We start from the raw sequence: 57,671 nt of genomic DNA, 5'->3' as shown, positions 1-57,671 counted from the left end.
GGGCCGTCCGGATCGCCTCGACCGCCTCGGCGCACGCCTTGGGCCGGCGCGGCACCAGCCGCACCTGCCGGACCTGGCCCGGCGTCGTCGCGACGGCCACCTGCCCGCGGATGCGGTGCGCGACGTCGTCGCCCTCGCCACCGCTCGCCGTCGCCGAGAGCCCGAGCCCGGTGACGTCGGCCTCGATGTCGACCGCGTGCGGCGCCATCGGCAGCACCCGGCCCCGCAGGCCCAGCAGCCGGCACGCCTCGTCGAGGGCCTTGACCGGGTCGCCGAGGACGTCGAGCAGGCCGGCCAGCACCAGGTTGCCGACGGCGTGGCCGGCGAGCGCCCCGGACCCGCCGAGCCGGTGCTCGAAGACCTGCCGCCACGTCGAGGTGTCGGTGGGCCCGGTGTGGTCGCGCTCGGCCAGGGCGTCGAGGGCCATCCGCAGGTCGCCCCACGGGAGGATGTCCAGCTCGCGGCGGATCCGGCCCGACGACCCGCCGTCGTCGCCCACCGTCACCACCGCGGTGACGTCGTCGGTCAGCCGGCGCAGGGCCCGCAACGTCGCGTGCAGGCCGTGCCCGCCGCCGAGCGCGGTCGCCTTGAACGGCGCGCCGGGCGCCTCCGGGGTGTGGCCGTTCGCGGCCCCATGGGTCGAGCTCCGCTGCGCGTCGTCTCCCGGCCCACTCATTCGCGACCCACGTCCCGGTGCGAGACGGTCACCCGCACCCCGTCCTCACCGGCCATCCGCCGGGCCAGCTCCTCGGCGATCGCGACGCTGCGGTGCCGCCCGCCGGTGCACCCGACGGCGACCGTGAGGTAGCGCTTCCCCTCGCGGCGGTAGCCCACCCCGACGAGGCGCAGCAGCGCGAGATAGGCCTCGAGGAACTCCTCGGCGCCCTCCTGGGAGAGCACGTAGTCGCTGACCACCGCCTCGCGGCCGTCGTGCTCGCGCAGCTCCGGGATCCAGTGCGGGTTGGGCAGGAAGCGCACGTCGACGACGAGGTCGGCGTCGGCCGGGAGTCCGTGCTTGTAGCCGAAGGAGAGCACGGTGACGCTCGACCCGACCTCGGCGGCGCTCTCCGCGAACGCCTCCTCGACGGCCTTGCGCAGCTCGTGGACCGAGCGGTGCGAGGTGTCGACGACGAGGTCGGCCAGGTCGCGCAGCGGGGCCAGCAGCTCCCGCTCGGCGTCGATGCCGTCCACGAGCCGGCCGTCGCCCTGCAACGGGTGCGAGCGGCGGTTGGCCTCGAACCGGCGGATCAGCACGGCGTCGTCGGCGTCGAGGAAGACCACCCGCGGGCGGGCGCCGCGGGTGTCCAGCTCCTTGAGCGCGGAGCCCAGGTCGGCGGTGAACGCGCGGCTGCGGACGTCCATGACGACCGCGATCCGCGTCACCTGCCCCTGGGAGCGCGCGCCCAGGTCGACGACCGTCTCCAGCAGCTCGGGCGGGAGGTTGTCGACGACGAACCACCCGAGGTCCTCGAGCACCTTCGCCGCGGTGCTGCGTCCCGCGCCCGACACCCCCGTGACGATCGCGACCTCGACGCCCCCGTCGGGCGTGTCCGGTGTGCTCACCCGGCTGCCCCTCGCGTCATGACGCCTCTCCTTGATCCGCGGTCGGGTCCGGCTGCTGCGCCCCGTCGCCGTTCAACGACGCGAGCACCGCCTCGGCGGTGCGCCGACCCACCCCCGGCACCTCGGTGATGTCCTCCACCGACGCGGCCCGCAGCTTCCGGACCGAGCCGAAGTGCTTCAGCAGCGCCGTCCGGCGGGTCTCGCCGAGCCCCGGGACACCGTCGAGCGCCGAGCTCGTCATCCGCGTCGACCGCTTCTGGCGGTGGTACGTGATGGCGAACCGGTGGGCCTCGTCGCGCACCCGCTGGAGCAGGTACAGCGCTTCCGAGGCACGCGGAAGGATGGCAGGTGCCTCCTCGCCCGGTAGCCACACCTCCTCCAGCCGCTTCGCGAGCCCGCAGACGGCGACGTCGGTGATGCCGAGCTCGGAGAGCACCTCCTGCGCCGCGGCCACCTGCGGGGCGCCACCGTCGACCACGAGCAGGTTCGGCGCGTAGGAGAACTTCCGCGGCCGACCCGTCGTCGGGTCGATCCCGGGCAGCGGGCCGTCGAGCTGGGCGGGGTCGACCTCGCCGGACTCCGGTGCCTCGTCGGACCCGTCGTCGGCGGTCTCCTTGAGGTAGCGCGCGAAGCGGCGCCGCACGACCTCCGCGATCGCTGCGACGTCGCCGCCCTCGGCGCCCCCGCGGATGGAGAACCGCCGGTAGTCCGACTTCTTCGGCAGGCCGTCCTCGAAGACGACGAGGCTCGCGACGACGTCCGAGCCCTGGACGTGGCTGACGTCGGTGCACTCGATGCGCAGCGGCGCCGAGTCCAGCTCCAGGTACTCCTGGATCTCCTCGAGCGCGGCGCTGCGCGCGGTGAGGTCTCCGGCGCGCTTGAGCTTGTGCTGGGTGAGCGCTTCCTTGGCGTTGCGCTCGACGGTCTCGGCGAGGGTCCGCTTGTCGCCCCGCTGGGCCACGCGCAGGCTCACCCGGGAACCGCGCAGACCGGACAGCCACTCGGTGAGCACCGACTGGTCCTCGGGCATCGCGGGCACCAGGACCTCGCGCGGGACCGGCTGCACGGCATCGTCGGCCGAGCCGGCCAGGGCCGCCTGCTCGCCGTAGAACTGCGCGAGGAACTGCCCGACCAGCGCCTCGAGGCCGTCCTCCTCGCCGCGCTCGACGACCCAGCCGCGCTGGCCGCGCACCCGCCCGCCGCGGACGTGGAAGACCTGCACCGCGGCCTCGAGCGGGTCGAGGGCGAATGCGACGACGTCGGCGTCGGTCCCGTCGCCGAGCACGACCGCCTGTTTCTCGACGACCCGCTTGAGCGCACCCGCGTCGTCGCGCAGCCGCGCCGCCCGCTCGAAGTCCATCTCGGCCGATGCGGCCTGCATCTCTTTCTCGATGCGGCCGATGAGCTGGTCGGTGTGCCCGGCGAGGAAGTCGCAGAAGTCGTTGACGATCTCCCGGTGCTCCTCGGCGCTCACGCGTCCCACGCACGGGGCGGCGCACTTGCCGATGTAGCCGAACATGCACGGCCGCCCGATCTGGCCGTGGCGCTTGAAGACGCCCGGCGAGCAGACCCGCGCCGGGAAGACCCGCGTGAGGAGCTTCAGCGTCTCGCGGATGGCCCAGGCGTGGGCGTAGGGGCCGAAGTAGCGGACGCCCTTGCGCCGGGGGCCGCGGTAGACCTTGAGCTGCGGGTACTCCTCGTTCAGCGTCACCGCGAGGACCGGGTAGGTCTTGTCGTCGCGGTACCGGACGTTGAACCGCGGGTCGAACTCCTTGATCCAGTTGTACTCGAGCTGGAGGGCCTCGACCTCGGTGGTGACGACGGTCCACTGCACCGCCGCCGCGGTGGTCACCATGCGCCGGGTCCGCGGGTGCAGGCCGGCGAGGTCGGCGAAGTAGGAGTTCAGCCGACTGCGCAGGCTCTTGGCCTTGCCGACGTAGATCACGCGCCCGTCGGCGTCGGAGAACCGGTAGACGCCCGGCGCCTCCGGGATGGTTCCCGGGGCGGGGCGGTAGGTGCTCGGATCGGCCATGGCGGGTTCCAGCGTAGGCGTGTCCGCTCAGCGTGTCGGCGTACACCCATGCGGGTGGAATCGGCGTGTCGGTCGGCGTGTCTCGTGCTGGGACACTTGCGTCACGGCGTGTCGGCTCGACGCCCGCGGCGCTCCTTGTCCCACTCCTTGCGCCTCCGCTCGAGGGTGCGCAGGAGCCGCCGGTCGCCCCGGGATCGGGCGCGTGTGGTGAGGATGTCCGTCACGCGCGTCAGGAACAGCAGGACGGCTTCCCTGGCCTGCGGGTCGAGCGCATCGGCCGCCGCGGCGAGCGGGCTCCGGACGTCCTGACGCGACGCGTCGACGACGGTCGTGGTCTCCGCCGCCCGCATGACGAAGCGGGGAGTGCCGGGCTCGTCGAGCCGCTCGACCCAGTCGCGTTCCTCCAGGCGCGTCACCGCCCGGGACGTAGCGGCGTGGCTCAGGGCGACGCGGTCCGCGAGCGCGGCGACCGTCAGCTCAGGGACGACGCCGAGGACGTCGACGATCGCGAGCATGCTCGGGTCCAGGCCGAGCTCGTCGGCGTTCCCGCGGTGCAGTGCGGTGGCCGCCGTGAGCAGACGCTGCAGGATGTGGTCGGCGATCTCGGCATTGACGGGATCCCGTTCGGCGCCCCACGGCGAGGTCGGGACGACGGAGATGTCGGGCACGGTGAGAACGGTAGGGACGATCTCGCGTCCTCCGGGGCTGTTCGGGACGATTCGGCGGCACTCGGCCCGATCTCGTCGTGCGCAGCGCACACGTCCCTCCTCGGGTCGCCGAGGATCGGATGTGCGGGGCGCACACGGTGGGCCGGGTGGCGTGGTGCTCCGGGGTTGATGTGCGGGGCGCACACGGCGAGCCGGGATCGCGTGGTGCCCCGACGTACACGTGCGGGCCGCACACGGCGGGCGCTGCTTCCGTGAGCGCGCGTCTCCCTGAGTCAGGGGCCCTCATGATCAGCAGGCCCGTATGGCTGCCGTCCGGACAGCTGGCGACCACCCAGGCCTGATGATCATGCGTGGAGGCTGCTCTCCGCACGCGGCCCGCACGGTGGAGCGCGGATGAGTGGATCGGTGTGCGCTCGCCAGCGCGCCTCTGTCGCGGGTGCATGGCGGAGGCCGAAGAACGGCGTCCCGTGTGCGCGAAGCACGGCTGCGACAGGGCGGTGCACGTGCGGAGCCGACCGTGTGCGCGGCGCGCAAGCGCGAAGCACCGCTGCGAGAGAGCGGTGCACGTTCGGTGCTGACCGGGTGCGCGGCGCACACGCGGTGGGGAGGTGAGCGGGCGACCCCGGCGCCGTCCTATTTCGTGTCGAGGACGAGGAACCCCTCGGCGTAGCGGCGCTGGTCCTCGGGGGTCCCGTCCTCGCACCAACCCGCGGCCTTGGCCTGGGCGTAGCCCCACATCCGCATCCGGTCGCCGAGCTCGTCCATGTGACCGGTCTGGCTCTCGTGGGCGCGGAGGGCGGCGACCTTGGCGTCCATGTAGTCGGTGATGTCGATGTAGAGGTCGGCGCCCTCACCGGGGTTGGCGATCCACGTCTCCCCCACCGTCCACGCCTCCAGCCCCTCCTCGGCGAGGAGCTCGGGGTGCGCGAACGGGTTGCGGGCGTCGGGGTACACGGCGCACATGGCGGCCTCGCCCGCGGCGATGTGGTCGGGGTGGCTGCCGTAGGTGCTGCGGATGTTGCGGGTCGGCGAGGGGACGACGACGCGGTCGGGGCGATGCCGCCGGATCGAGCGGCTGATGTCGCGGCGCAGCTCGTGGGTGACGTAGAGCCTGCCGTCGGGATGTCCCAGCCAGTCGATCTCGCCGACGCCGTACACGTCGGCCGCCGCGCGCTGCTCCTTGCGGCGCAGCTCGGCCATCTCGATCCGCCCGACGGCCTCGTCGTACCCACCGGCGTCGCCGTCGGTGCAGATGCAGTAGTCGACGGAGTTCCCCTCGGCCACCCAGCGGGCGACGGTGCCGCCGCTGCCGAAGTCGATGTCATCCGGGTGCGCGACGATCATGAGGATGCGTGCCACGGCACCTTTTCTACCCGTTCGGCGCCCCGAACCGGCGGTAGAACGGCCGCAGTGCTTCCCGGGCGTCGATGTCGTCGCCGTCCGGTTCCCCCGCGACGAGCACTCCCAGCGGCGGCATCTCGTCGAGCAGCGCCTCCGAGCGGCCGGGGTCGGGGACCGAGCGCACGACCTCGGGCAGCGGTCCGCCCGCGGAGAAGAACCGGTCGACGACCGCCGCCAGCGGCGCGACGGCGGGTTCGGCGTCGTCCCGGCGGGACCGGATGCCGGCGAGCAGCGTCGTCCGGTCCCGGCCGCGCCACCGCAGGATGAGGAACGGGTCGTCGTCGAACCGCTCCGCCACGAGGTAGGCGACCGCCGCGAGGTGCTTGCAGGGCACCGACCAGTCGGGGCACGAGCAGTCCATCGGCATCTCGCGAGCGCCGGTCGGGAAGAGCGAGAGCCCGACCGAGGCGAAGACGTCCTCGAGGTCGTCGGGCACGGTCCCGCCGAGGAGTGACGCGGCGTACCAGGAGTCCCGGGCGAACGCGTCCTCGACGGCCTCCCACGCCTCGTCGGCGAACGGGGTGAGGCCGATCCGGGCGCGGTACGGCTCGTTCCGGCTGCCCTGCACGGTGGCGGCGATCTCGCCCGGCTCGATCTCCAGGTCGATCACCTGGCCGGCCCGGGCGTAGGTCTTGCCGCGGGTCAGGCGGCCGCCGACGCCCAGCTTCTCCAGGACGGCGAGGAACCGCCCGGACCACCAGGACTCGCCGATCGCGCCGCGCCTGCTCTTCGCGGCCACCCCGCCCTCGACGCGGATCCGGCGGCCGTACTCGGAGAAGTCGCGCGGGCCCCGGTCGTCGGGAGCACCGTCGCCGGAGGCGCCGCCGTCGGGAGCACCGCCGTTGTCGGGAGCCTGGTCGCGGGGATCCGGGAACTTCTCGCGGAACGGCTTCTTCCGCGGCGGGGGTTCAGGCGGCACCGGCGTCCCCGTCCAGGTCCACGGGCTCGTCGTCGGGCTCGTCCTCGTCGGGCCCCTCGTCCTCGGAACCGGCCGCGTCGTCCAGCGCGACCACCCGGCGCAGTTCCTCGGCGGAGAGCCCGGTGAGCCAGTCGGGGTCGTCTCCCCCGTCGCCGATCACCTGGCCGGCGAGGACCCGCTTGCCGGCGATGAGGTCGTCGATGCGCTCCTCGACGGTCCCGCCGCACACCAGTTTGCGGACCCCGACGGTGCGCTTCTGGCCGATGCGGAACGCCCGGTCGGTCGCCTGGTCCTCGACGGCGGGGTTCCACCAGCGGTCGAGGTGGATCACGTGCTGGGCCGCGGTCAGCGTCAGTCCGGTCCCGCCCGCCTTGAGCGAGAGCAGGAAGAGCGGCGGTCCGTCGCCGGACTGGAACTGCTCGACCATGCGGTCCCGCGCCCGTCGGGAGGTCCCGCCGTGCAACCAGAGCACCTCGACGCCGAACCGGGCCGCCAGGTGCGGCGCGAGCATGTCCCCGAACTCGGTGAACTGGGTGAACAGCAGCGCCTTCTCCCCGGCCGCGAGGATCTCGGCGACGATCTCCTCGACGCGGGCGAGCTTCCCGGAACGGCGGCCCATTCCCTGGCCCGGCTGCGCGGATCCGTCGTGGAGCAGCAGCGCGGGGTGATCGCAGACCTGCTTGAGCTTCGTCAGTGCCGCGAGCACCCGCCCACGGCGTTCGATGCCCTGTTTCCCCGTGGTCTCGAGGTCGTGCAGCGTCTCGGTCATCTCGTCGACGACCACCTGGTACAGCGACGCCTGCTCCGCCGTCAGGAAGCAGCGCTCGATGGTCTCGATCTTGTCCGGGAGGTCGTCGACGACGGCGGGGTCGGTCTTCACCCGGCGCAGCAGGAACGGCCGTACGGCGGTCTGCAGGCGCTTCGCGACGTCGGTGCGGCCGTGGCGCTCGATCGGCACGGCGTAGCGGTCACGGAACGCGGTGATCGTGCCGAGCAGGCCCGGATTCACCGCGTCCATGATCGACCACAGCTCGGCCAGCCGGTTCTCCATCGGCGTGCCGGTCAGCGCGAGCCGGTGGCCGGCCTCGATGGTCCGCACGGCGCGGGCGGCCCGGGAGCGGTTGTTCTTCACGAGCTGCGCCTCGTCGAGCACGAGCCGGTGCCACGGGTGGCGGGACAGCTCGGAGACGTCGCGGGTCAGGGTGCCGTAGGAGGTGACGACGAGGTCCGCGTCGGCGAGCAGTGCGGTGAGGTCACCGGTGGCCCGGCCGGCGCCGTGGTGCACGACGACCCGCAGGTCCGGCACGAATCGCGCGGCCTCCCGCTGCCACGTCCCGACGACGGAGGTGGGGGCGACGAGGAGGGTCGGTCGCCCCGGGGCGTCGGCCTCGTCGTCGTAGCGCTCGTGCGCCTCCAGGGCGAGGACCTGCAGGGTCTTGCCGAGCCCCATGTCGTCGGCGAGCACGCCACCGACCCGAAGCCCGGCCAGGAACGCCAGCCACGACACCCCACGGCGCTGGTAGGGCCGCAGCGTGGCCTCGAGCGCGGGCGGGTCGTCGAGCAGCGCGAGGTGGGACTCGGCTGCCCCGGACAGCAGATCCCCGAGCGCTCCCCCGGCCGAGATGTCCTCGATCGGCACCGGCGCGGCCCACTCGGGCGGGAGGTCGTCGTGGTACGTCGCGTGGAGGGCGAGGACGTCGCCGACGGTGGCCGACTCCGGCGCCCGGTCGAGGAACTCGAGTCCGGCGCGGAGCCGGTCGCGGTCGAGCGCGACCCACTTCCCGCGCAGGAACACCAGCGGCGCCTTCGCGTGGACCAGGCTGCGCATCTCCTCGTCGGACAGCGGCTCACCGTCGACGGCCAGGCGCCAGGAGAACTCGACGAGCTCCTCGCGCCGCAGCCGCCCGGGCACCGCGACGACGCCGTCCGGGGTGGCCCCGCCCTCCGCGTTCGCCGTCAGTCCGAGGCGGGCCGGCTGCGACCACCAGCTGGGCAGGAGCACCCCGAACCCGGCGCGGTCGAGGTCGGCGGCGACGGAGAGCAGGAAGTGGTGGGTGCCCTCGCGGTCGAGCTCCAGGCCGGTCGGGCGCGGGACCCGCAGCGCGTCGGCGAGCTCGGGGTAGAGGCTCGCCGCGCGGCCGAGCTCGGCGAGGAGCAGTTCGCTCGGGTCGTCGAGCCAGCGGCGCAGTGCCCCGGCGTCGCGCCAGATCGACTCGGCGGTCACCCGCAGGCTGGCGTCCTGGGTCGACTGCAGTGAGAACTCCAGCCAGAACCGCGGCTCGCCCTCGACGGCGTGGCCCAGGTGATCCACGGCGATCTCGGTCAGGCGGAACGTGCCGCGCGCGGGCCCGGCGTGGGGGGCGCCGACGACGTCCCACCGCCCGAGCCCGGCGTCGAGCGCCCCGGTGGCGGCTGCGTCGAGCAGGTCCGGCGACGGCGGGTCCTCGCCGGCGAGGCGGTGGCGGGCCTCGGCGTCGACGAACGCGGTGAGGGCCTCGGTGACGACGTCCGCGGGGTCGGGTCCGACGCCGGCGCGCACGGGATACCCGTCGAGCGCCTCGGCGCGGACCGCCGGCGGGAGGGCGGCCGCGAAGGCGTCGGTGGCGACGAGGTCGCGCCCCTGCAGTACCGGGCGCCAGCCGAGCGCGTGCTCCTCGTGGTCCGGATCGGGCGCCGGGAGTACCCGACCGCGGGTGACGAGGTCGGCGGCGAAGCGGCCCAGCGCGCGCAGCACGTCGAACTCGGCGCCCTCGCCCGGCAGCGACTCGGAGCGCAGCAGCGCCCCGGCCCCGAGCTCGAGGACGGGCACGGTCCACGGGGCGAGCGCGACCGCTGATGTCAGCGATGGCCCATCGCTGTCGTCAGGTGGGCGGACGGCGCCATCCACGTGCCGGGACGGTCCGGCCACCGGCGCCCGATCAGCCGCATCGGGCCCCCCGGTCGACGGCAGGTGCAGCACGGCCTGGCCTTCCGCGCCGGTCGTCCCGAGTGCCGCCGCGACCGCGCGCAGCTGCTCGTGGTCGGCCGCGAACGGGTGCGGGCGGGCTCCCCGTGCCTTGCTGGTGCCGCGGTCGGCGCGCGCGGGGTCCTCGGCCCAGAGGCAGATGCCCCGGCCCGGGGACCAGGCGGCGTGCAGCGCGAGCATCGTCAGGCGAACTGCACCGCGCCGTTCACGACCCGCGTCGAGATCGGCGTCAGACCGGTCGCCGCCGGGCCCTTCTTCAGCGCGCCCGTGGTGGCGTCGAACTGGCTGCCGTGACCGGGGCAGGTGATCGTGCCGTCCACCGGCGGGTCCACGGTGACGCCCTGGTGCGGGCACGTCGCGTCGTAGGCCTTGATGACGCCGGCCGTGGGCTGCTCGAGCAGCACCGGTCCGTTCGGTCCCTGCACGACGGTGCCGCTCCCGACCGGGATCTGCGACACCGGCGTGCCACCGGGAGGCGCCTCAGGTGGAGACCCCGCCGAGGAGCACGCGGCGAGGGCCCCCGGAGCGGCGAGCACGACGAGCAGACCGCAGAGAGCACGACGACGGGTCAGGCCCGTCGTGGCGTCGGCCGGTGCGGCACCGTTCTCGGTGGTCTCACTGGTCACGGCGAGGGACCTCCGTGGTCGGGCGAGGCCGGGCCGGTGCGTGGTGGACGCGGCCGGAGATCGTCCTCGGCGGGCGTACGGCGCGGGTCGGGACCCGACGGCCCGTCCGACGCTACTCCGGCAGTGCGAGCAGGCCCTCGACGACGTCGTCGAGACCCGGTGCGACGACGTGCGGGCGCAGGATCGCGTCGGGGACGCGGCCCTCGAGGCGCTCGCAGAACCCGCCGAGCAGGCCGGCGGCGATCGCCCCGTGGACGTCCCACGAGTGCACCGCGACCAGCGCCGTCCGGGCGGGTTCGCCGCCCACCCGCTGCACGGCGAAGTCGTAGACCCGCCGCGGCGGCTTGAACGAAGAGATCTCCTCGCACGAGAAGACGTCGGCGAGCAGGTCCCGGACGCCGCCGTTCTCCAGCGCGGCCGACGCCGTCGCCGCCGACCCGTGGGTGAACCCGTAGGCGGGGATCCCGGCCTCGCGCAGCAGGGTGAACGCGGCCCGGACGTCGTCGTGGACCGGCAGTTCGCGGAACCCGTCGAGCACCGAGGAGACCTCGTCGTCCGTCAGGTCGGGCCCGCTGGTGCGCCGCAGCATGTCCGTGGCGACCGTCCGGAACGGCGGCGCCTCCCCCGCGAGCGTCATCGCCATCCCCTGGTGCAGCAGCCGGGCGAAGAACAGCTCCAGGTCCGTGCCGGGGCGTCCGAGCGCGGTGAAGCGTGGGCGCAGGCCCTCGAGCTGCAGGCAGGTCTCGAACAGGTCGAAGAGCACGACCTTCGGACGGCGGGCCGGTGCGATCTGGGGAGCGGTCACGGGTGCCCATCGTGCCGGGCACGGGGCAGCCCGGCGCGTCGGAGGCGGAGCGCGGGGCCGGTCATGGGCAGCTGCGCGTTGTGCACACGGCTCGGGCCGGGCGGTGCCGGGTGCTGCCGGGGTGGCTGTGCGCGCCGCGCACACGGCTGAGCGGCGGCAGGTGCTGCCGGGGTGGCCGTGTGCGTCGCGCGCAGTGGTGGGCGACCGGTACGTCGACCGGCCGGGCTGTGTGCGTCGCGCGCACGTTCGACGACCGGGCTAGTCCCCGGCGGCGAGCTCCGCGTTCACCCGGGCCGGCCAGGCCGGCCCGCCGTACACGAACCCGGTGTAGGCCTGGACCAGCGTCGCACCCGCCTCGAGCCGCCGCCGCGCCTCCGCCGCGTCGGAGATCCCGCCCACCGAGACCAGGCAGAGCCGCCCGGCGACCCGCGCCGCCAGGCGCGCCAGCACCGCCCGCGCCGGCTCGACCAGCGGGGCGCCCGAGAGTCCTCCGGTCCCGGCAGCCTCGACGACGTCGGCGGGGGTCGCCAGTCCGGAGCGGGCGATCGTCGTGTTCGTCGCGACGATCCCGTCCAGTCCCGAGTCGGCCGCGAGGTCGGCGACCGCGTCCACCCCGTCGTCGTCGAGGTCCGCGGTGATCTTGACCAGGAGCGGCGTCGCCCCGATCTCCTCGCGCACCGCGGCGAGCAGCGGCTCCAGGGCGTCGACGCCCTGCAGGTCCCGCAGGCCCGGGGTGTTCGGGGAGGAGACGTTGACGACGACGTAGTCCGCGTGCGGCCCGAGCGTGCGGGCCGAGTAGCGGTAGTCGGCGAGGGTCTCGTCGGCTCCGGTCGCGACCTTGGACTTGCCGATGTTGACCCCGAGCACGGTGCCGAGCGGCCCACCGGCGCGCAGGGCCGCGAGGCGCGCGGCGACGGCGTCCGCCCCGGCGTTGTTGAAGCCCATGCGGTTGACCAGCGCGCGGTCGGCGGGCAGGCGGAACAGGCGCGGGCGGGGGTTCCCCGGCTGCGGGCGGGCGGTCACCGTGCCGATCTCGACGGCGCCGAACCCCAGCCGGGCCAGGCCGCGGATGCCCTCGCCGTCCTTGTCGTAGCCGGCCGCGACCCCGAGCGGGGAGGGGAAGTCGATGCCCATCGCGGACACCGCGAGCGACGGGTCGGCGGCCTTCCGCGGCAGCACCGGCGTGGCCGCCCGCAGTGCCCGCAGCCCGATGCGGTGGGTGCGCTCGGCGGGCACCCGGACGGCGACGTGGCGGAACAGGGCGCCGTAGAGCCCGGAGCTCACGCGAGCGGCGTCCCGTACCGGGCGTGCAGGTCGCGCAGCGCCCCGATCCCCCGCGCGGCGTGCTCCTTGTCGACGGCCTGGATCGCGGAGACCACCAGGTACTCGTCGTCGGGGAGGTCGAGGCGGGCGAACTGGGCGCCGTCGGGGAAGCTCACCGCGACGACGTCGGCCCAGGCGACCCGGCGGGTCAGGATCGTCGCCCGCACCTCGACGCCGCCGCTCCCGGCGCGCAGCCGGGGCCGGGTGAACAGCAGGGCGCCGCCGGCCAGGATCAGCCCGAGGACGACCATCGCGACCTGGTCGGCGGGCCGGAAGTTGAACCCGGCCGACTTGACGTAGACGAGCAGCGCGCCGATCGCGAAGAACGCGAACAGCACGACCGCGAGGACCCAGGCGACCCAACGGATCCGTCGGGGGCGCAGCTCCAGCTCCACCGGACCGAGGTCGAGATCCTCCGGCGGCACGACGACGGGCCCGGGCAGGGCTTCTCCGGCGGAGCTCATCGCGCGAACCCCACGGGGGTACGACGGCTCCCGTCGCGCAGCACGCCCAGCGTCAGCGCGGCGTCCAGGGCGGCGACGACGGCCTCGAAGCCCTTGTCCTCGCTCGACTCCGGCGTCCCGGCCCGCTCCCAGGCCTGCTCGAGGGTCTCGACGGTCAGCACGCCGTTGCCGACGGGCGTGCGCTCGTCGAGGCCGACCCGCAGCAGGCCGGCGGTGACGGCGTCGCAGACGTAGTCGAAGTGCGGCGTGGCGCCGCGGACGACGGTGCCGAGCCCGACGACGGCGTCGTGACCCGCCGTCAGCCCCTGGCAGACGACCGGGAGCTCCATCGCCCCGGCGACGCGCACCACGGTGGGCTCCACGACGCCCGCCCGCTCGGCGGCGAGCAGGGCCCGCTCGAGCATGGTGTCGACGATGTCGCCGTTCCAGCGGGTGGCGGCGATCCCGAGCCGCAGCCCGGTGGCGTCGGGCGCCTCGATCTCGGGTCGTCCCTGGGTGCTCATGCGCCCGACCTCGTGCCCTCGGTGTTGACCAGCCCGTCCTCGTAGGCGTCGAGGCCCTCGAGGTCGTGGCCCATGCGGTCGCGCTTGGTGCGCAGGTAGCGCAGGTTCTCCGGGGTGGCGCGCGCCGGGAGCGCCACGCGGCCGAGGATCTCCAGCCCGTAGCCCTCGAGGCCGGCGCGCTTCTCCGGGTTGTTGGTGAGCAGGCGCATCGACGTGATGCCGAGGTCGGCGAGGATCTGCGCGCCGGTGCCGTAGTCGCGGGCGTCGGCGGGCATGCCGAGCGCGAGGTTGGCGTCGACGGTGTCCGCGCCGGCGTCCTGCAGCTGGTAGGCCTGCAGCTTGTGGATCAGGCCGATCCCCCGGCCCTCGTGCCCGCGCACGTAGAGCACCACGCCCCGGCCTTCCTCGGCGACGGCGGCCATGGCGGCGTCGAGCTGCGGCCCGCAGTCGCAGCGGCGGGAGCGCAGGACGTCGCCGGTGAGGCACTCGGAGTGCACCCGGACCAGCACGTCGTCGCCGTCGCCGATCTCGCCGTAGACGAGCGCGACGTGCTCGATGCCGTCGAGCAGCGAGTCGTACCCGTAGGCGGTGAACTCGCCGTGGTCGGTGGGGATGCGCGCGTGGGCGACCTGGGCGACCTGCTTCTCGGACCGCCGACGGTAGGCGATCAGGTCCTTGATCGTGATGATCGCGAGGTCGTGCTCGTCGGCGAAGACCGCGAGCTCCTCGTAGCGCGCCATCTCGCCGTCGTCCTTCTGCGAGACGATCTCGCAGATCGCGCCGGCCGGTTCGAGCCCGGCCAGCCGCGCGAGGTCGACGGCGGCCTCGGTGTGCCCGGGGCGGCGCAGCACCCCGCCGTCGCGGGCCCGCAGCGGGACGACGTGGCCCGGGCGGGAGAGGTCGGTCGCGGTGGAGGCCGGGTCGGAGAGCACCTTGATGGTCCGCGCGCGGTCGGTCCCCGAGATGCCGGTGCCGATGCCCTCGCGCGCGTCGACCGAGACGGTGTACGCGGTGCCGTGGCGGTCCTGGTTGATCGAGTGCGCGGGCGGCAGGTCGAGCCGGTCGCACGTCTCGGCCGTCAGCGGCACGCAGATGTAGCCGGAGGTGTAGCGGATCATGAAGGAGACCAGCTCCGGCGTCGCCTTCTCGGCGGCGAAGATCAGGTCGCCCTCGTTCTCACGGTCCTCGTCGTCGACCACGACGACGGCCTTGCCGTCGGCGATGTCGGTGATCGCGCGCTCGATGTGCTCGAAGCCGTCCACGTGCATCATCTGTCCGCTCCCGCCGTCACGGTGCCCGCACCGGCGCCGAGTAGCCGTTCGACGTACTTCGCGAGCACATCCACCTCGAGGTTCACCGTCGCTCCGACCTCCCGCGATCCCAGGGTGGTCTCCGCCAGCGTCGTCGGGATCAGGCCCACGGAGAACCCGTCGTCGTCGACCTCGGTGACGGTGAGGCTGACGCCGTCCACCGCGATCGACCCCTTCTCCACGATGTACCGGGCCAGCCCGACACCGCCGCCCGCCTCACGCGGCGTCGTGAACCGGACCGCCGTCCAGTGCTCGGAGGACTCGATGCCCGCCACCGAGGCGGTGCCGTCGACGTGGCCCTGCACGATGTGCCCGCCCAGGCGGGCGCCGGCGGCCAGCGCGCGCTCGAGGTTGACCTGGGCTCCCGGTGACGCCCCGGCGAGGCTGGAGCGCCGCAGCGTCTCGCCCATGACGTCCACGCCGAAGCTGCCGTCGGCCGGGTCGACCACGGTGAGACAGACACCGTTGACGGCGATCGAGTCGCCCGGGCGGGCGTCGGAGGTCACCAGCGGGCCCCGGATGCGCAGGCGCGCCGAGTCCTCCAGCGGCGTGACGTCGACGATCTCGCCGACCTCTTCCACGATCCCGGTGAACACGCACTTCCCCTGTCGTCCGGCACCCGTTCGCTTCATCGCTCAACCACGGGCGTTGACTGCATCATCCTCGGCCACCCGTTCGCGCGCCCTCGGCCGGGGCGGCGCGTGGGGTGAATCAGGCCACTGCGACCCTCGACGTTACCCGCGGGTAGTGCTCGTGCGGTGCGGGGACGCGTGCGCGGCCTGCTCGCGCAGCGCGGCCACCGCGCGCCCCGGGTCCTGCGCGCCGTAGACCGCGCTGCCGGCGACGAAGCAGTCCACGCCGGCCTCCGCCGCCTGCTCGACGGTGTCCGTGCCGATCCCGCCGTCGATCTCCACCAGCACCGTGAGATGCCCGGTGTCCACGAGCCGCCGCGCGGTGCGGACCTTGTCGAGCACCTCGGGCATGAAGCTCTGGCCGCCGAACCCCGGCTCGACGCTCATCACGAGCAGCGTGTCGTAGTCCCGGAGGACCTCGATCCAGTCCTCGAGCGGGGTGTTCGGCTTGACCGAGAGCCCGGCCTTCGCCCCGGCGGCGCGGAGATCCTTCGCGAGCTTGCGCGGGTCGTGCGCGGCCTCGGCGTGGACGGTGACGTTGTGGGCGCCCGCCGCGGCGTAGGGCGGGGCCCAGCGGTCCGGGTCGTCGATCATGAGGTGGCAGTCGAGCGGGATGTCGGTGGCCTTGAGCAGGCTCTCGACGACGGGCAGGCCGAGGGTCAGGTTGGGCACGAAGTGCGCGTCCATGACATCCACGTGCAGCCAGTCCGAGTCCGCGACCGCCCGGGCCTCGTCGGCCAGGTGCGCGAAGTCGGCCGACAGGATGCTGGGCGCGATGAGAGGGGCGGGCACGTCGGGAATTGTCCCTGATCGTCCGTCAGGCCGGACGGCGCAGGGTCGCGCAGTACATGGCGTCGGTGCCGTGCCGGTGCGGCCAGAGCTGCAGCCCGGGTCCGTCGGGCACCGCGGTGGCCGGGATGTCCGGGAGGAACGCGGCGGTGTCGAGCAGCTCCGCCCCGGTCTTCTCGACGACCGCGCGGACCACCTCGACGGTCTCCGCGGGGTGCGGGGAGCACGTCGCGTAGGTGACGACGCCGCCCGGGCGCACCCGCTCCAGGCCGTGGGCGAGCAGGCTGCGCTGCAGCTCGGCGAGCTCGGCGACGTCCTCGGTCCGCCGGCGCCAGCGTGCCTCGGGCCGGCGGCGCAGCGCCCCGAGCCCGGTGCAGGGGGCGTCGACGAGCACCCGGTCGTAGGCGGCCTCGGGCAGCGCGACCTCGCGGGCGTCGCCGGTGTGGACCCGCACCGGCAGCCCGGCGGTGGCCTTCTCGACCAGCGCCGCCCGGTGCGGGGCGCGGTCGACGGCGTCGACGGTCGCGCCCTCGATGGCGGCGAGCGCGCCGAGCATCACGGCCTTGCCGCCCGGCCCGGCGCAGAGGTCGAGCCAGAGCTCGTCGCGGCCCGTCAGGTCGGCGCGGGCGGCCGCCAGCGCCACGAGCTGGCTGCCCTCGTCCTGCACGACGGCGAGCCCCTCGCGGACCGGGTCCAGGTCGCCCGGGTCGCCGCCCTCGGTCAGGTGCACGCCGTAGGGCGAGTACGGCGCCTCGTCGCCGCCGGTGACCGCGGCGAGCTCCTCGGCGCTGATCTCACCCGGACGGGCGGCGAGGTGGACCGCGGGGCGGGCGTCGTCGGCCGCGAGCGCGTCGCCCAGTTCGGCGTCGGCGGCCGGACCCAGGGCGTCGCGGAAGACCTCGGCGATCCACCGCGGGTGGGCGTGGACGAAGGCGAGGTGGCCGACGGGGTCCTCCTCCGCGTCGGGGGCGAGCTGCTCGGCCCATCCCGCCTCGTCGCGCTCCCCGACCCGGCGCAGCACGGCGTTGACGAACCCGGTCGGCTTGGACCCGGCGCGCGCGCGGACCAGTTCGACGGTGGCCCCGACGGCGGCGTGGGCCGGGATCCGGGTGCGCAGCAGCTGCTGGGCGCCGAGGCGCAGGGCGTCGAGGACCACGCCGTCGAGCCGGTCGAGCGGGCGGTCGACGCAGGCGCCGAGCACGGCGTCGAGCAGGCCCTGGGCGCGGCAGGCGCCGTAGGCGAGGTCGGTGGCCAGTGCCGCGTCGCGCCCGGAGATGCGGCGCTCGCGCAGCAGCTTGGGCAGCGTGAGGTTGGCGTACGCGTCGTCCTCGCGGACCGCCCGCAGCGTCTCCAGCGCGGCCTCGCGGGCCGGGTCCCCCTGCGGCGGGCGGCTCGGGCCGGAGCGGCCGCGGGGTGGCCCGGAGCGGTGCGGCTTGCCGGGCTTGCGGCGTGGGCCGCGCCCGGAGCGGTGCCCGCCGGGCGGGACGGAGCTGTCGGTCATGCGTCCCCCCTCGCTCTGCTCGGCCGGAATGCCCGCCCCGTCGCTGCGCTCGCCCCGGTCACTCGAAGCGCTCCCCCGCCGCGGGCTGCGCGCCGCGGGTCCAGTCGACGGCGGGCATGGCGGGCCTGCCCGCGGGCTGGACGGTCCCGAGCGCGACCGGCGCGCCCGCCGTCCCGACCAGCACGCGGCGCTTCTCGACGCGCAGCTCGCCCGGCGCCAGGTCGTCGAAGCCGGTGGTGCTCACGGGCCCGATCTTGACGCGTTGCCCGCGGAACTCCGTCCACGCCCCCGGGGCCGGGGTGACCGAGCGGACGAGACGGTCGATCGCGAGGGGCGGGTCGGACCAGCGCACCCGGGCGTCGTCGACGGTGACCTTCGGTGCGACGGAGACGCCCTCCGCCGGCTGCGGGACCGCGGTGAGCGACCCGTCGGCGATCCCGTCCAGCGTCGCCACCAGCAGGCCGGCGCCGGAGACCGCGAGGCGCTCGAGCAGGGCACCCGCGGTGTCGTCGTCCGCGACCTTCTCGGTGACGGTGCCGAACACCGGGCCGGTGTCCATCCCCTCCTCGAGCCGGAAGGTGGTGGCGCCGGTGAGCTCGTCGCCGGCACGGATCGCGGCCTGCACGGGGGCGGCGCCGCGCCAGGCCGGCAGCAGCGAGAAGTGCAGGTTCACCCAGCCGTGGGCCGGGATCGCCAGCGCGGCCGGGCGCAGGATGTTGCCGTAGGCGACGACCGGCGCGCAGTCCGGCGCGATGGTGCGCAGCCGGTCGAGGAACTCGGGGTCCGAGGGCTTCGCCGGGGTCAGCACCTCGACCCCGGCCTCGTCGGCGAGCGCTCCGATCGGTGAGCGCTGCAGCGTGCGACGGCGGCCCGCGGGCGCGTCGGGGCGGGTCACGACCGCGACCACCTCGTGCTCACCGGACTCCAGCAGCCGCCGCAGCGAGGGCACCGCGGGCTCCGGTGTCCCGGCGAAGACCACCCTCATGACGTCCGGACTCCGCCGAAGAGCGGGTTCACCGGACCGGTGGACGCGTGCGGGCTGACCTTGACGCGCGGCGGGGCGGTGGGGTCGAACCAGTCGGCCTGGCGGATCGCCGCCATCGCCTCCTTGCGGGTGGCGGCGTCGAGCTTGTCGAGGAACAGCACGCCGTCGAGGTGGTCGGTCTCGTGCTGGATGGCCCGCGCGAGCATCGCGCTGCCCTCGATCTCCTGCGGCTCGCCGTGGGAGTCCCACCCCCGGGCGACGACGTGGTCGTAGCGGCGGCAGTCCCAGCGGAACCCCGGGATCGACAGGCAGCCCTCCGGCCCGACCTGCTCGGTCTCGTCGAGCACGGTCCACTCCGGGTTGACCATGTGCCCCTCCACCAGCTGTCCCTCGAGACCGGTGGCCCGGAAGACGAACACCCGCAGCCCGACCCCGATCTGCGGCGCCGCGAGCCCCGCGCCGCCCTGTTCGACCATCGTCTCGTGCAGGTCGGCGACCAGCGTGCGCAGTTCCTTGTCGAACGTCGTCACCTCGGTGGCGCGCTCGCGCAGGACGGGGTCTCCGAAGAAGCGGACGGGCTGCACGGTCACGGTTGTCCAGTCTACGTATTGCGCTCCGCCGGTCCGGGTCAGAGCGGATCCTGCGGGTCGAGCAGCACCCGTACCGGATCGGTCTGTTTGCGGGCCGAGCGGGTCGCGACGGCGGCGGCCAGCTCGGTGGCGAGCGCCCGCCCGGCCCGGCGCGGCACCCGGACCAGACAGCGCTCGGCCCGCTCGGTGCGCTCGTCGCCGCCCGGCAGCCGGGTGCCCGCGGGCAGCTCCACGGGTCCCAGGACCTCGGCGTCCGGCTCCCCCTCGCCGGTCTCGGGCAGGTGCAGGACGTCGAGGAGCGCGTTCAGCGCCTCCGGGTCCCCGTCCAGCGCGGCCATCCGGACCGCGGGCGGCAGGCCCAGCTCGGTGCGGGCGTCGAGCTCGGCGCCGGCGTGCCCGGCCGGGTCCCACCGGACGAGTGCCTGGACCGCCGCGACGCTCGACTCGGCGACGACCACCACCCGCCCGCCGTCGGGAGCGGGACGCACCAGCGCGGCCGCCCCGAACCACCGTCGGACCGTCTCCTCCGCCGCGCGCAGCTCCGGCCGTGCCAGCAGCGCCGAGCCGTCGAGCAGCAGGGCCGCGCCGTACCCGCCGTCGGCGACCGGCTCCGCCCCCGGGGTGGCGACGACGAGCGCCGGGCCCGACGGCACGATGTCCAGGACCGGGGCGCCGCCGCCGGAGGAGCGGACCACCGTCTGCGGGAAGGCCCGCCCGAGCTCCTCCGAGGTGCGCCCGCTCCCGACGACGGTGGCCCGGAGCTTCGGGGATGCGCACGCCGGGCAGCGGTAGTTCGTGTCGGGGCGCCCGCACCAGCGGCAGGCGGGTGGGCTCGGCTCGTTCTCGGCGCTGCCCGGGATGCCGAGCGGACCGTGGCAGTGCCGGCAGCGGGCCGGCTCGCGGCACCTGGCGCAGGCGACGGCGGGCAGGTATCCGCGGCGGGGTACCTGTACGAGGACCGGGCGGTGCGCGGCGAGCGCCTGCCGGGCCGCCTCGAACGCGACCCCGGGCACGCGGGCGGCGCGGGCGGAGGGGTCGCGCAGCAGCTGGCGGTCGTCCTCGCCGATCGCGGTGACGCGGGGCGCCCGGGCGCGGACGGTGGTGCGGTCGGCGACGACCGCGTGGGCCCACCGGGTGCGGACGAGCACCTCGGCCTCGGCGGTGCGGGTGGTGCCGGCGACGAGGAGCGCGGCGCCGCTGGCGTGGGCGCGGGCGAGCAGGACGTCGCGGGTGTGCGGGTACGGGGCGCGCGGCTCGGCGTGGCTGTCGTCGCCGTCGTCCCAGACGACGAGCAGCCCGGGATCGTGCACCGGGGCGAACGCGGCCGCGCGGGTTCCGATGGCCAGCCGCTTGCGCCCCCGGGCGACCGCGAGCCAGCGGCGGTAGCGCTCGGCCGGGCCGAGGTCGGCGGCGAGGGCGGACACCTCGTCGTCGCCTAGCACCTCGACGCACGCGGCGTGCAGGCGGTCGAGGTCGCGGCGGTCGGGCACGACGATCACGGCCCCGTGCCCGCCCGCGATCGCGGCCCGTGCGGCCTCGGCCAGGCGCCGCGGCCAGTCCTCGCCGGGCAGCGCCTGCCAGACGGCGTGGGCGCCCCGGCCGCGGGTGAGCGCGTCGAGGAACGCCGGGCCGCGGGGGTAGGCGGACCAGCCGGGGTCCTCGGCCGGGGCGGGGTCGTCGGCAGGGGCGGGCTCGTCGTCGGGAGCGGCGGCGTCGTCGGGAGCGGCGGCGTCGTCGGGAGCGGCGGCGGCGTCGTCGTCGGGAGCTGCCTCGTCGTGGGCGGCGGCCTCGGGTGCCTCCGCCGACCTCGTCCGCTGCTCCTCCTGCTCGACCCGTGCGTGCCGCGGCGGGACGGCCAGGCGGAGCACGTCGGCGAGAGTCCCGGCGTAGCGGTCGGCGACCGTCCGGCAGAGCGCGGCGAGCTCCCGGGAGAGCACCGGCTCCGGCGACACGACCTTGTCCAGCCAGCCGAGCCTGCCGTCGTGCTCCGAGGTGTCGGTGCGGTCGAGGACGAACCCGTCGACCAGTCGGCCCGCGAAGCGCACCCGCACGCGCGCGCCCACGACGGCCGTCTCGTCCAGCTGGACCGGCACCCGGTAGTCGAAGAGCCGGTCGAGGTGCGGCAGGGAGACGTCGACCGCGACCTTCGCGACCGACCGCTCGGGCGCGGGGAGCCGCTCGTTGTGCTTCGGCTTGGCCGGGGTCGGCCTCGCGGCCTTCGCCGGGGGTGGCTGGGCCTCGGGCATGCCGGGCAGCGCGAGGACGTCCTCGTCCGCCCGGGATCCGCTCATGCGCGCCGGTCTACCAGAGGCGCCCGACGCGCCGGGGCCGGTCCCGGGGATCGCGCCCACCTCTCATGATCATGAGCACACCAGGCAGCGCCGAGAGCCGTTGATCATGCGCCCAGTGCCCCTCGCACGACCTCATGATCATGAGCACAGATCGAGGATGCGGAGTTGCAGACGTTCAACGTCAGCGACGCCGCATCGCTGACACGACCAACCCGGCACAACGACGAACGGCCCGGCCACCCCCACATGAGGGGTGACCGGGCCGGTCATCACGGAGCAGCGCGGAGTGTCAGCTCGCGATCGACTTGAGCTGGTCGGCGCGGTCGGTGCGCTCCCAGGGCAGGTCGAGGTCGTCACGACCGAAGTGGCCGTACGCCGCGGTCGGCTGGTAGATCGGGCGGAGCAGCTCGAGGTCGCGCACGATCGCGCCGGGGCGCAGGTCGAACACCTCGTGGATGGCCTTCTCGATCTTGTCCGGGTCCACGGTCGCGGTGCCGAAGGTCTCCAGGAAGACACCCACCGGCTCGGCCTTGCCGATCGCGTAGGCCAGCTGGACCTCGGCGCGCTTGGCGAGACCGGCGGCGACGACGTTCTTCGCCACCCAACGGCCCGCATAGGCGGCCGAGCGGTCGACCTTCGACGGGTCCTTGCCCGAGAAGGCGCCGCCGCCGTGGCGGGCGTAGCCGCCGTAGGTGTCGACGATGATCTTGCGGCCGGTCAGGCCGGCGTCACCCATGGGGCCACCGGTGACGAAGCGGCCGGTCGGGTTGACCAGGACACGGGTGTTCGACGTGTCGAGGTCGATCCCCTCGAGGACGGGCTCGATGACCTTCGACCGGATGTCGGGGGCCAGCATGTTGTCCAGGTCGATGTCCGCAGCGTGCTGCGTCGACAGGACGACCGTCTCGACGGCGACCGGCTTGTCGTCGTGGTACGCGATGGTGACCTGCGTCTTCCCGTCCGGGCGCAGGTACGGCAGCGTGCCGTCGCGGCGCACCGCGGTCAGCTTGCGCGCGAGACGGTGCGCGAGGCCGATGGGCAGCGGCATGAGCTCGGGGGTGTCGGCGTCGGCGTAGCCGAACATCAGGCCCTGGTCGCCGGCACCCTGCTTCGCGATCTCGTCCTCGGAGCCCTCGACGCGGGTCTCGTAGCCCTCGTCGACACCCTGGGCGATGTCCTTGGACTGCGCGCCGATGGAGATCGACACGCCACAGCTCTCGCCGTCGAAGCCCTTCGCCGACGAGTCGTAACCGATGTCGAGGATCGTCTTGCGGACGATGTCGACGTAGTTGACCTGCGCGTTGGTGGTGACCTCACCGGCCACGTGGACCTGGCCCGTGGTCACCATCGTCTCGACGGCGACACGGCTCTTCGGGTCCTGCGCCAGCAAGGCGTCGAGAATCCCGTCGGAGACGGCATCACAGATCTTGTCCGGGTGGCCCTCGGTGACGGACTCAGAAGTAAACAAACGCCTAGCGGGCACAATCTCTCCCTGCCTCGACAGTGGGACCCCGCAACCCTAACGGCTTCCACCCCACCGGGCAGGGCCCTGACCGGCCCCGATGCGCAGCCGGTCACAGTCCGGTTGTGCTCCGGGTGGACCTGTGGGAAAGGCGGATCGGACCTGTTCGGGCACCCGGTGAGATCGGCCGGTTACGCGGCGTTCACCCCAGTCGAGCTGCCACGGCGTCCCAGACGCGGGCCGCGAGAGCGGCCTTCGAGCCCATCGGCAGCTGGACCGACGATCCGTCCGACCCCAGCAGCCAGCCCTCGTTGTCCGCTCCCTCGAACGCGGAGTGATGCGCGCCTCCGCCTGCACCGACGGCGTTGACGACGAGGAGATCGCACCCCTTGCGGGCGAGCTTCGCCCGTCCGTACGAGAGGACGTCGTGGTCCTCGTCACCGGTCTCCGCGGCGAAGCCCACGACGAGGCGTCCGGGGACCTGCTCGGTCACCAGCTCGGCCAGGATGTCGGGATTGCGTGTGAGATGGATCGCGGTGGGCTCGTCGTCGCCCTTCTTGATCTTGAATCCGGCGACGGCGGTGGGCCGGAAGTCGGCCACGGCGGCGGCCATGACGACCGCGTCGGCGTCCTTCGCGGCGTCGACGACGGCCCGGCGCATCTCCTCGGTGGTCCGCACCGCGACGAGGTCGACGGCGGCGGGCGGCTCGAGGTCGGCCGTGGTCCCGGCGACGAGGGTGACGTGCGCCCCGCGCTGCGCGGCGACGCGGGCCAGCGCGTAGCCCTGGCGGCCGGACGAGCGGTTCCCGAGGGTGCGCACCGGGTCGAGGGGCTCCGCGGTGCCGCCGGCGGAGACGACGACGTGGCGGCCCTCGAGATCACGGGGCAGGGTGGCCGGCTCCTCGAGGAGCAGGCGGGCGAACTCGGCGATCTCGACGGGCTCCGGCAACCGGCCGGCCCCGGAGTCGGCACCCGTGAGGCGCCCCGAGGCGGGCTCGAGGACGACGGTGCCGCGCCGGCGCAGGGTGGCGACGTTGTCGCGGGTGGCGGGGTGCTCCCACATCTCGGTGTGCATCGCGGGGACGGCGAGCACCGGACATCGCGCGGTGAGCAGCGTGGAGGTGAGGAGATCGTCGGCGCGGCCTGCCGCCAGCCGCGCGAGCAGGTCGGCGGTGGCGGGAGCGCAGACGACGAGGTCGGCGCGGCGGCCGAGCGCGACGTGGGTGACCTCGGGGACGTGCTCGAAGACCCCGGAGAGCACCTCGCGCCCGGACAGCGCCTCGAACGTGGCCGCCCCGACGAAGGTCAGGGCGTTGGGGGTGGCGACCACCTGGACCCGGTGGCCGGCCTCGCGCAGCCGCCGCAGCAGCTCGCAGGCCTTGTAGGCGGCGATGCCGCCGGAGACGCCGAGGACGATCTCCTTCGAGGGCGCCACCCCGTCGGACAAGGTGGTTACTCGCCCTCGGTGTGCTCGAGCAGGTGGCCGTGGATCTCGCGCATGGCGATCGAGAGCGGCTTCTCGCGCGGGCCCGGCTCGACCAGCGGGCCGACGTACTCGAGGAGACCCTCGCCCAGCTGGGCGTAGTAGTCGTTGATCTGACGCGCCCGCTTGGCCGCGTAGATGACCAGCGCGTACTTCGAGCTGACGGTCTCCAGCAGCTCGTCGATGGGCGGGTTGGTGATGCCCTCGGGAACGTCGTGGAAGCCGACCGCGACGCGGCTGGTGGTGATGCTCATTCAGCGACTCCTGCTATCTGGGGCACGTGAGGTTCCGGGGCCGACGGCTCCCGCGTGCGCCGCACCGTCGTCGACGGGGCCGTCGTCGAGAGCGCTGCAGGCAGGAGCGTCAGAAGGGTGAGCCAAGTCTACCAATCGCCGCGCGGTCTCCCGGACGTCGTGGTTCACGAGCGCGACGTCGAACTCGCGGCGGGCCGCCAGCTCGACCCGCGCGGTGGCCAGCCGGCGATCGACGACCTCCTGCGGCTCGGTCCCGCGGCCGGTCAGCCGAGAGACCAGTTCCTCCCAGGAGGGGGGCTCGAGGAACACGAGCAGGGCGTCCGGCCGGCGCTCGTGCACCGCCCGCGCTCCGGCGAGGTCGAGCTCCAGCAGCACGGGCTCGCCCGCCGCCAGGTGCTCCTCGACGGGGGCGGCCGGGGTGCCGGAGCGGTGCAGGCCCCGATGGATCGAGGCCCACTCCAGCAGGGCCCCGGCCGCCACCATGCGGTCGAACTGCTCGTCGGAGACGAAGTGGTACTCCCGCCCGTCGACCTCCCCCGGCCGGGCCGCACGGGTGGTCGCCGACACGCTGAACCACAGCGGGGCGTCCATCCGCCGCAGTTCGGCGACGACGGTGCTCTTGCCGACCCCGGACGGACCGGCGAGGACAACGAGCCTGCCCCGGGGGGCGGTCCTGGGCGGGGAGGTCACTCGCCGTCGAACTCCGCGAGCAGGGCCTTGCGCTGGCGCTCCCCCAGGCCGCGCAGTCGCCGGCTGGGCGCGATCTCCAGACGCTCCATGATCTGCTGGGCCCGGACCTTGCCGACGCCGGGCAGGGCCTCGAGCAGCGCCGAGACCTTCATCTTGCCCAGCACCTCGTCGGAGTCGGCCTGGTCGAGGACGTCACCCAGGCTGGTGCCGCCGCGCTTGAGCCGCTCCTTGAGCTCGGCCCGGGCGCGACGGGCAGCGGCTGCCTTCTCCAGCGCGGCCGCCCGCTGCTCCTCGGTCAGCTCGGGAAGTGCCACGGTCTCCTCCGGTTCAAGCGGGTCGGTGGTTGTCGAGCGTGAGGTCCCACGGGTCTCGACCCACGTGAGCAGGCCTTGCGGACCTCGTCGCAGGCGAACGTACCGTCTGCGGGGCCGGGACACAGTCCATGGGTGTCCGGCGTGTGAACGGCATCGCTCCGCCGGTGGTCCTCCTGCGCTGGGACGACGGCGCGGCGCCGGGCGACGCGCCGGGCACGTCAGGCGCCGAGCGGCGCCGTGCGCCTTGCGTCGGGTGTCATGCGCCGACCGGTCCGGCCGGGAGTCCCAGGTCGGCCAGTGAGCCGTTCAGCGCCGCGCACGCGTCGTGCAGCGCTTCCGGGTCGGGGCCCGCGGCGAGAATCTCCCGCGAGCTCGACGGGATCACCGGCCCGCTGCCCACCGCGAAGGCCTCGGCGAGGTCGGCGGGGGTCGCGCCCTGCGCGCCGAGACCCGGGACGAGGACCGGGCCGCCGAGCCGCGAGAGGTCCAGACCGTGCGCCCGTCCGGTGGTGCCCGACGTCGCGCCCACGACGACGCCCGCCACCCCCGGGTTCGCCGCGTTCACCGCGGCGCAGGAGTCGACGACGCTCTGGGCGACCTCGCGCATGCCCCGGTAGGACCCGTTGCCGGGGCCGCCGGAGGGGTCGAGGGTCCAGGCCTGGGCGGACTGGACCGCGGGGGCCTCCGGATTCGAGGTGCGGGCCAGCACGAACACCCCGCGCCCGGTGGCGGCGGCCAGGTCGATCGCGGGCGTCAGCGACCCCACCCCCAGGTAGGGCGAGAGGGTCACCGCGTCGGCGGCGAGCGGCGAGGTGTCCGCCAGCCAGGCCGAGGCGTAGGCGGTCATCGTGGACCCGATGTCCCCGCGCTTGGCGTCGGCGATCGTGAGCAGGCCGGCGTCCGCGGCGTCGGCGAGCACCCGCTCCAGGGCACGCACTCCCCCGCTGCCGTGCACCTCGAACAGCGCCACCTGCGGCTTGATGACGGCCACGTGCCCGGCCAGCGCCGCCACCGCGTCGCGCCCGAAGCGCTCGACCCCGGCGGCGTCGTCCTCGTGGCCCCAGCGGGCGAGCAGGCCCGGGTGCGGGTCTATCCCGACGCAGAGCGGCCCGTGCCGCGCGACCGCCGCCGTCAGCCGCGCCGCGAACGGTGCCCGGGTCACGCCGGCCCCGCCCCGGCGGGCGTCTCCCCCGCGGTCTCGGCGCGCGCCTTGGCCAGCCGCTCGTGCAGCACCTGCAGCGGCGTCACGGCGACCTCGCCGCGGATGACGGCCTCGATGGCCTGCACCGCCGCGGCCGCGCCCTGCACCGTCGTCACGCACGGGACGTTGACGTTGAGCGCCGCCGCGCGAATCTCGTAGCCGTCCACCCGCGGGCCGGCGTGCCCGACCGGGGTGTTGACGATCAGGTCCACCTCCCCGGCCTGGATGGTGTCGACCACGTTGTCGGGGCCTTCGAAATGCTTGCGCACCACCTGGCACGGGATCCCGTTGCGCTCCAGCACGCTGGCCGTGCCCGCCGTCGCCAGGATCTCGAAGCCGAGGTCGGCGAGGCGCTTGACCGGGAAGATCAGGGCGCGCTTGTCGCGGTTGGCCACCGAGACGAAGACCTTGCCGCTGGTCGGGAGGCGCCCGGAGGCGGCCGCCTGGGCCTTGGCGAACGCCGTCGAGAAGGCGACGTCGATGCCCATGACCTCGCCGGTGGACTTCATCTCCGGCCCGAGGAGCGAGTCGACCCCGCGCCCGTCCGGGCGGCGGAAGCGGTGGAACGGCAGGACCGCCTCCTTGACCGCCACCGGGTGCTCGCGCGGCAGGTGCCCGCCGTCGCCCGCGGCCGGCAGGACGCCCTCCCGGCGCAGGCCCGAGATCGTCGACCCGAGCATCACCCGGGCGGCGGCTGAGGCCAGCGGCACGCCGGTGGCCTTGGAGACGAACGGGACGGTGCGGCTGGCGCGCGGGTTGGCCTCGAGGACGTAGAGCACCTCGTCCTTGAGGGCGTACTGCACGTTCATCAGCCCGAGCACCCCGAGGCGGCGCGCGAGGGCGACCGTCGAGGCCCGCACCGTCTCGATCTCGGAGAGCCCGAGGGTGATCGGCGGCAGCGTGCAGGAGGAGTCGCCGGAGTGGACGCCCGCCTCCTCGATGTGCTCCATGACCCCGCCGAGGTAGACCTCGCCGGTGGCGTCGCACAGCGCGTCCACGTCGATCTCGATGGCGTCGTCGAGGAAGCGGTCGACGAGCACCGGGTGGTCGGGGGTGACCTCGGTGGCCCGGGCGATGTAGTCGGCGAGGGTCTCGTCGTCGTAGACGATCTCCATGCCGCGCCCGCCGAGCACGTAGGAGGGCCGGACGAGCACCGGGTAGCCGATCTCCGCGGCGATCGCGCGGGCCCCGTCGAAGCTGGTCGCGGTGCCGTAGGGCGGGGCGGGCAGCCCGGCGTCGTCGAGGACGTGGCCGAAGGCGCCCCGCTCCTCGGCGAGGTCGATCGCGGCGGGCGGGGTGCCCACGATCGGGACGCCCGCGGCCTCCAGCGCGGCCGCGAGCTTCAGCGGGGTCTGGCCCCCGAGCTGCACGACGACGCCCGCGAGACCCGGCGTCCGGGTGCCGTCGGGGTGGCGGACCGAGTCCCCGCCGCCGGAGAGCCGCTCGGCGTGGACGACCTCGAGCACGTCCTCCTCGGTGAGGGGCTCGAAGTAGAGGCGGTCGGCGGTGTCGTAGTCGGTGGACACCGTCTCCGGGTTGCAGTTGAGCATCACCGTCTCGAACCCGGCGGCGCGCAGCGACGTCGCGGCGTGCACGCAGGAGTAGTCGAACTCGATGCCCTGCCCGATGCGGTTCGGCCCGGAGCCCAGGATGATCACCTTGGGCCGCTCGGTCTGCCCGGTGACCTCGGACTCCGCCGCGGGGTCGGACTCGTAGGCCGAGTAGTGGTACGGCGTGCGGGCGGCGAACTCCGCGGCGCACGTGTCGACCGTCTTGTAGACCGGCCGCACCCCGAGGCGGTGGCGCAGCGCCCGCACCCCGGCCTCGCCGGCGAGCTCGGGGCGCGCCCCGGCGATCTGCAGGTCGGACAGGCCCGCCCGCTTGGCGCGGCGCAGCAGGGTGGCGTCGAGGACCGGCGCGTCGCCGATCTCCCGCCGCAGCCCCACCAGGCCCTCGATCTGCTCGACGAACCACGGGTCGATCCCGGACGCCTCGCTGACCTGCGCGACCGTGTTGCCGAGCCGCAGCGCCCGTTCGACCGCGTAGAGCCGGCCGTCCCGCGGCAGCGACGCCTGGTACAGCGCGTCCCCGGCGGTGACGCCCTCCGGGTCCGGCCGCGTGCCGAAGCTCGCGTCGGCGGTCTCGGTGGAGCGCAGCGCCTTGTTCAGCGCCTCCGGGAACGAGCGGCCCAGGGCCATCGCCTCGCCGACCGACTTCATCGTCGTCGTCAGCGTGGGGTCCGCGCCGGGGAACTTCTCGAACGCGAACCGCGGCACCTTCACGACGACGTAGTCCAGCGTCGGCTCGAAGCTGGCCGGGGTCTCGCCGGTGATGTCGTTGGAGATCTCGTCGAGGGTGTACCCGACGGCGAGGCGCGCGGCGATCTTGGCGATCGGGAACCCGGTGGCCTTCGAGGCGAGCGCGGACGAGCGGGAGACGCGCGGGTTCATCTCGATGACGACGAGCCGGCCGGTCCCCGGGTGCACCGCGAACTGGATGTTGCAGCCGCCGGTCTCGACGCCGACCTCGCGCAGCACCTCGATCCCGGTGTCGCGCATGACCTGGTACTCGCGGTCGGTCAGCGTCATCGCCGGCGCGACGGTCACCGAGTCGCCGGTGTGCACGCCCATCGGGTCGACGTTCTCGATCGAGCACACGACGACGACGTTGTCCTTGCCGTCGCGCATCAGCTCGAGCTCGTACTCCTTCCAGCCGAGCACCGACTCCTCGATGAGCACCTCGTGCACGGGGCTCGCGGCGAGTCCGGTGCCGGCCAGGCGCTCGAGCTCCTCGTCGGTGTAGGCGAGGCCGGAGCCGAGGCCGCCCATGGTGAAGCTCGGCCGGATCACCACCGGCAGCCCGACCTCGGCGACGGTGGCCCGTACCTCGGCCATCGAGTGGCAGACCTCGGAGCGCGGGACGTCGCCGCCGATCGACCGGACGATGTCCTTGAACTTCAGCCGGTCCTCGCCGCGCTGGATGGCGTCGACGTCGGCGCCGATCAGCTCGACGCCGTAGCGCTCGAGGACGCCGGCGTCCCACAGGGCGATGGCGGTGTTCAGCGCGGTCTGCCCGCCCAGGGTGGCGAGCAGCGCGTCCGGGCGCTCCGCCTCGATCACCTTGGTGACGTGCTCGATGTCGATCGGCTCGACGTAGGTGGCGTCGGCGTACTCCGGGTCGGTCATGATCGTGGCCGGGTTGGAGTTGACCAGCGAGACGCGCAGGCCCTCCTCGCGCAGCACACGGCAGGCCTGGGTGCCGGAGTAGTCGAACTCGCAGGCCTGCCCGATCACGATCGGACCGGAGCCGATCACCAGGACGTGGTGGATGTCCTCGCGGCGCGGCATGTGCTCAGCGCCCTCCCATCAGGCCGGCGAAGCGGTCGAACAGGTCAGCGGCGTCGTGCGGTCCGGCCGCCGCCTCCGGGTGGTACTGCACCGAGAAGGCTGGCACGTCGGTGCAGGTCAGTCCCTCGACGACGCCGTCGTTGGGGCACCCGTGCGACAGGTGGACGTCTCCGTGCGGGGAGTCGACGTGCTCGCCGGGCGTGCCGGCGACCGCGAATCCGTGGTTCTGGCTGGTGATGGCCACCGTCCCGGTGGTGTGGTCGTACACCGGGACGTTGATGCCCCGATGTCCGTATCGGAGCTTGAAGGTACCGAGCCCCAGAGAACGGCCGAGAATCTGGTTCCCGAAGCAGATGCCGAACAGCGGCACCCCGCGCCCCAGCACGCCCCGGGTCAGCGCCACGGCGTGCTCGGCCGTGGCCGGGTCCCCCGGCCCGTTGGAGAGGAAGACCCCGTCCGGTGAGCCGTCGAGCAGCTCGTCGATCGTGGCGGTGCTCGGCAGTACCCGGGTCTCGATGCCGCGCGCGGCGAGCATCCGCGGGGTGTTCGCCTTGATCCCCAGGTCCAGCGCGGCGACGGAGAACCGGCGGGTGCCCTCGGCGGCCACCGTGTACGGCGTCGTCGTCGTGACCTCGCCCGCGAGATCGGCGCCCGCCATCGGCGGGCTCTCCCGCACGGCGTCGAGCATGTCGCGCGAGGTGCCGAGCCCGTCGCCGGAGAAGAGGCCGGCGCGCATCGAGCCCGACTCGCGCAGCCGCCGCGTCACCGCCCGGGTGTCGACCCCGGCCACGCCGACCACGCCCTGGCGCGTGAGCTCCTCGGTCAGGCCGCGGGTCGAGCGCCAGTTCGACGGCATCCGGGCCGGGTCCCGCACGACGTAGCCGGCGACCTGGATGCGCGCGGACTCGTCGTCCTCGTCGTTCCAGCCGGTGTTGCCGATGTGCGGCGCGGTGGAGACCACGATCTGGCGGTGGTAGCTCGGGTCGGTGAGGGTCTCCTGGTATCCGGTCATGCCGGTGGTGAAGACCGCCTCGCCGAGGCTGCGGCCCCGGGCCCCGAAGGACTCCCCTCGATGAACGGTGCCGTCCTCCAGCACCAGCACTGCCTCACTGCTCACGAGGAGCCACCTTTCCGTCCCGCACCGTCCATCGTCCCCGCAGCATGGTGTGGACCACCGACAGCGGCAGGTCCGTTCCCTCGTACGGCGTGTTCTCCGCGATGCTCGCCAGCTCCGCGCCGCGCACCGTCCAGGTCGCCTCCGGGTCGACGAGCGTCAGGTTCGCCGGCTCGCCCACCGCCAGCGGCCGGCCCTGGTCGGGCAGCCCCGCGATCCGGGCCGGGGCCTCGCTGGTCACCCGGGCGACCCCGCGCCAGTCGAGCAGGCCGGTCCGCACCATCGTCAGCGCGACCACCGGCAGCGCCGTCTGCAGGCCCAGCATGCCGGGCCGCGCGACCGACCACTCGCAGTCCTTCGCCTCGACGGCGTGCGGCGCGTGGTCGGTGGCGACGCAGTCGATCTCGCCGTCGGCGAGGGCCCGGCGCAGCGCGAGCGTGTCGGCCTCGGGGCGCAACGGCGGGTTGACCTTGTGCACCGGGTCGTAGCCCTCGGCCGCGGTGTCGGTGAGCAGCAGGTGGTGCGGGGTGACCTCGGCGCTGAGCGCGAAGCCCGGTCGCGCGTCCAGGGTCTCCCGCGCCCAGCGCAGTACGCCGACCGAACCCGCCGTCGAGAGGTGGCAGACGTGCAGGCGGGCGCCGGCGGCCGCGGCGAGCATCGCGTCGCGGGCGACGATCGACTCCTCGGCGGTGGCCGGCCAGCCGGTCAGGCCGAGGCGGGCGGCGACCGGACCCTCGTGGGCCTGCGCGCCGACGGTCAGGCGGTGGTCCTCGGCGTGCTGGGCGACCAGCGCGTCGAGCGAGCGGGCGTACTCCAGTGCCCGCCGCATGATCAACGGGTCGTTCACGCAGCGGCCGTCGTCGGAGAACATCCGCACGGCTGCCGGGGAAGCGGCCATCATCCCCATCTCGGCCAGCTTCTCGCCGCCGAGCCCGACGGTGACCGCGCCGACCGGGTGCACGTCGACGAGCCCGACCTCGCGCCCGCGCCGCCAGACGTGCTCGACGACGACGGGCGAGTCCTGGGTGGGGTTCGTGTTCGGCATCGCGAACACCGCGGTGTAGCCGCCGAGCGCGGCCGCCGCCGAGCCGGTGGCGACCGTCTCGGCCTCCTCCCCGCCCGGTTCGCGCAGGTGGGTGTGCAGGTCGACCAGCCCGGGGAGGGCGACGAGGCCGTCGGCGTCGACCGTCTCGTCGGGGTCGGTCCCGTCCCGGACGAGGAGGCCGTCCTCGACGACGAGGTCGGTGGCGTCCTCGCCGTACGGCCGGACGTTCCTGATGAGGGTCTTCACGCCACGTCCTCCCCGGCGAGCAGGTGGTAGAGCACGGCCATCCGCACGTGCACCCCGGCGGTGACCTGCTCGGCGATGGCGGCGCGGTCGGAGTCGGCGACCGCGCTGGCGATCTCCATGCCCCGCACGGCCGGCCCGGGGTGCAGGACGACGGCGTGGTCCGGGAGGGTGTCGGCGCGGCGCTGGCTGAGGCCGAACCGGACGGCGTACTCCCGGGCGCTGGGGAAGAACCCGCCGTGCATCCGCTCGGCCTGCACCCGCAGCATCATCACCGCGTCCGGCCCGGTGGCGAGGTGCGTGTCGAGGTCGTGGGTGACCGCGACCGGCCAGGCGTCCACGCCGATCGGCAGCAGCGTCGGGGGCGACACCAGGGTCACTTCGGCGCCGAGCGTGGCGAGCAGGTGGGCGTTGGAGCGGGCGACCCGGCTGTGCAGGACGTCGCCGACGATCGCGACCCGCCGGCCGGCCAGGTCGGGGCCGAGGCGCTTGCGCAGGGTCGCGGCGTCGAGCAGCGCCTGGGTGGGGTGCTCGTGGGTGCCGTCGCCGGCGTTCACGACCGCGACGTGCCCGTCGGTGTGGGAGTGGCCCACCCCGTCGAGCCAGCCCGCGATCCGGTGCGGCGCCCCGGAGGCCGGGTGGCGGACGACGACGGCGTCGGCGCCGGCCGCCGCGAGGGTGGCGGCGGTGTCGCGCAGCGACTCCCCCTTGCCGACGCTGGACCCGGAGGCGCTGACGTTGATGGTGTCCGCGCTCATCCACTTGCCCGCGACCTCGAACGACACCCGGGTGCGCGTGGAGTTCTCGTAGAACAGCGTGACGATCGTGCGGCCGCGCAGGGTCGGGAGCTTGCGGACCGCGCGGCCGGTCAGCGCCTGCTCCATGTTCTCGGCGGTCGCGAGCAGCGCGTCGGCCTGGTCGCGGCGCAGGTGCTCGGTGGAGAGCAGGTGCCGGAGGCCGACGGCGCCGGGGGCGGGCGTCCCGTCGTCGGGGGCGGTCATCGCAGCGTCACCCCGTCGTGCCCGTCGGACTCGCGCAGCGACACCGCGACGTCCTCGCCGCGGTTGGTCGGCACGTTCTTCCCGACGTAGTCCGCCCGGATCGGCAGCTCGCGGTGCCCGCGGTCGACCAGGACCGCGAGCTGCACCGCGCGGGGCCTGCCGTGGTCGCGCAGCGCGTCGAGCGCCGCGCGCACCGTCCGCCCGGACATCAGCACGTCGTCGACGAGCACGACCGTGACGTCGTCGATCCCGCCGGCCGGGATCTCGGTCTCCTCCAGGGCCCGGGTGGGCTGCAGCCGGAGGTCGTCGCGGTAGAGCGTGGGGTCGAGGGCCCCGACGGCGACGGTCGTGCCCGACCCGTCGGCCGCGGCGATGGCCTCGATGCGCTCGGCGAGCCGCTGGGCCAGATGGATGCCGCGGGTGGGGAGACCGAGGAGCACGACGGGTGCTCCGGAGTCCGCGGTCTTCTCGAGAATCTCGTGGGCGATCCGGGCCACGGTGCGTGCGAGGTCCGCCGACGAGAGCAGCTCGCGCTCACCCTCGGCGTTCGTCGTACCACCCGGTCCGGAACCGCCCCGGCGCCGCGTGGGCACTCGGGGACCTCCTTCTCCGCCTCGCGGGACGGCTCTTAAAGGATGTCGATGTGGTTCGGACTCGACACTATCAGCCACGGTGTGCGACCGATCAGGTCGCCCGAGCGATCACGAACCCCGGTCGGCGGGCGCTCCGCACGCGGGCGATCACAGTGGGCGTTGACCGCGCCGAGACGTGAACCACTCGACCGGATCGGCGTGCCACGCGACACACCGGACGACCAGCGATGGGAACCCGGCTTGACCTCGTGATCGCAGAGGGCGCATCATCACTCTCCGTAAAGGCTTCAGCAGGGCTGCGTCGGCGGATTCCCCGTCGGACGCGCGGGAACGGGGTGCCGCCACATGGGCGACTATGCGAAGGCGCTGGGCGCCAAGCTTCGGGGGATCCGACAGCAGCAGGGTCTCTCCCTGCACGGCGTCGAGCAGAAGTCAGGCGGCCGCTGGAAGGCGGTCGTCGTCGGGTCGTACGAGCGCGGTGACCGCGCCGTGACCGTCCAGAAGCTCGCCGAACTGGCGGACTTCTACGGAGTGCCGGTGGCCGAGCTGCTGCCCGAGGGACGTATCCCCTCGGGCTCCGAACCGGCCGCCAAGATCGTCATCAACCTGGAGCGCCTGCAGGCGCTGCCCGCGGAGAAGGCGGGCCCGCTCGCGCGCTACGCGGCGGCGATCCAGAGCCAGCGCGGTGACTACAACGGGAAGGTTCTCTCGATCCGCAACGAGGACCTGCGCTCGCTCGCGATCATCTACGACATGACGCCGGGCGACCTGTCCGAGCAGCTCGTCGAGTGGGGCGTGCTGCCGCCCGAGGCGCGGGTCGTCCGCGAGGACTGACCCGCTCCACCGGGGCCTGCGCGCCGTGCCCCCGCGCCCGGCCCCACCGCTCCCGCACGTGCCGCGATCGAGCGCTGCCTCCTGATCGAGCGCTGCCCTAATTCGAGCGCTGCCCTGTTCGACCGAAGGGCACCTTCGCTCGAATAGACGGGCCGTGGGCGCCCTTCGCCGGAACGACCCGGCACCCGCCGTTCCGGGCGAAGGGGCCCTTCGGTCGATCTGGTGGAGTGAAGGGGCCCTTCGCTCAGAACCGGTCGGTGCCGCTCGGAACTGGTCGGGGGCGGTCAGAACTGGTCGAGGGCGGTCGGCCTCGGACGGACGCGCGCCCGGGGCGATCAGTGCTCGTCCGCGTCCGGTTCCGCGATCCGAGCCGCCGACGGGTCGGTGTCCTCCTGAGCCGGCTCCGCGTCCGGGGGCAGGTCCACCCGCTCCCGCTCCGGCGCCGCCACCGGCTCGCGCCGCCCCGACGCCAGCCCCGCGAGCACGCCGTTGACGAACCGCGGCGAGTCGTCCGTCGAGAGCTCGCGGGCCAGCAGGATGGCCTCGTCGATGGCCACGGCGTCGTCGACGTCGTCGGTGAAGAGCACCTCGAACGCCCCGATGCGCAGGATCGCGCGGTCGACCGCCGCCATCCGCTCGACCGACCAGCCGCGCGCCATCTCCCCGAGCGACGCGTCGATGTGGTCGCGATGGGCGACGACCCCCTCGACGAGGGTCTGCGCGAAGTCCGACACCGGCGGCGCGTCGGCGCCCGCGATCCGGCGCCGGAGCACGTCGAGCGGGTCCTCCGCGCGCGCCTCGGACTCGAACAGGATGTCCAGCGCGCGCTTGCGGCCCTTGGAGCGCGAGCCCTTGCGGGCCGGGATGTCGCGGTGCGGTGCCTGAGCCACACCCCGCTGGGTCGAGCTCCGTTCCGCTCCGTCTCCCACTAGGAGGACACGCGGCCGAGGTACCGGCCGTCACGGGTGTCGACCTTGACGGTGGTGCCGGTCTCGAGGAACAGCGGGACCTGGATCTCCGCGCCGGTCGACACGGTGGCGGGCTTGGTGCCGCCGGTGGAGCGGTCGCCCTGGACACCGGGGTCGGTGTGGGTGATCTCGAGCTCGACCGAGGCGGGCATCTCGATGAACAGCGGCACGCCGTCGTTGAAGGACACCTGCACCTCCTGGTTCTCCAGGAGGAAGCGCGACTGGTCCCCGACGGTCTGCCCCGACACCGGGATCTGCTCGTAGTCGCTCGCGTCCATGAAGACGAAGTCGTCGCCGTCGCGGTACAGGTAGGTCATGTCGCGGCGGTCGACGTTGGCCGTCTCCACCTTGGTGCCCGCGTTGAACGTCTTGTCGACGACCTTGCCGGTCATGACGTTCTTGAGCGTCGTCCGGACGAAGGCGCCGCCCTTGCCCGGCTTGACGTGCTGGAACTCGGTGACGGACCAGAGGTTGCCGTCGATCTTCAGCACCAGGCCGTTCTTCAGGTCGTTCGTCGTCGCCACTGCGGTGTCGCTCCTGTGCTCGGTCTGGTTCCGGGGCGCCAGGGTCCCCGGTGGTGTCCGGTCGGGTCCGCGTCAGCCCAGGACCAGGAGATCCCGCGTCGACGCGGTCAGCGGTTCGGCCCCGGACCCGGTCACGACCAGGGTGTCCTCGATCCGCACGCCGCCGCGGCCGGGGAGGTAGACGCCCGGCTCGACGGTGACCGTCATGCCCGCCTCCAGGGTAGCGGTCGCCGTCGCGCCCATCGCCGGAGCCTCGTGGATGACGAGTCCGACCCCGTGACCGACCGGGTGGACGAACTGCTCCCCGTACCCGGCCGCGGTGATGACGTCGCGGGCGGCCTCGTCGATCTCGCGGGTGCCGACGCCGGGTCGCAACGCCGCCCGGCCGGCCGCCGCGGCCGCGTCGACCAGCGCGTAGATCTCCCGCTGCCAGTCCGCGACGGCGCCCTCGGGCCCGACGAGCACCGTGCGCGTCATGTCCGAGTGGTAGCCGTCGATCAGGGCGCCGAAGTCCATCGTCACGAGGTCGCCGGCCGCCAGCGGGGCGTCGGACGGCCGGTGGTGCGGGATCGCGGAGTTCCCGCCGGCGGCGACGATCGTCTCGAAGCTGGGTCCGGACGCCCCGTGGGTCACCATCCGCTCCTCCAGCTCGTGCGCGACCTCCCGCTCGGTGTGCCCGGCCGCCAGGACCCCGTCGGCGACGGCGCCGGCGAGGGCGGCGTCGGCGGCCGCACAGGCCAGGCGCAGCGCGTCGACCTCGTCGTCGTCCTTGACCGCCCGCAGCCGCTCCACCAGCCCCGGCGCCCGCCGCAGCTCGGCCTCGGTGGCGGCGGTGAGGACGTCGAGGGTGTCGACGGTGACCTGCGCGCTGTCGAACCCGATCGCACCGGCGGTGCTTGCGCCCAGCAGCCCGGGCGCGCACGCCCGCTCGACGAGCAGCGGCAGGTCCGGGGTCTCGGCGGCCGCCTGGGTCGTGTAGCGGCCGTCGGTGGCCAGCACGGTGCGGTCCTCGGCGTCCGGGCCGTCGCCGGCGTGCACGAGCAGCGCCGCGTTCGAGCCGGTGAACCCGGACAGGTAGCGCACGTTGACCAGGTCGGTGACGAGCAGCGCCTCCAGCCCGGCCTCGCGCAGGGCCGCCCGCAGCGCCTCCCGCCGTCGGGCCGCGGCCGGGTGCGGGCGGGGGCTGAACGTGCTGCGTGCGGCCACCCCGGGAGCGTAGGACCGACGGGGCCGGAGGGCGTGACCCGTCGCACCGTACGGTGAGCCCGTGCGTCCCTGGGTGCTGCGTGCTCTGGTCATGACGCTGCTCTACGGCGTGGGGCAGACGCTGTTCGTGGCGCTCTCGTCGCGAGTCGTGGACCAGACCCTGCTCTGGTCGATCCTGCTGCTCGGCTCGCTGCTGCTCGTCGGCCTGGTCTGGGGCGGCGCCGAGGTGATCACCGACCGGGTCCCGCCGGAGTGGACGTGGCTCAAGGCCGCGTTCGCCGCCGGGCCCGCCGCGGGCCTGCTGACGTGGGCCCTGCTCGCCCTGTTCGTGGACGCGGTCGGCATCGAGGACCTCAGCTCGGCGCTGATCGGCCGGGCGTCGTTCACGGTGCTGCTCATCCTGGTCTCGGCGTCGCTCGGCTCGCGCCTCGGCTGGCTCTCGCTGCGCCGCTCCGACGACCCGCGCGCCGCGTCGGACCCGACCGCGGACACCGACGAGCCGGGATCGGAGGTCCCGACGACGAGGCTCGGCGGGTCCGCCGCGCCGGCGCTGGCCGCGTCGACGTTCGAGCGCGTGGAGGCGCGCCGCGCCCGCCGTCTCGAGGAGCAGGCCGCCGGGACCCGGCCGGCCACGTCGGGGGCCCCGCCGTCGTCGCGTCTCGTCGGGAGTGCCGACCGGGGCGACGACCCCACCCGTGTCCCGTTCGGCAGCGGTCCCTTCGCCGACCCGCCGGGTTCGCCGGAACAGTCCTCCCCCGAGCCGGCGTCCGCCGGTGGCTCCGGTGGCTACGCCTCACCCGTCGTGGCCGTGCTGCCCCCGGTGACGCCGCTGCCCGCGGAGACCGAGCCGTCGTCGGGGTCCGCGTCGTCGGCCCCCTCGTCGTCGGACGCATCGTCGTCGGAGCCCGAGGACGTGGGGGCCGACGAGGGCGCGGACGGTCGCCGCCCCGGTGCGAGCCGGCGCCGCTTCGGTCTGCGTCGCCCCGGCGACGACGACTGACGGTTCAGTTGCTGGTCACCGCAGCGCGGCCAGCACCAGGGCGAGCGGCGGCCAGGAGTCCCGCCCGCGGCGGGTGACCGCCCGGCAGCGCAGCCGGACCTCGGGATCGCGCAGTTCGAGCACCCGCACGCCCCGGCGCACCGGCCGGTCCACCGGGAGCAGGCCCACTCCGAGACCGGCGACGACGAGGTCCTCGACCAGATCGAGGCTGTCCGCCTCGTGGGTCATCCGCGGCTCGAACCCCGCCGTGGAGGCCAGCAGGCGCACCACGTCCTCGTCGGCGCGGTTGCGGGAGTTGCCGATCCAGTCGTGGTGCCGGTAGGTCCCGACGACTGCGGCCGCGGGTCCGCTGACGGCCCGCGACCCGTCGTCGGGCACCCCGAGACCCCACCGCGCCTCCCACAGCGGCTCCCCCGCGACCGCGGAGGCGGGCGGGGTGATCGCGGACGGGGCGAGGTCGTAGTCGTAGACCAGAGCCAGGTCGACGGCGTCCGCGTCGAGCAGGTCGAGGGACTCGGTCGGCTCGTGCTCGCGGATGGTGAGCCGCACGCGGGGGTGCTCGTCGGCGAAGGCGGCGACGATCGGCATCAGCGAGCGCCGGACCGCCGTCGCGAACCCGGCCACGCGGACCGTCCCGGCGGGGTCCCCGTGCGGCTCGAGGTCGTGCCGCGCGGAGTCGACCGCGGCGAGGATCTCCACCGCGTGCTCGGCCAGGCGGCGGCCGGCCGGGGTGAGCCGGACCCGCCGGCCGTCGGGCTCCACGAGCGGTGCCCCGGCCTCGTGGGCGAGGGCGGCGATCTGCTGGGAGACCGAGGACGTCGAGGTGTGCAGCGTCTCGGCGACCGCCCGCATGGAGCCCAGCCGCGCGAGCTCGACGAGATAGGGCAGGCGGCGGGTGTCCACGAACCGATCGTCCCGGTTCGATGGACGGTATGTCCATGATTCTCACGTGGACGCGGACGGTCGATGGAGCGTTGACTGCCTCGTCGTGACCTCCTCACGTGCCCGCACCGGTGCGGTGCTCGCCGTCGGCTCCATGTCCTGCGTCCAGCTCGGTCTCGCGGCGTCGGTGGACCTGTTCAGCCGCGTGCCCCCCGAGGGCGTGGCCGCGCTGCGGCTGGTGTGGGCGGGGCTGCTGCTCCTGGTGCTCGTGCGGCCGCGACCGTCGTCGTTCACGCGCTCGAGCTTCCTGGCGGCGTGCGGCCTCGGAGTGGTCACGGCGGGCCTGACGATGCTGTTCATGGCCGCGGTGGCCCGTATTCCGCTGGGGACGGCGAGCGCGATCGAGTTCCTCGGTCCGCTCGGGGTCGCGGTGGTGCGCGGTCGCGGGACCGGGATCGTGTGGCCGGTGCTCGCCGCGGCGGGGGTCCTGCTGCTGACCGAGCCGTGGCAGGGCGGGGTCGATCCCGTCGGCGTCGGGTTCGCGCTCGCCGCCGCGGCCTGCTGGGCCGCCTACATCCTGCTCACCCAGCGCGTCGGGGACCAGGTGACCGGGCTGTCCGGCCTCGCGGTGTCCATGCCGGTGGCCGGGCTGGTCGGCGCGGCGGTGGCGGCGGGGACGGTGCCGGGCCTGGCGTCCGTGCTGACGGTGCCGGTGCTGCTCGCCGGCCTCGGGCTGGGTCTGCTGCTGCCGGTCGTGCCGTTCGCCCTGGAGATGCTGGCGCTGCGCCGGCTCACCACGGGCGCGTTCGGCACCCTCATGGCACTCGAACCGGCGATCGCGCTGCTCGTGGGCGCGGTGGTGCTGGGGCAGCTGCCGAAGGTGCTCGGGGTCGTCGGGATCGTGCTGGTCGTGACGGCAGGCGTCGGGGCGGCGCGGGCCGGGGGCCGGGGGGCCGTGCCGGACGTCGTGGCCGGGGATGAGGTCGTGTCTGGGGTCGGTCGCCGCCGGGTGGATGGTGAGCCGGCGCCCGAGGACACGATTCGGGACGACGAACCGGCCGCGGTCCACCACTCGATCGGGGACGTGGGCGTCGGTCCGGCGGGGGACGCTGCGGTCGCCTCGGCCGGGGACGGTGCCGTCGCGGCGTCCCGGGCCGTGTCCTCCTCCGATCACGCCTGATCACCGGGACCTCATCGTCGTCGTGCGGGCCCGGCGGCAGCCACACCGTCCCGGTGATCATGCTGCCGGGCGGCACCCGTCGTCGCGGACGCCCCGAACCAGCGGGGCAGCACGGCGTCCAGTCCGTCCTGGTCGTCCCCGACCCACACCACGTGGCCGTCGGGCCGCAGCAGCACCGCCGGCACGTCGAGCTCGTCGCTGCCGTCGACGACGTGGTCGACCCGGTCGGCCCACCCCACGACCGAGAGCCAACCGGTCCGGTCGAGGAGCAGCCCACGACCGACGTGCATGAGCCCGTAGAGGTGGCCCCGCTCGTCGAGGTGCACGTCCCGGAGGCGTCGGCCGAGGAGGTCGTGGCTCCGGTCGTCCTGCCCGACGTCGTACCGGATCCCGATCGCGATGATCTTCTCGGTCAGGTACCGGTTCACCTCCTCGAACGCCATGAGCTCCGAGATCAGCCCGCGCACCGCCTGCGGCCCGGGCTCGAGGGACATGAGCTGCATCTGCGCGCGGGTGTTGACGAGCACGGCGGCCGCGACCGGGTGCCGCTCGCTCGCGTAGCTGTCCAGCAGCCCCTCGGGCGCGCGGGCGGCGACCTCCGCGGCCAGCTTCCAGCCGAGGTTGACCGCGTCCTGCAGGCCGAGGTTGAGGCCCTGTCCGCCGGTCGGCGGATGGATGTGCGCCGCATCCCCGGCCAGCAGCACCCGACCGCTGCGGTAGCGCTCGGCCTGGCGGGTGGCGTCGCCGAAGCGGGACAGCCACCGGGGTGAGTGCACGCCGAAGTCGGTGCCGGCGACCGCCTGCAGCCGGGCGGCGAACTCGTCCAGCGTGGGCGGCGCGGAGCGGTCCTCGGCGACGTCGTCCGCCGGGACGATGACCCGGTGCACCCCGCCCGGGAGGGGCATGGCCCCGAACCGGAGCTGCGTCCGGCGGACCTCGGCGGTGACCGCCGCGAGCGTCTCCGGCGGGGCGGTCAGCTCCATCTCTCCGATCAACGTGTCGACCCGGCTGGGCTCCCCCGGGAACCCGATGCCGAGGAGCTTGCGGACCGTGCTGCGCCCGCCGTCGCACCCGACGAGGTAGCGGGAGCGGAGCCGCGTGCCCTCGGCCAGCTCGACGGTCACGCCGTCGTCGTCCTGCTCCAGCCCGACGACGGCGTGGCCGCGCCGGATCCCGACGTCGAGCTCGGCCGCCCGCTCGGTCAGGAGTCGCTCGGTGACGGTCTGCGGGATGCCGAGCACGTAGCCGTGGGCGGTGTCCAGGTCTTTCGGTGGCGCCGGCGCGGGAATGGCGGCGAAGAATCCGTTGAGCGGATGCTGCGTGCCGTTCTCGAGGAACCGCTCCAACAATCCGCGCTGGTCCATGATCTCGATGCTGCGCGCGTGCAGTCCGAGCGATCGGACGATCCTGGTCGGCTCGGCCTCCCGGTCCAGCACGAGCACGTCGATCCCGTGCAGCCGCAGTTCACAGGCCAGCATGAGACCGGTCGGCCCACAGCCGGCAATGATCACGTCGATGATGAGGAGCTCCCCCGGTGACTGGTCGGATCCCGCGGAATCCGCGGTTCCTCCGATTCGGCCGGGCGATTCTGCGGCAGATCCCGGGGCTTGCGGCAAGCCCCGTGGGGCGCTATACGTTGAGAGTGGCCGGGGACGTCCCCGGCTTTTCGTGTGTCTGCGCTCGTGTCGTGCCTAGGCCTGGTGCAGACCGATGACGTTGCCGTCGGGGTCGGCGACGAAGCAGAAGCGCCCACCGGGCTCCTCCGACGGGGTGCTCACCTCCGCCCCGCGGGCGACCAGGTCGCGGTGGGTGGCGTCGAGGTCGTCGGTGTCGAGGACCAGACCGCGCAGGCTCCCCGCGGGCATCTCGGCGAACCACGTGACCAGCGCGAACGTCGTCGTCGATCCCGGCGGCGCGACCTGCACCCACCGCTGCCCCGGCCCGAAGGTCACGTCGGCGACGGTCTCGAACCCGAGGACGTCGGTGTAGAAGCACCGGGCGCGTTCCTGGTCGCTGACCGGCAGCGAGACCACCGAGACCCACATGCCTGGCTCCTCTCACGTCGGGCGGGTCAGGAGGCGAGCGCCTCGTAGGCGGCCGCGAGGTCGTCCGGGGTGGGCCCCTCGAGGCGGCCGGGGTTGGCGAGCCCGTCGAGGACGACGAACCGCAGCAGGGCGCCGCGGCTCTTCTTGTCGACCTTCATGTGCTCGACGAGGTCGGACAGCGCGCCCGGTTCGTACCGGGTGGGCAGGCCGACGGCGGCGAGGACGTCGCGGTGCCGGTCCGTGGTGGCGTCGTCGAGCCGTCCGGCCCGGCGGGCGAGCTCGGCGGCGAACACCAGTCCGACGCTGACCGCCTCGCCGTGGCGCCACTGGTAGTCCTCGCGGCGTTCCACCGCGTGCCCGAGCGTGTGGCCGTAGTTGAGGATCTCGCGCAGATGGGACTCGCGCAGGTCGGCGGCCACGACGTCGGCCTTGACGCGCACCGAGCGGACGACGAGCTCCTCGATCACCGGGCCCGTCGGGTCGAGGGCGGCCTTCGGGTCGGCCTCGACGAGGGTGAGGATCTCGGGATCGGCGATGAAGCCGGTCTTGATCACCTCGGCCATCCCGGCCGCGAGCTCGGCCGGCGAGACGGTGGTGAGCGTGTCGAGATCGGCGATCACGGCGGCGGGCTCGTGGAACGCGCCGACGAGGTTCTTCCCGGCGCCGGTGTTGATGCCGGTCTTGCCGCCGACCGCGGCGTCGACCATCGCGAGGAGCGTCGTCGGGACGTGGACCACCCGCACGCCGCGCATCCAGCCCGCGGCGACGAACCCGGCCAGGTCGGTCGCCGCTCCCCCGCCGACGGCCACCACCGCGTCGGAGCGGGTCAGGCCGATCCGCCCGCAGACCTCCCAGCAGAACCCGGCGGTCGCGAGGTTCTTGCCGTCCTCGGAGCCGGGCAGCTCGACGCGGTGGACGTCGACGCCCGCGGCCTCCAGGCCCGCGGAGACCGCCAGCGCCACCGGCTCGACCGCGGGCTGGTGCATGACGGCCACCCGCGCGGCGCCCGCGAGCATGCCGCCCTCGGCGAGTCCGGCCGCGACCGCGTCGGTGATCCCCCGCCCGACCACCACGTCGTACGGGCTGCCCGAGGCGACCCGGACCGCCGTCGGCTCAGCCACGGTGACCCGCGGGCGCGCTCGTGTCCCCGGCCGATGTCGTGTCCCCGGCCGTCGTCGCGTCCTCGGCCGCCGCTTCGGCCGCCGTGAGCGCGGCGTGCACCGCGTCGGCGACCTCCTCCGCGGTGCGCTCGTCCGTGCCGATCTCGTGCACCGCCACGGCTCGGTACACCGGCAGCCGCTCGGCGAGCAGCGCCGCGAAGGTGGCGCGCGGGTTCACCCCCGCGAGCAGCGGCCGCGCGGTCGACAGCCCGGTGCGGCGTACCCCGGCCGCGAGCCCGACCGAGAGCAGCACCACCGGGTGACCACTCAGCGCCGTCCGGGTCTCCTCGGCCAGAACGGCTCCCCCACCGAGCGCGAGGACTCCGGCGTGGGAGGCCAGCGCCTGGGCCACGGCCTCGCGCTCGAGCTCGCGGAAGGCGGGCTCGCCGTCGCTGGTGAAGATGTCGGCGATGACCCGGCCGGTCCGGGCCTCGACGAGGTCGTCGGTGTCGGCGAAATCCACCCCCCAGCGGGTCGCGAGCAGCTGGCCGACCGTGGTCTTGCCGGCCCCGGGCGGGCCGACCAGGACGACGGCCGGGCTCACGGCTGTACCGCCCGCTTGGGGTCGATCCCGGCGCGGTACGCGGCGACGTTGCGGGCGGTCTCGGCGAGCGAGTCCCCGCCGAACTTCTCGATCGCCGCGTCGGCGAGCACCAGCGCGACCAGCGCCTCGGCCACCACCCCGGCCGCCGGCACCGCGCAGACGTCCGAGCGCTGGTGGTGGGCGGTCGCGGCCTCGCCGGTGGCCAGGTCGACGGTGCGCAGCGCGCGGGGCACCGTCGAGATCGGCTTCATCGCGACCCGGGCGCGCAGCGGCTCGCCGTTGGTCATGCCGCCCTCGATGCCGCCGGCGCGGTTGGACGCCCGGTCGATCCCGGAGCCGTCGGCGACATCGATCTCGTCGTGGGCGGCGGACCCGCGGCGCCGGGCGGTGGTGAACCCGTCGCCGATCTCGACGCCCTTCATCGCCTGGATGCCCATGAGCGCCCCGGCCAGCCGGGCGTCGAGGCGTCGGTCGGCCTGCACGTAGGAGCCCAGACCCACCGGCAGGCCGTGCGCCACCACCTCCACGACCCCGCCGAGGGTGTCGCCGTCCTCCTTCGCGGCGTCGACCTCGGCGATCATCGCGGCCGCCGAGGCCTCGTCGACCGCGCGGACCGGCGAGGCGTCGATCCGCTCGCCGTCGCCGGGCATCGGGATGGCCCCCTCGGTGGCGTCCGCGGTGCCCAGCGACACCACGTGCGAGAGCACCTCCACCCCGAGCGCCTGTTCGAGGAACGCCTTGGCCACCGCCCCGAGTGCCACCTTCGCCGCGGTCTCGCGCGCCGACGCCCGCTCCAGCACCGGGCGGGCCTCGTCGAACCCGTACTTCGTCATCCCCGCCAGGTCGGCGTGCCCGGGGCGCGGCCGGGTCAGCGGCGCGTTGCGGGCGCGGCCCTCCAGCACCTCCGGGTCGACCGGGTCCGAGGACATCACGGTCTCCCACTTGGGCCACTCGGAGTTGCCGATGCGCATCGCCACCGGACCGCCCTGGGTGATCCCGTGGCGGACGCCGCCGAGGATCTCCAGCTCGTCGGCCTCGAAGCTCATCCGGGCCCCGCGCCCGTAACCGAGGCGCCGGCGCGCGAGCTCCGCCGAGACCTCCTTGGACGACACCGACACCCCGGCCACCATGCCCTCGAGCACCGCCATGAGAGCCGGACCGTGAGACTCACCCGCTGTCAGCCACCGCAACACCCCGCCATCGTTCCACGTCGCCCGCCCGGCCCTCACCCTCCGGCCAGGAGCACCACCCAGCTCACCGTGAGCAACGCCGGTCCGAGCGGTCCGGACCGGACCCGCCGCACCCGCGCCAGCACCAGGACCACCAGCGCGGCACCGACGGGAGCCGCCGCGACGGCCCACCACCCGGTCGCCGCGAGCGGCCCGCCGAGCGCGGCGGCGAGCTTCACGTCGCCCCCGCCCAGGGCATTCGGAGCCACCAACGCCACCACGGCGTGCAGGCCACCCAGCGCGAGCGCGCCGCCGAGACCGGCCCCCAGCGCACCGGACGGGATCAACGCCACCAGGCCGAGCCCGAGCGCCGGCACGGTCAGCACGTCCGGCAGCCGGCCGGCCACGACGTCGGTCGCCGTCCCCGCCACGGCCGACACGGACACGACGAGCAACACCGGCACCCGGGCCGGCGCCACCAGACCGACCACCGCCGCCGTCGCCACCATGCCGCACACGAAGGCCGTCCCCAGCTCGCACCAGCCGCGCGGCACCAGCACCGGCCGCCGTACCCGCGTGAGGACGGCACGCACGCCGGCGCCCACCAGCGCCCCGCCGGGGAGCGGGAGGAGGACGCCGAGCACGACGTCGAGCAGGAGCGATCCGGTCACGACGACGAGCCTGCGCGGCCCGCCCTCCGCGGGTCACGTCCCGCCGGCCGGCCTGGGGACAACTCGCCACCCCGGTGCCGGTGGGGACGGACGACTACGGCGAACGGACCTCGAAGCCCGTCGCTCGGACCAGCGCCTCGTGCATCGCTGCACGCGGCGCCGGCTGCCCCGTGAACTGCTCGACCTGCCCGAACGCCTGGTGCAGCAGCATGTCCAGCCCGGTCGCGACCGCGAGCCCGCGACGCCCGGCGGCGGCGGCCAGCGGTGTCGGCCAGGGGTGGTAGACCGCGTCGAGCACCACGGCCCAGGACGGCAGGGCGTCGACCAGCCGGGAGGCCAGCGCGTCGTCCACCGAGCCCGCCGGGGTGGTGTTGATCAGCGCCTTCGCGGAGGCGAGGTCGGCGTCGACCACCTCGTCGAACCGGATCGCGCGGCGGTTCATGCCGTAGGCCCGGGCCACCTCGAGGGTGTCGGCCGCCCGGGCGGGGTCGCGGACGATCACCGTGACGGCCTCGTTGCCGAGGTCGTAGAGCGCCCCGACCGCCGCCGACGCCGTACCGCCCGCCCCCAGCAGGACGGCGTCGACCGTCCCGGCCGCGATGCCCGGGACGCTTCGGACCCCGGCTCCACGCAGCGCACCGGAGACACCGTCGACGTCGGTGCAGTCCGCGACCCACCCGTCGTCGGCCCGGACCAGCGTGTTCGCCACCCCGAGATGCCGTGCCCGCCACGACGCCGAGGACGACACCGCGAGCGCAGCCTTCTTCCCGGGCATCGTCACCGAGAGCCCGACCCACCCGTCGTCGAGACCCGTGACCAGCCCGGGGAGCGTCTCCGCGTCGCACTCGACGCGCTCGTAGGTCCAGCCGGCCAGCCCCAGGGCCTCGTAGGCGGCGCCGTGCAGCACCGGGGAGAGCGAGTGCGCCACCGGCGAACCCAGCACCGCGGCCCGGCGACCGACCATCTCAGTAGGCCCCGCGCTGCTGCGCGAGCCGCCGGTTGGCGTCGTGCTCGGCCGGCGTCACCGCGAAGCACGACGCCCCGTCCGGTTGGCACTTCACGAAGTAGACCCAGGCACCCGGGTCGGGAGTGAGCGCCGCCTTCAGCGCCGGCGGGGACACCGCCCCGATCGGCGTCGGCGGCAGCCCGAAGTTCAGGTAGGTGTTGTACGGCCCCGGCGCGGCCCGGTCGAACGGCGTGGTCAGCAGCGTCTGCCGGTCGAGCGGGTAGTTGATCGTCGAGTCGAGCTGGAGCCGCATCGGGATCGGCAGCCGGTTGTAGACGACGCGGGCGATCTTGCCGAAGTCCTGTTCGATGCCCTCCCGCTCGGCGAGCGACCCGACGATGAGCGCCTGGTACGGGCTCACGTTGTTCGACGCGGCCTGGCTGACGATCCCGCCGTCCTCCAACCGGCTCGCCGACGCCCGCACCACCGAGGTGAGCGCGGTGGTGGCGTCGGAGCCCGGCGTCACGTCGTAGGTGCCGGGCGCGACGAGGCCCTCGAGCCGGCGCTCCGGGACGGCCTGCCGGACGTCGGGCAGCGCCCAGTCCGGCACGCCCAGCCTGGCCGGGTCGGTGGTCGCCATGGTGCGGCGGAGGTCGTCGACGGAGGCGCAGCGGCGGGCGCCGGAGTCCTCGACGACGCAGGTGGCCGCGGAGATCAGGGACAGGACGCCGGGCACGCGCGCCGATCCGACGCCCGCGGTGTCGTCGAGCTGAGTGCCGCCGCGGACCTCCATCCGGCCCAGCCGGGTGCCGGGGTCGAGCATCCGGCTGACCGCGGCGGCCGCGGGCATCCCCCGCTGCATGTCGTAGAAGCCGGGCTGGATCCCGCGCCCGCGCGGGTCGTCCTCGGCGGCGTTGCCGAAGCCGCGCGCGGAGGCGACGACGCCGTCGGTGACGAGGGTCTCGCCGATGTCGCGGGTCGAGTCGCCGTCGCCGACCTGGATGACGACGTGGCCGGTCCCGGGGCCGGCGAAGTCCGGCGGGAAGAACACACCCCAGAGGTTGTGGGCGAAGAAGGCCCCGCCCGCGAGGGCGAGCACCAGGAAGCCCGCGATGATCGGCCAGACCAGGCGCCGACGACGACGGGTGCCCTCCGAGACGGGGTCGGGCTCGTCGGAGGACAACGGCACGAGCCCACCGAGCGCGTCGCCGTCGTCGCCACCCTCGTCGTCATCGGGTTCCGACGGCGGGACGGGCTGGGCGGGCGCCGGGGCGGTCGGCTCGGAGTCCGTGGTCCGCGGCCTGGGACCCCCGGACGCCGCGGACATGGTCGCCCCGGACGCGGCGGCGGACACGGCGGCCCGGGCCGCGGCCCCCCCGGGCGGGCGCAGCTCCGCGGGTCGGGCGCGTGCGGCCATCGCCGATCGTGGCGTCCGGTTCGCGGGCGCCGGGAGCGGGATGCGCGACGGCGTCGTGGGGACGCCGGTGATGGCGCCCGCGTGGTGGATGGTGTCGGTGACGGCGTCCTCCGGGTCCACCGACGGCTCGGTGGACCCGGTCGGGTGCGCCGTCGCGGCGGCCTGGGTCCGGCTGGTCGCCGGAGCGGGCGCGGCGGCCCGGGCAGGTCCGGTGGCCTGGTCGGGGCGGGCCACCGGAGCCGGTCCGGTCGGCGCCGCGGCGGACTCCGGTTCCGCGGGCTTCGCCGGCGCGGCGGGGCGCTCCCACTCCGGGGCAGGCCGCCGCATCCCTCGGCCACGCCGCGGCACGGCCGCTCGCCGGTCGTCGGCCGGGCGGCCGTCGTCCGAGGGCCGGGCGCCGCGCCCGGCCCCGCCGTCGTCGTCGGGACCCGACGCCCGCTCCCCGGACCCCACCGAGACCGTGGACATCGACACCAGGCGCTTCCCGCCGCCGGGGCGGTGGGGGCCGGTCACGGGGACGCCTCGTCGGGCTCGCGACGACGGGCGTCGAGCCAGGTCTGGAGGATCTCGACAGCGGCCGCCTGGTCGATGACGCGTCGCTGGGCGCGGCCCTTGACGCCGCGGTCGGAGAGCATCCGGGTGGCGGAGACGGTGGTCAGCCGCTCGTCGGCCAAGGTCACGGGGAGGTCGGTGACGGAGTGCTCGGCCAGCACCTCGCGCAGGTCCTCGACGTAGCGCCGGGCCGCCTGCGCCGCCGGGCCCTCGCGCCCGGCGAGGGTGCGGGGAAGGCCCACGACCACCTCGACCACCTCGTGCTCGGCGACGAGCTCCACCAGCTGGTCCAGGTCGGACCACGTCGTCTCGTCGCGATCGAGCGTAACGAGGGGGGTGGCGAGGGTCCCGGCCGGATCGGAGAGGGCGACGCCGACGCGCACCGCGCCGACGTCGACCCCGATCACCCGGCCGGGTGCCACGCTCAGGCGCCCGCCGTCCCGGCGACCTGGTGTCGGAGGGCGTCGATGGCCGCCCCGATCCCGGCGTCCATCCCGGCCGGCCCGCCGTCCGGGGAACCGCCGCCCTGGGCGAGGTCGGCCTTCCCGCCGCCGCGTCCCCCGATGGCCGGGGCGAACGCCTTGACGAGGTCGCCGGCCGCCAGCCCGCGGTCCCGGGCGGCGGCCGTGGTGGCCACGACGAACGCCACCTTCTCGCCGTCCGGGGCGAAGAGGGCGACGACGCCGGGCCGGTCGCCCAGCCGTCCGCGGACGTCCGAGGCGAGCGTGCGCAGGTCGCCGCCGCCCACGCCGTCGGGCGTGCGAGACGCCACGAGCGCGATCCCGCCGACGTCGTCGGCGCCGTCGGCGAGGGCCCCGGCCGAGGCGAGCACCTCGCGCGCCCGGACGTTCTCGAGCTCCTTCTCGGCGGTGCGCAGCCGGTCGACGATCCCGGCGATGCGCTCGGGCAGTTCGTCGGGCTGGGCCCGGAACTGCTCGGCGAGCTGGTTGACCAGCACGTGCTCGCGGGCGAGGAACCGGAAGGCGTCGATCCCGACGAGGGCCTCGACGCGGCGTACCCCGGACCCGACGGACCCCTCGGACAGCAGCTTCACCAGGCCGAGCTGCCCGGCCCGGCCGACGTGCGTGCCACCGCAGAGCTCGCGGGAGTAGTCGCCGACCTCGACGATGCGCACCGCGTCGCCGTACTTCTCGCCGAACAGCGCGACGGCGCCGAGCTTGCGGGCCTCGTCCATGCTCGTGACGAAGGCGCGGACCTCGTCGTCGCCGAGCAGCACCGAGTTGACCTCGTCCTCGACGTCCGCGAGCACGGTCGTCGGAACCGCGCCCTCGGGCGAGGTGAAGTCGAACCGCAGCCGACCGGGGGCGTTGAGCGACCCCGCCTGGGCGGCCGAGTCGCCGAGGGCCTTCCGCATCCCGGCGTGCACCAGGTGGGTGGCGGTGTGCGAGCGCGAGATCGCGGCCCGCCGGTCCATGTCGATCTGGGCGGACACCGGGGCGTCGCGGGTGATCTCGCCGTGGAGCACGCGGCCGAGGTGCACCGAGAGCCCGGGCACGGGGGTCTGCACGTCGGTGATCTCGACGGTGAACCCGTCGCCGAAGAGCCGCCCGGTGTCGGCCTGCTGGCCGCCGCCCTCGGCGTAGAACGGGGTCCGGTCGAGCATGACCTCGACGTCGTCGCCCTCGGTGGCGGCCGGTACCCCGACGCCGTCGACGACGAGCCCCACCACCGAGGCGTCCGCGCGCTGGTCGGCGTAGCCGAGGAAGTCGGTGAGCCCGGAGCGCTCGAGGATCTCGCGGTAGGCGGTGGCGTCGGCGCCGCCGTGCTTGCGGGCGGCGGCGTCGGCCTTGGCGCGGGCCCGCTGCTCGTCCATCAGCTCGCGGAACGCGCCCTCGTCGACCGACAGCCCGGCCTCGGAGGCCATCTCGAGCGTGAGGTCGATCGGGAAGCCGTAGGTGTCGTGCAGGGCGAAGGCGCTCGAGCCGGGCAGCACGTCCGACCCGCCGGCCTTCGTCTCCGCCACCGCCGACTCGAAGATCCGCGACCCGGTGGCCAGCGTGGCGAGGAAGGCCTCCTCCTCGCGGCGGACCACGGCGGCGATCCGCTCGTAGCTCGTCGCGATCTCCGGGTAGGACGGGCTCATCGCGTCGCGGACGATCCCGACGAGGTCGACCAGCACCGGATCGGTGATCCCGAGCAGCCGGGCGTTGCGCACCACGCGGCGCAGCAGCCGCCGCAGCACGTAGCCGCGGCCCTCGTTGCCGGGCACCACGCCGTCGCCGATGAGCATCGTCCCGGTGCGGACGTGGTCGGCGATGACCCGGAACCGGACCCCGTCCTCCGGGGTCCCGTCGTCGTAGGAGTGTCCCGAGAGCTCCACGACGCGGTCGATGACCGGTCGCACGAGGTCGGTCTCGTAGACGTTGTCCACGCCCTGGAGCAGGAAGGCGACCCGCTCGACGCCGAGTCCGGTGTCGATGTTCTTCTGCGGCAGCTCGCCGATCGGGGCGGCGCCGTACTTCGGGCTCTGCTCCCCCCGCACGTCCTGCATGAAGACGAGGTTCCAGATCTCGAGGTAGCGGTCCTCGTCGGCGACCGGTCCGCCCTCGACGCCGTACTCCGGCCCGCGGTCGTAGTAGATCTCCGAGCACGGCCCGCCGGGACCGGGGATGCCCATGTCCCAGTAGTTGTCCCGGCCGTCGCGGCGCTGGATGCGCTCGGCGGGCAGGCCGATGACCTCGTGCCAGATGCGCTCGGCCTCGTCGTCGTTCTCGTAGACGGTGACCCAGATGCGCTCCGGGTCGAAGCCGTAGCCGCCGTCGTCCTGGGAGCGGGTGATCAGCGCCCAGGCGTGGCGGATCGCGCCTTCCTTGAAGTAGTCACCGAACGAGAAGTTGCCCGCCATCTGGAAGAACGTGTTGTGCCGGGTGGTGTGCCCGACGTTCTCGATGTCCCCGGTGCGCACGCACTTCTGCACCGAGGTGGCCGTCGCCCAGGGCGGCGGGGCCTCCCCGAGGAAGTACGGCTTGAACTGCACCATCCCGGCGTTGACGAACAGCAGCGTCGGGTCGTCGAGGATCAGCGAGGCGCTGGGGACGGGGGTGTGGCCGGCGTCCTCGAAATGGGCGAGGAAGCGTCGACGGATCTCGTGGGTCTGCACGGTGTCCTGCTCGTGGTGTCAGGAGCGGCCGGATCCGGCCCGCTCCGGGGCGTCTCCGGGAGGCGTCATCCATGATCCCGCGTGCGCCGGGGTCCGGGGGCGTCGGGGTGGTGCGCACGCCCGCCCGGACTCCGGGATGGCGTGGGTGCGGGGGCGCCGCAGCGACGGATCGGCGTGCCGGGCTCAGCGGCCCGCGGCCCCCCGCCGAGGCGCTCGGGTGTGACGCGCGGCGGGCGTCGGCTCCGGGGCGGCGGGCACGGCCGGGCGCACCGGGATGTTCGTCGACTGCTCCACGTAGGAGTACAGCTCGTCCTCGCGCTCGGACATTCCGGCGCGGACCTCGGCGCCGAAGGCCCCGAGGCCGGCTCCGAGCTCGCGCAGGCCCTCGCCGAGGCTGGCGCCCACACCGGCCGGGCTGGCGCGGTGGGCCGCCTGGGACACCTTGCGGGAGGCGCTGACGCCGACGGCGACGCCGACCCCCATCCAGAACAGTCGCTTCATCCCCGGGTACTCCGCTTCGATCGCTTGGCCTTGGCAGGCGGCGCGTTCTTCAGTTTGCGGTTCTGGCTCGCCTTGCGCAGCCCATAGGACACGGCGGCGACCTTCACCAGCGGGCCACCGAGCGTGGCGGTGAACAGCGAGCTCAGCGCGCGGGTGTTCGCCGCGACGGCCTGGGCGCTGGCGGTGACGCCGTCGACGCGCTCGAGCTGGGTGTTCACCGTGGTCAGCGTGACCTGGGCGTCGTCCAGCAGCGGGGCCGAACCCTCGTGGGTCTTCCGGATGGCGATCGTCGCCTCGTCCAGCGTGCGCCCCAGCTTGATCAGGGGTACCGCCAGCAGCAGCACGAGGATCACGAACGCCGCCGCGGCGATGATGGCCGCGATCTGCCCGACCGACACGGTCACTTCCCCTTCGGCTGGGATCCAGGGTCTCCGCTGACAGGGCCGGGACGAACCGGGCGCGCCGTGCGGTGGCGGAAGGCTACCCGGATGACCATGATCGCCGCGCTCCGCCCCGGGGGGCAGGCACTAGCCCTGTCGGCGGACGGTCGGGTACGCAGGGTGCCCGGTTGATCACGGGTCGTACGGCTCAGGGACTGGGCCCGACCGACTCAGCCGCGGACGACGTCGCGCAGCCGTGCGAGACGCTCGGCGATCGCCCGCTCCTCGCCCCGCCCGCTGGGCTCGTAGTAGTCCCGGCCGACCAGCTCGTCCGGCGGGTACTGCTGCGCGACGACGGCGGCCCGCTCGTCGTGCGGGTACCGGTACCCGACGGCGTTGCCGAGCTTCTGCGCCCCGGCGTAGTGCCCGTCGCGCAGGTGCGGCGGCACCGGTCCGGCGGCCCCGGTGCGGATGTCGGACATCGCGGCGTCGATCGCGGTGATGACGGCGTTCGACTTCGGCGCGGTCGCGAGGTGGATCGTCGCCTGCGCGAGCGCGATCCGGCACTCCGGCAGGCCGATCAGCTGTACGGCCTGCGCGGCCGCGGTGGCCGCCTGCAGCGCCGTCGGGTCGGCGAGCCCGACGTCCTCGCTGGCGTGCACGACGAGGCGCCGCGCGATGAACCGCGGGTCCTCCCCCGCCACGATCATGCGGGCCAGGTAGTGGAGCGCCGCGTCCGGATCCGAGCCGCGGATCGACTTGATGAACGCCGAGATGACGTCGTAGTGCTGGTCGCCGGCGCGGTCGTAGCGCACCGCCACCTCGTCGACGACCTGCTCGACGACGGCGAGGGTGATCTCGCCGTGCTCGTCCGTCACGGCATCGGCGGCCGCCTCGAGGGCGGTGAGGCTGCGGCGGCCGTCGCCCGCGGCCAGGCGGACCAGGTGTGCGCGGGCCTCGTCGGTGAGGGTGACGGTGCCGCCGAGGCCGCGGTCGTCGGCGACCGCGCGGTCGAGCAGGAGGCCGACCGCCTCGTCGTCGAGGGCGTGCAGGCCGAGGACGAGGCTGCGGGACAGGAGGGGCGCGACGACGGAGAAGCTCGGGTTCTCCGTGGTGGCCCCGACCAGCAGGACGACCCGGTCCTCCACCGCGCCGAGCAGGGCGTCCTGCTGGGTGCGGCTGAAGCGGTGGATCTCGTCGATGAACAGGACGGTGCGTCTCGGGTCGGAGGCGGCGAGGCGTCTCCGCGCGACCTCGATGACCCCGCGGACCTCCTTCACCCCGGCACTCAGCGCGGAGAGCGCCTCGAACGAGCGGCCGGTGGCCTGCGAGATGAGCCGGGCGAGCGTGGTCTTGCCGGTGCCGGGCGGGCCGTGGAGCAGGACCGACGCGGGTGCGGCGCCCTCGACGAGGCGGCGCAACGGGGCGCCGGGCGCCAGCAGGTGGTCCTGGCCGACGACCTCGTCCAGGCTCGCCGGGCGCATCCTGACGGCCAGCGGCGGGCGGGGGCCCTCGCCGGTCGGGGCCGGGCGGTCCTCGACGACGCCACGCGTGACCGGACGCAGGTCCTCCTCGGCGGGACGCTGCGCCGGCTCGGGAGGCGCCACGTCGAACAGCGCCCCGTCGGCCTCCTCGCTCACGGGCCCTCCTCGCTCACGCACCCGACGCTACTGGTCCGCACCGACACCGCAGGTCGGCCGGGCTCGGTGGGTTCTGAGCGAGGGGCACCTTCGCTCGAATAGATCGGGCGAAGGGCCCCTTCGCCCAGAACGACGGCCGGCCTCTGACCATGATCACGAATCGGGCGGCAGTGTGATCGCTGAGCGAGCACCGTGCCGCCCGGATGTGGATCACCGCTGCCGGCCGCGCCCCCGTTCTGAGCGAGGGGCCCCTTCGCTCGGGTCGGCCGGAACATGATCGCGAACCGTGTGAGCAAAGGCCCTCGGGACCGAACGGTCCGTCACGCTCGTCGTGATCACGGTCGGCGACGGTCCGCGGGGAGCCACAGTCCCGGCTGGACGGCCGGGTTCGGCGAGACCCGGCGTCCTGAGCGAGGCCTTTCTGAGCCCGGCGTTCTGAGCCAGGCGTTCTGAGCGAAGGTGCCCTTCGCTCGAACTATCCGAGCGAAGGGGCCCTTCGCTCAGAACGACGGAGCGCCTGCCGGATAGGGTCGGTGCTCATGCGGGAGATCCTCACGGTGCTCGAGGCGGACGCGCACGCGAGCGTCGAGCGCATCGCGACCCTGACCGGGATCGACGAGGCCAGCGTGCGCGAGCAGATCGCGGCGTGGGAGGCCTCGGGCGTGATCCGGAAGTACAAGACGGTCGTCGACTGGGACCGCTTCGGCGACCAGCGGGTGACCGCGTTCGTCGACGTCACCGTGGCGCCGGAGCGCGGGCGCGGGTTCGACGACGTCGCCGAGCGCATCGCGCGGTTCCGGGAGATCCGGGCGGTGCACCTCGTGAGCGGCGCTCAGGACCTGCGGGTCGAGGTCGAGGGCGAGTCGATGAAGGAGGTCGCGGACTTCGTCGCGCAGAAGCTCTCCGGCGTCGAGCGCGTCACCGCGACGAGCACCCACTTCCTGCTGCGGCGCTACAAGGACGACGGCCAGCTGCTGATCGACCCCGAGCCCGACCAGCGTCTGTCGGTGACCCCCTGATGGCCCCTCCCGCCAAGCCGTTCTCGGAGGTCGTCAAGACCGTCCCGCCGTCGGGCATCCGCAAGTTCTTCGACCTCGCGCAGAGCATGCAGGGCGTCATCTCGCTCGGCGTCGGCGAGCCGGACTTCCCGACGCCGTGGAGCGCCCGCGAGGCCGCGATCCACGCCCTCGAGCACGGCGCCACGACGTACACGAGCAACTCCGGCCTGCTCGAGCTGCGCGAGGAGGTCTGCTCCGACCTCGCCGACCGCTACCGCGTGCGGTACCGCCCCGAGGACGAGTGCCTGATCACCTCGGGCGTCTCGGAGGGCCTCGACCTGACGCTGCGGGCGCTGCTCAACCCCGGCGACGAGGTGATCGTCCCGGAGCCCTGCTACGTCGCCTACGCGCCGTGCGTGGCGTTCGCGGGCGGGACCCCGGTGCCCGTCGCCCTCGACCCGGCCGACGCCTACCGGCTGGACCCGGCGCTCATCGGGGCCGCGGTCACCGGGCGGACCAAGGCGATCCTGTTCGGGTCGCCGTCGAACCCCACCGGGTCCGCCCAGAGCGCCGACGACCTCCGAGCCCTCGCCGCCCTCGCCGTCGAGCACGACCTGTGGCTGCTCTCCGACGAGATCTACGACCGGCTGACCTACCAGGGCACCCACACCCCGGCGTCCGCCGCGGACGGTGCCTGGGAGCGGACGGTGCTGCTCGGCGGGTTCTCGAAGTCGTACGCGATGACCGGCTGGCGGGTCGGCTACGTGTGCGCGCCCGAGCCGTTGGCCGCGCTCATGCACCGCATCCACCAGTACACGATGCTCTGCGCCCCGCACATGTCCCAGATCGCGGCGCTCGAGGCCATGCGCACCGCCCAGGACGAGGTCGAGGACATGGTCGCCGACTACGACCGTCGCCGTCGCCTGTTCGCCAAGGGCCTCGACGAGCTCGGGCTGACCTGCCCGGAGCCGGGTGGCGCGTTCTACGTCTTCCCGTCGATCCGCACGACCGGGATGAGCTCGGAGGAGTTCGCCGAGGGTCTGCTCACGCAGGAGAAGGTGGCCGTGGTGCCGGGCGGCGTCTTCGGGCCGTCGGGCGAGGGCCACGTCCGGTGCTCGTACGCGACCGCGCTCCCCCAGCTGGAGCAGGCACTGGAGCGCATCGCCCGCTTCATCTCTTGAGGGCGCTCCGCCGCTCGCGTCCCGACGACGAGGCTGCCGAGGCCTTCGATCGCCGGCTGATCCTGCCGATGATCCTCGGCGCGATCCTCAACCCGATCAACTCGACGATGCTCGCCGTCGCGCTGATCCCGATCGGGGTCGCGTTCTCGGCGCCCGCGTCGGAGACCGCGTGGCTGGTGACGGGGCTCTATCTCGCGACGGCGGTCGGGCAGCCCGTCGTCGGGCGGCTCATCGACCTCTACGGACCGCGGCGGCTCTACCTGGTGGGGTCGGTGCTCATCGGCGTCGGCGGCGTGCTCGGGACACTCGCGCCGGCGCTCGGCGTGCTCGTCGTCGCGCGGGTGCTCATCGGGTTCGGGACCTGCGCCGGCTATCCGGCCGCGATGCACCTCATCCGCTCCGAGGCGCAGCGCACCGGGCGGGACAGCCCGCAGACCATCCTGACGATCCTCGCCGTCTCCACCCAGACCGTCGCCGTCATCGGGCCCACCCTCGGCGGCCTGCTCATCGCCGTCGGGGGCTGGCACGCGACCTTCGCCGTGAACGCGCCGCTCGCCCTCGCGTGCCTGGCGCTCGGGGCGTGGCGGCTCCCCCGCGAGCCGCTGGCCGACCGCAGCACCCGCACCGGGCTCGCGTCG

At 74.4% G+C, this 57,671-nt stretch carries 51 protein-coding genes and 2 pseudogenes (2 of these 53 cut by a window edge); 6 read left to right on the top strand and 47 right to left on the bottom strand.

Annotated features, from left to right (window positions below; genetic code table 11):
• From LQ327_RS31200 to pyrR, 30 genes are all read right to left on the bottom strand, one after another.
• A protein-coding gene (locus LQ327_RS31200) for a gluconeogenesis factor YvcK family protein (protein WP_230740203.1) crosses the window boundary here: on the bottom strand, window positions 1-676 show its 5' portion. Its footprint begins 527 nt before the window's first position; 676 of the gene's 1,203 nt are visible here — the first part of the coding sequence; its start codon is at window positions 674-676; the stop codon falls past the left edge of the window.
• Entirely contained in the window at window positions 673-1,563 is an 891-nt protein-coding gene (rapZ, locus tag LQ327_RS31195; RefSeq protein ID WP_230740202.1) for an RNase adapter RapZ, read from the bottom strand. Before rapZ ends, LQ327_RS31200 begins: the two co-directional genes overlap by 4 nt.
• A gap of 16 nt (window positions 1,564-1,579) precedes the next feature.
• A complete protein-coding gene (gene uvrC / locus LQ327_RS31190) occupies window positions 1,580-3,595 on the bottom strand; it encodes an excinuclease ABC subunit UvrC (protein ID WP_230740201.1) in 2,016 nt (671 codons plus the stop codon).
• Between the two features lie 101 nt (window positions 3,596-3,696).
• Window positions 3,697-4,263: a MarR family transcriptional regulator gene (locus LQ327_RS31185; protein ID WP_230740200.1), complete on the bottom strand. Its 567-nt coding sequence runs from the start codon at window positions 4,261-4,263 to the stop codon at window positions 3,697-3,699.
• Between the two features lie 633 nt (window positions 4,264-4,896).
• Entirely contained in the window at window positions 4,897-5,622 is a 726-nt protein-coding gene (locus LQ327_RS31180; RefSeq protein WP_230740198.1) for a PIG-L deacetylase family protein, read from the bottom strand.
• Window positions 5,623-5,632: 10 nt separating this feature from the next.
• Complete coding sequence (locus LQ327_RS35095) at window positions 5,633-6,583, bottom strand: SWIM zinc finger family protein (RefSeq protein WP_230740197.1); 951 nt, start codon at window positions 6,581-6,583, stop codon at window positions 5,633-5,635.
• Window positions 6,573-9,728, bottom strand: coding sequence for a DEAD/DEAH box helicase (locus LQ327_RS31170; protein ID WP_230740196.1), 3,156 nt, complete (start codon window positions 9,726-9,728; stop codon window positions 6,573-6,575). The genes LQ327_RS35095 and LQ327_RS31170 overlap by 11 nt, the downstream gene beginning before the upstream one ends.
• A 2-nt stretch (window positions 9,729-9,730) precedes the next feature.
• Window positions 9,731-10,174 carry a Rieske (2Fe-2S) protein gene (locus LQ327_RS31165; RefSeq protein ID WP_230740195.1) on the bottom strand — a complete coding sequence of 148 codons (444 nt, stop codon included), beginning with the start codon at window positions 10,172-10,174 and terminating at the stop codon, window positions 9,731-9,733.
• A 112-nt stretch (window positions 10,175-10,286) separates the two neighbouring features.
• Window positions 10,287-10,979, bottom strand: coding sequence for an HAD family hydrolase (locus LQ327_RS31160; protein ID WP_230740194.1), 693 nt, complete (start codon window positions 10,977-10,979; stop codon window positions 10,287-10,289).
• A gap of 258 nt (window positions 10,980-11,237) precedes the next feature.
• Entirely contained in the window at window positions 11,238-12,263 is a 1,026-nt protein-coding gene (locus LQ327_RS31155; RefSeq protein WP_230740193.1) for a quinone-dependent dihydroorotate dehydrogenase, read from the bottom strand.
• A complete protein-coding gene (locus LQ327_RS31150) occupies window positions 12,260-12,766 on the bottom strand; it encodes a PH domain-containing protein (RefSeq protein ID WP_230740192.1) in 507 nt (168 codons plus the stop codon). The genes LQ327_RS31155 and LQ327_RS31150 overlap by 4 nt, the downstream gene beginning before the upstream one ends.
• The gene (gene ribH, locus LQ327_RS31145; protein WP_230740191.1) at window positions 12,763-13,269 is read right to left on the bottom strand and encodes a 6,7-dimethyl-8-ribityllumazine synthase; all 507 of its coding nucleotides are present in this window, start codon (window positions 13,267-13,269) and stop codon (window positions 12,763-12,765) included. The genes LQ327_RS31150 and ribH overlap by 4 nt, the downstream gene beginning before the upstream one ends.
• Window positions 13,266-14,540: a bifunctional 3,4-dihydroxy-2-butanone-4-phosphate synthase/GTP cyclohydrolase II gene (locus LQ327_RS31140; RefSeq protein ID WP_230740190.1), complete on the bottom strand. Its 1,275-nt coding sequence runs from the start codon at window positions 14,538-14,540 to the stop codon at window positions 13,266-13,268. Before LQ327_RS31140 ends, ribH begins: the two co-directional genes overlap by 4 nt.
• Entirely contained in the window at window positions 14,537-15,175 is a 639-nt protein-coding gene (locus tag LQ327_RS31135; protein WP_230740241.1) for a riboflavin synthase, read from the bottom strand. Before LQ327_RS31135 ends, LQ327_RS31140 begins: the two co-directional genes overlap by 4 nt.
• Window positions 15,176-15,313: 138 nt before the next feature.
• The gene (rpe, locus tag LQ327_RS31130) at window positions 15,314-16,003 is read right to left on the bottom strand and encodes a ribulose-phosphate 3-epimerase (protein WP_230740189.1); all 690 of its coding nucleotides are present in this window, start codon (window positions 16,001-16,003) and stop codon (window positions 15,314-15,316) included.
• A gap of 25 nt (window positions 16,004-16,028) precedes the next feature.
• Window positions 16,029-17,501: an RsmB/NOP family class I SAM-dependent RNA methyltransferase gene (locus LQ327_RS31125; RefSeq protein WP_230740187.1), complete on the bottom strand. Its 1,473-nt coding sequence runs from the start codon at window positions 17,499-17,501 to the stop codon at window positions 16,029-16,031.
• 58 nt (window positions 17,502-17,559) lie between these two features.
• The gene (gene fmt / locus LQ327_RS31120) at window positions 17,560-18,486 is read right to left on the bottom strand and encodes a methionyl-tRNA formyltransferase (RefSeq protein WP_230740185.1); all 927 of its coding nucleotides are present in this window, start codon (window positions 18,484-18,486) and stop codon (window positions 17,560-17,562) included.
• Window positions 18,483-19,076: a peptide deformylase gene (gene def, locus LQ327_RS31115; RefSeq protein WP_230740183.1), complete on the bottom strand. Its 594-nt coding sequence runs from the start codon at window positions 19,074-19,076 to the stop codon at window positions 18,483-18,485. The genes fmt and def overlap by 4 nt, the downstream gene beginning before the upstream one ends.
• A 38-nt stretch (window positions 19,077-19,114) precedes the next feature.
• Window positions 19,115-21,367: a primosomal protein N' gene (locus tag LQ327_RS31110; RefSeq protein WP_230740180.1), complete on the bottom strand. Its 2,253-nt coding sequence runs from the start codon at window positions 21,365-21,367 to the stop codon at window positions 19,115-19,117.
• A gap of 289 nt (window positions 21,368-21,656) precedes the next feature.
• On the bottom strand, window positions 21,657-22,835 hold the full coding sequence (gene metK / locus LQ327_RS31105) for a methionine adenosyltransferase (RefSeq protein WP_269071263.1): 1,179 nt from the start codon (window positions 22,833-22,835) through the stop codon (window positions 21,657-21,659).
• A gap of 196 nt (window positions 22,836-23,031) precedes the next feature.
• On the bottom strand, window positions 23,032-24,276 hold the full coding sequence (gene coaBC, locus LQ327_RS31100; protein ID WP_230740177.1) for a bifunctional phosphopantothenoylcysteine decarboxylase/phosphopantothenate--cysteine ligase CoaBC: 1,245 nt from the start codon (window positions 24,274-24,276) through the stop codon (window positions 23,032-23,034).
• 5 nt (window positions 24,277-24,281) lie between these two features.
• The gene (gene rpoZ / locus LQ327_RS31095) at window positions 24,282-24,566 is read right to left on the bottom strand and encodes a DNA-directed RNA polymerase subunit omega (protein ID WP_230740175.1); all 285 of its coding nucleotides are present in this window, start codon (window positions 24,564-24,566) and stop codon (window positions 24,282-24,284) included.
• Window positions 24,567-25,256, bottom strand: a complete 690-nt coding sequence (gene gmk / locus LQ327_RS31090; protein WP_230740172.1) for a guanylate kinase — start codon at window positions 25,254-25,256, stop codon at window positions 24,567-24,569.
• Complete coding sequence (gene mihF / locus LQ327_RS31085; protein ID WP_230740170.1) at window positions 25,253-25,570, bottom strand: integration host factor, actinobacterial type; 318 nt, start codon at window positions 25,568-25,570, stop codon at window positions 25,253-25,255. The genes gmk and mihF overlap by 4 nt, the downstream gene beginning before the upstream one ends.
• A gap of 256 nt (window positions 25,571-25,826) precedes the next feature.
• Window positions 25,827-26,732 (bottom strand): orotidine-5'-phosphate decarboxylase, encoded by a 906-nt coding sequence (pyrF, locus tag LQ327_RS31080; RefSeq protein ID WP_230740166.1) that lies wholly within the window; start codon window positions 26,730-26,732, stop codon window positions 25,827-25,829.
• Window positions 26,729-30,118 (bottom strand): carbamoyl-phosphate synthase large subunit, encoded by a 3,390-nt coding sequence (gene carB, locus LQ327_RS31075; protein WP_230740162.1) that lies wholly within the window; start codon window positions 30,116-30,118, stop codon window positions 26,729-26,731. Before carB ends, pyrF begins: the two co-directional genes overlap by 4 nt.
• 4 nt (window positions 30,119-30,122) lie before the next feature.
• Window positions 30,123-31,235 (bottom strand): glutamine-hydrolyzing carbamoyl-phosphate synthase small subunit, encoded by a 1,113-nt coding sequence (carA, locus tag LQ327_RS31070; protein WP_230740157.1) that lies wholly within the window; start codon window positions 31,233-31,235, stop codon window positions 30,123-30,125.
• On the bottom strand, window positions 31,225-32,523 hold the full coding sequence (locus LQ327_RS31065) for a dihydroorotase (protein WP_230740155.1): 1,299 nt from the start codon (window positions 32,521-32,523) through the stop codon (window positions 31,225-31,227). Before LQ327_RS31065 ends, carA begins: the two co-directional genes overlap by 11 nt.
• Window positions 32,520-33,521 (bottom strand): aspartate carbamoyltransferase catalytic subunit, encoded by a 1,002-nt coding sequence (locus tag LQ327_RS31060; RefSeq protein WP_230740151.1) that lies wholly within the window; start codon window positions 33,519-33,521, stop codon window positions 32,520-32,522. The genes LQ327_RS31065 and LQ327_RS31060 overlap by 4 nt, the downstream gene beginning before the upstream one ends.
• Window positions 33,518-34,114, bottom strand: coding sequence for a bifunctional pyr operon transcriptional regulator/uracil phosphoribosyltransferase PyrR (pyrR, locus tag LQ327_RS31055; protein WP_308286408.1), 597 nt, complete (start codon window positions 34,112-34,114; stop codon window positions 33,518-33,520). The genes LQ327_RS31060 and pyrR overlap by 4 nt, the downstream gene beginning before the upstream one ends.
• A gap of 345 nt (window positions 34,115-34,459) precedes the next feature.
• Between pyrR and bldD the strand changes: the two genes are divergently transcribed.
• Window positions 34,460-34,948: a transcriptional regulator BldD gene (gene bldD / locus LQ327_RS31050; protein ID WP_230740148.1), complete on the top strand. Its 489-nt coding sequence runs from the start codon at window positions 34,460-34,462 to the stop codon at window positions 34,946-34,948.
• A 467-nt stretch (window positions 34,949-35,415) separates the two neighbouring features.
• Here bldD and nusB read toward each other — a convergent pair.
• From nusB to LQ327_RS31035, 3 genes and pseudogenes are all read right to left on the bottom strand, one after another.
• Window positions 35,416-35,814 (bottom strand): annotated as a pseudogene (nusB, locus tag LQ327_RS31045) (transcription antitermination factor NusB); the annotation flags it as partial.
• A gap of 62 nt (window positions 35,815-35,876) precedes the next feature.
• Window positions 35,877-36,440: an elongation factor P gene (gene efp, locus LQ327_RS31040; RefSeq protein ID WP_230740146.1), complete on the bottom strand. Its 564-nt coding sequence runs from the start codon at window positions 36,438-36,440 to the stop codon at window positions 35,877-35,879.
• 72 nt (window positions 36,441-36,512) lie between these two features.
• Window positions 36,513-37,646, bottom strand: coding sequence for an aminopeptidase P family protein (locus tag LQ327_RS31035; protein WP_230740143.1), 1,134 nt, complete (start codon window positions 37,644-37,646; stop codon window positions 36,513-36,515).
• A gap of 61 nt (window positions 37,647-37,707) precedes the next feature.
• On the opposite strand from LQ327_RS31035, the gene LQ327_RS31030 reads away from it, so the two are divergent.
• Complete coding sequence (locus LQ327_RS31030; RefSeq protein ID WP_230740140.1) at window positions 37,708-38,646, top strand: hypothetical protein; 939 nt, start codon at window positions 37,708-37,710, stop codon at window positions 38,644-38,646.
• Between the two features lie 15 nt (window positions 38,647-38,661).
• On the opposite strand, the gene LQ327_RS31025 is transcribed toward LQ327_RS31030, so the two are convergent.
• Window positions 38,662-39,549, bottom strand: coding sequence for a LysR family transcriptional regulator (locus LQ327_RS31025; protein WP_230740138.1), 888 nt, complete (start codon window positions 39,547-39,549; stop codon window positions 38,662-38,664).
• A gap of 85 nt (window positions 39,550-39,634) precedes the next feature.
• Here LQ327_RS31025 and LQ327_RS31020 point away from each other — a divergent pair, with 85 nt between their 5' ends.
• The gene (locus LQ327_RS31020; protein WP_230740135.1) at window positions 39,635-40,708 is read left to right on the top strand and encodes an EamA family transporter; all 1,074 of its coding nucleotides are present in this window, start codon (window positions 39,635-39,637) and stop codon (window positions 40,706-40,708) included.
• A gap of 11 nt (window positions 40,709-40,719) precedes the next feature.
• On the opposite strand, the gene rox is transcribed toward LQ327_RS31020, so the two are convergent.
• From rox to LQ327_RS30955, 13 genes and pseudogenes are all read right to left on the bottom strand, one after another.
• Window positions 40,720-42,228 (bottom strand): rifampin monooxygenase, encoded by a 1,509-nt coding sequence (gene rox, locus LQ327_RS31015; RefSeq protein ID WP_230740235.1) that lies wholly within the window; start codon window positions 42,226-42,228, stop codon window positions 40,720-40,722.
• A 171-nt stretch (window positions 42,229-42,399) separates the two neighbouring features.
• Window positions 42,400-42,753, bottom strand: coding sequence for a VOC family protein (locus tag LQ327_RS31010; protein ID WP_230740132.1), 354 nt, complete (start codon window positions 42,751-42,753; stop codon window positions 42,400-42,402).
• 26 nt (window positions 42,754-42,779) lie between these two features.
• On the bottom strand, window positions 42,780-43,874 hold the full coding sequence (gene aroB / locus LQ327_RS31005; RefSeq protein WP_230740130.1) for a 3-dehydroquinate synthase: 1,095 nt from the start codon (window positions 43,872-43,874) through the stop codon (window positions 42,780-42,782).
• A gap of 58 nt (window positions 43,875-43,932) precedes the next feature.
• Window positions 43,933-44,457, bottom strand: a pseudogene (locus LQ327_RS31000) (shikimate kinase); the annotation flags it as partial.
• Complete coding sequence (aroC, locus tag LQ327_RS30995; RefSeq protein WP_308286406.1) at window positions 44,454-45,650, bottom strand: chorismate synthase; 1,197 nt, start codon at window positions 45,648-45,650, stop codon at window positions 44,454-44,456. The pseudogene LQ327_RS31000 and the gene aroC, both read right to left, overlap by 4 nt.
• A gap of 32 nt (window positions 45,651-45,682) precedes the next feature.
• Window positions 45,683-46,297 carry a prepilin peptidase gene (locus tag LQ327_RS30990; protein ID WP_230740125.1) on the bottom strand — a complete coding sequence of 205 codons (615 nt, stop codon included), beginning with the start codon at window positions 46,295-46,297 and terminating at the stop codon, window positions 45,683-45,685.
• Window positions 46,298-46,391: 94 nt separating this feature from the next.
• Window positions 46,392-47,261 (bottom strand): shikimate dehydrogenase, encoded by an 870-nt coding sequence (locus LQ327_RS30985; protein ID WP_230740123.1) that lies wholly within the window; start codon window positions 47,259-47,261, stop codon window positions 46,392-46,394.
• A gap of 1 nt (window position 47,262) precedes the next feature.
• Window positions 47,263-49,173 (bottom strand): endolytic transglycosylase MltG, encoded by a 1,911-nt coding sequence (locus tag LQ327_RS30980; RefSeq protein WP_230740121.1) that lies wholly within the window; start codon window positions 49,171-49,173, stop codon window positions 47,263-47,265.
• A complete protein-coding gene (gene ruvX, locus LQ327_RS30975; RefSeq protein WP_372460794.1) occupies window positions 49,170-49,640 on the bottom strand; it encodes a Holliday junction resolvase RuvX in 471 nt (156 codons plus the stop codon). The genes LQ327_RS30980 and ruvX overlap by 4 nt, the downstream gene beginning before the upstream one ends.
• Window positions 49,637-52,333 carry an alanine--tRNA ligase gene (gene alaS / locus LQ327_RS30970; protein ID WP_230740118.1) on the bottom strand — a complete coding sequence of 899 codons (2,697 nt, stop codon included), beginning with the start codon at window positions 52,331-52,333 and terminating at the stop codon, window positions 49,637-49,639. Before alaS ends, ruvX begins: the two co-directional genes overlap by 4 nt.
• A gap of 183 nt (window positions 52,334-52,516) precedes the next feature.
• A complete protein-coding gene (locus LQ327_RS30965; protein WP_230740115.1) occupies window positions 52,517-52,834 on the bottom strand; it encodes a hypothetical protein in 318 nt (105 codons plus the stop codon).
• Window positions 52,831-53,232 carry a DUF948 domain-containing protein gene (locus tag LQ327_RS30960; RefSeq protein WP_230740113.1) on the bottom strand — a complete coding sequence of 134 codons (402 nt, stop codon included), beginning with the start codon at window positions 53,230-53,232 and terminating at the stop codon, window positions 52,831-52,833. The genes LQ327_RS30965 and LQ327_RS30960 overlap by 4 nt, the downstream gene beginning before the upstream one ends.
• Before the next feature lie 212 nt (window positions 53,233-53,444).
• Window positions 53,445-54,854 (bottom strand): replication-associated recombination protein A, encoded by a 1,410-nt coding sequence (locus LQ327_RS30955; protein WP_230740110.1) that lies wholly within the window; start codon window positions 54,852-54,854, stop codon window positions 53,445-53,447.
• A gap of 539 nt (window positions 54,855-55,393) precedes the next feature.
• Here LQ327_RS30955 and LQ327_RS30950 point away from each other — a divergent pair.
• The 3 genes in view from LQ327_RS30950 to LQ327_RS30940 are tightly spaced (each overlapping or abutting the next) and all read left to right on the top strand, a layout consistent with a single transcriptional unit that may run on beyond the window.
• Window positions 55,394-55,873 (top strand): Lrp/AsnC family transcriptional regulator, encoded by a 480-nt coding sequence (locus LQ327_RS30950; RefSeq protein ID WP_230740108.1) that lies wholly within the window; start codon window positions 55,394-55,396, stop codon window positions 55,871-55,873.
• Window positions 55,873-57,033, top strand: a complete 1,161-nt coding sequence (locus LQ327_RS30945) for an aminotransferase class I/II-fold pyridoxal phosphate-dependent enzyme (protein ID WP_230740104.1) — start codon at window positions 55,873-55,875, stop codon at window positions 57,031-57,033. The genes LQ327_RS30950 and LQ327_RS30945 overlap by 1 nt, the downstream gene beginning before the upstream one ends.
• Window positions 57,030-57,671, top strand: partial view of an MFS transporter gene (locus LQ327_RS30940; RefSeq protein WP_230740101.1) — the start only. Its footprint extends 771 nt past the window's final position; only the first 642 of its 1,413 coding nucleotides appear in the window; it begins with the start codon at window positions 57,030-57,032; its stop codon lies off the right edge, out of view. Before LQ327_RS30945 ends, LQ327_RS30940 begins: the two co-directional genes overlap by 4 nt.

The organism is Actinomycetospora endophytica, assembly GCF_021026375.1.
Classification (GTDB): Bacteria; Actinomycetota; Actinomycetes; order Mycobacteriales; family Pseudonocardiaceae; genus Actinomycetospora; species Actinomycetospora endophytica.
The sequence above is the reverse complement of the archived record's forward strand: the minus strand, read 5'-3'. Positions and strand labels throughout refer to the sequence as shown.

Coding starts and splice junctions, on each gene's coding strand:
- LQ327_RS31125 (WP_230740187.1), bottom strand. CDS start 17,501: ATGACCGACAGCTCCGTCCCGCCCGGCGGGCACCGCTCCGGGCGCGGC.
- rpoZ (WP_230740175.1), bottom strand. CDS start 24,566: ATGAGCATCACCACCAGCCGCGTCGCGGTCGGCTTCCACGACGTTCCC.
- LQ327_RS30965 (WP_230740115.1), bottom strand. CDS start 52,834: ATGAAGCGACTGTTCTGGATGGGGGTCGGCGTCGCCGTCGGCGTCAGC.
- LQ327_RS30950 (WP_230740108.1), top strand. CDS start 55,394: ATGCGGGAGATCCTCACGGTGCTCGAGGCGGACGCGCACGCGAGCGTC.
- LQ327_RS30985 (WP_230740123.1), bottom strand. CDS start 47,261: ATGGTCGGTCGCCGGGCCGCGGTGCTGGGTTCGCCGGTGGCGCACTCG.
- carB (WP_230740162.1), bottom strand. CDS start 30,118: ATGCCGCGCCGCGAGGACATCCACCACGTCCTGGTGATCGGCTCCGGT.
- uvrC (WP_230740201.1), bottom strand. CDS start 3,595: ATGGCCGATCCGAGCACCTACCGCCCCGCCCCGGGAACCATCCCGGAG.
- LQ327_RS31110 (WP_230740180.1), bottom strand. CDS start 21,367: ATGAGCGGATCCCGGGCGGACGAGGACGTCCTCGCGCTGCCCGGCATG.
- bldD (WP_230740148.1), top strand. CDS start 34,460: ATGGGCGACTATGCGAAGGCGCTGGGCGCCAAGCTTCGGGGGATCCGA.
- fmt (WP_230740185.1), bottom strand. CDS start 18,486: ATGAGGGTGGTCTTCGCCGGGACACCGGAGCCCGCGGTGCCCTCGCTG.
- LQ327_RS31010 (WP_230740132.1), bottom strand. CDS start 42,753: ATGTGGGTCTCGGTGGTCTCGCTGCCGGTCAGCGACCAGGAACGCGCC.
- LQ327_RS31150 (WP_230740192.1), bottom strand. CDS start 12,766: ATGAGCTCCGCCGGAGAAGCCCTGCCCGGGCCCGTCGTCGTGCCGCCG.
- LQ327_RS31140 (WP_230740190.1), bottom strand. CDS start 14,540: ATGATGCACGTGGACGGCTTCGAGCACATCGAGCGCGCGATCACCGAC.
- LQ327_RS30945 (WP_230740104.1), top strand. CDS start 55,873: ATGGCCCCTCCCGCCAAGCCGTTCTCGGAGGTCGTCAAGACCGTCCCG.
- LQ327_RS31060 (WP_230740151.1), bottom strand. CDS start 33,521: ATGACCGCCCCCGACGACGGGACGCCCGCCCCCGGCGCCGTCGGCCTC.
- LQ327_RS31170 (WP_230740196.1), bottom strand. CDS start 9,728: ATGCTCGCGCTGCACGCCGCCTGGTCCCCGGGCCGGGGCATCTGCCTC.
- ribH (WP_230740191.1), bottom strand. CDS start 13,269: ATGAGCACCCAGGGACGACCCGAGATCGAGGCGCCCGACGCCACCGGG.